This window comes from Halobacillus aidingensis, assembly GCF_900104185.1.
Taxonomy (GTDB): domain Bacteria; phylum Bacillota; class Bacilli; order Bacillales; family Halobacillaceae; genus Halobacillus; species Halobacillus aidingensis.
Genome location: NZ_FNIZ01000021.1, coordinates 1 through 57671, shown reverse-complemented (window position 1 = coordinate 57671; position 57671 = coordinate 1). Strand labels below are relative to the sequence as shown.

56 protein-coding genes and 1 pseudogene (1 of these 57 running past the window's edge) are annotated in these 57671 nt (G+C 44.1%); 20 read left to right on the top strand and 37 right to left on the bottom strand.

Annotated elements, in window-relative coordinates; genetic code table 11:
- The 5 genes from nagB to BLS23_RS17010 form a co-directional block, all read right to left on the bottom strand.
- On the bottom strand, nt 1–660 hold the 5' portion of the coding sequence (gene nagB / locus BLS23_RS17035) for a glucosamine-6-phosphate deaminase (protein WP_089654254.1). The gene continues 78 nt to the left of window position 1, outside the view; the window shows 660 of its 738 coding nt (coding positions 1–660); its start codon is at nt 658–660; the stop codon falls past the left edge of the window.
- Nucleotides 657–1841, bottom strand: a complete 1185-nt coding sequence (gene nagA, locus BLS23_RS17030; protein ID WP_089654253.1) for an N-acetylglucosamine-6-phosphate deacetylase — start codon at nt 1839–1841, stop codon at nt 657–659. The genes nagB and nagA overlap by 4 nt, the downstream gene beginning before the upstream one ends.
- Nucleotides 1834–3771 carry an N-acetylglucosamine-specific PTS transporter subunit IIBC gene (nagE, locus tag BLS23_RS17025; protein WP_089654252.1) on the bottom strand — a complete coding sequence of 646 codons (1938 nt, stop codon included), beginning with the start codon at nt 3769–3771 and terminating at the stop codon, nt 1834–1836. Before nagE ends, nagA begins: the two co-directional genes overlap by 8 nt.
- Nucleotides 3772–4605: 834 nt before the next feature.
- Nucleotides 4606–6447, bottom strand: a complete 1842-nt coding sequence (asnB, locus tag BLS23_RS17015) for an asparagine synthase (glutamine-hydrolyzing) (protein ID WP_089654250.1) — start codon at nt 6445–6447, stop codon at nt 4606–4608.
- A gap of 826 nt (nt 6448–7273) precedes the next feature.
- Nucleotides 7274–7633: a YisL family protein gene (locus tag BLS23_RS17010; RefSeq protein WP_089654249.1), complete on the bottom strand. Its 360-nt coding sequence runs from the start codon at nt 7631–7633 to the stop codon at nt 7274–7276.
- 161 nt (nt 7634–7794) lie between these two features.
- Between BLS23_RS17010 and BLS23_RS17005 the strand changes: the two genes are divergently transcribed.
- Nucleotides 7795–8991 (top strand): ornithine--oxo-acid transaminase, encoded by a 1197-nt coding sequence (locus BLS23_RS17005; protein WP_089654248.1) that lies wholly within the window; start codon nt 7795–7797, stop codon nt 8989–8991.
- A gap of 41 nt (nt 8992–9032) precedes the next feature.
- Here BLS23_RS17005 and BLS23_RS17000 read toward each other — a convergent pair whose 3' ends face one another.
- From BLS23_RS17000 to BLS23_RS16990, 3 genes are read right to left on the bottom strand one after another with little or no spacing between them, the layout of a single operon-like run.
- Complete coding sequence (locus BLS23_RS17000; protein ID WP_089654247.1) at nt 9033–9536, bottom strand: GDYXXLXY domain-containing protein; 504 nt, start codon at nt 9534–9536, stop codon at nt 9033–9035.
- Entirely contained in the window at nt 9533–10732 is a 1200-nt protein-coding gene (locus tag BLS23_RS16995) for a DUF2157 domain-containing protein (RefSeq protein WP_089654246.1), read from the bottom strand. The genes BLS23_RS17000 and BLS23_RS16995 overlap by 4 nt, the downstream gene beginning before the upstream one ends.
- An 18-nt stretch (nt 10733–10750) precedes the next feature.
- Complete coding sequence (locus BLS23_RS16990) at nt 10751–11941, bottom strand: DUF418 domain-containing protein (RefSeq protein WP_089654245.1); 1191 nt, start codon at nt 11939–11941, stop codon at nt 10751–10753.
- An 87-nt stretch (nt 11942–12028) separates the two neighbouring features.
- Between BLS23_RS16990 and BLS23_RS16985 the strand changes: the two genes are divergently transcribed.
- From BLS23_RS16985 to BLS23_RS16960, 6 genes are all read left to right on the top strand, one after another.
- Entirely contained in the window at nt 12029–12250 is a 222-nt protein-coding gene (locus BLS23_RS16985; protein WP_089654244.1) for a spore germination protein, read from the top strand.
- An 11-nt stretch (nt 12251–12261) separates the two neighbouring features.
- Nucleotides 12262–12489 (top strand): spore germination protein GerPB, encoded by a 228-nt coding sequence (locus tag BLS23_RS16980; protein WP_089654243.1) that lies wholly within the window; start codon nt 12262–12264, stop codon nt 12487–12489.
- A 44-nt stretch (nt 12490–12533) separates the two neighbouring features.
- On the top strand, nt 12534–13094 hold the full coding sequence (gene gerPC, locus BLS23_RS16975) for a spore germination protein GerPC (RefSeq protein WP_089654242.1): 561 nt from the start codon (nt 12534–12536) through the stop codon (nt 13092–13094).
- Nucleotides 13091–13318 carry a spore gernimation protein GerPD gene (locus BLS23_RS16970; protein WP_089654241.1) on the top strand — a complete coding sequence of 76 codons (228 nt, stop codon included), beginning with the start codon at nt 13091–13093 and terminating at the stop codon, nt 13316–13318. The genes gerPC and BLS23_RS16970 overlap by 4 nt, the downstream gene beginning before the upstream one ends.
- On the top strand, nt 13287–13679 hold the full coding sequence (locus tag BLS23_RS16965; protein ID WP_244157263.1) for a spore germination protein GerPE: 393 nt from the start codon (nt 13287–13289) through the stop codon (nt 13677–13679). The genes BLS23_RS16970 and BLS23_RS16965 overlap by 32 nt, the downstream gene beginning before the upstream one ends.
- Before the next feature lie 63 nt (nt 13680–13742).
- Entirely contained in the window at nt 13743–13961 is a 219-nt protein-coding gene (locus BLS23_RS16960; RefSeq protein WP_089654239.1) for a spore germination protein, read from the top strand.
- Between the two features lie 168 nt (nt 13962–14129).
- Here BLS23_RS16960 and BLS23_RS16955 read toward each other — a convergent pair whose 3' ends face one another.
- From BLS23_RS16955 to BLS23_RS16935, 5 genes are all read right to left on the bottom strand, one after another.
- Entirely contained in the window at nt 14130–14417 is a 288-nt protein-coding gene (locus BLS23_RS16955) for an HNH endonuclease (protein ID WP_089654238.1), read from the bottom strand.
- On the bottom strand, nt 14401–18120 hold the full coding sequence (addA, locus tag BLS23_RS16950; RefSeq protein WP_089654237.1) for a helicase-exonuclease AddAB subunit AddA: 3720 nt from the start codon (nt 18118–18120) through the stop codon (nt 14401–14403). Before addA ends, BLS23_RS16955 begins: the two co-directional genes overlap by 17 nt.
- On the bottom strand, nt 18120–21620 hold the full coding sequence (gene addB / locus BLS23_RS16945; protein ID WP_089654236.1) for a helicase-exonuclease AddAB subunit AddB: 3501 nt from the start codon (nt 21618–21620) through the stop codon (nt 18120–18122). The genes addA and addB overlap by 1 nt, the downstream gene beginning before the upstream one ends.
- A gap of 160 nt (nt 21621–21780) precedes the next feature.
- A complete protein-coding gene (lepB, locus tag BLS23_RS16940) occupies nt 21781–22317 on the bottom strand; it encodes a signal peptidase I (RefSeq protein WP_089654235.1) in 537 nt (178 codons plus the stop codon).
- Nucleotides 22318–22371: 54 nt separating this feature from the next.
- On the bottom strand, nt 22372–23019 hold the full coding sequence (locus BLS23_RS16935; RefSeq protein WP_089654234.1) for a TVP38/TMEM64 family protein: 648 nt from the start codon (nt 23017–23019) through the stop codon (nt 22372–22374).
- Nucleotides 23020–23230: 211 nt separating this feature from the next.
- On the opposite strand from BLS23_RS16935, the gene BLS23_RS16930 reads away from it, so the two are divergent.
- Nucleotides 23231–23647 carry a YhjD family protein gene (locus BLS23_RS16930; protein ID WP_089654233.1) on the top strand — a complete coding sequence of 139 codons (417 nt, stop codon included), beginning with the start codon at nt 23231–23233 and terminating at the stop codon, nt 23645–23647.
- Here BLS23_RS16930 and BLS23_RS16925 read toward each other — a convergent pair.
- Nucleotides 23568–24095: a competence protein ComK gene (locus BLS23_RS16925; protein WP_089654232.1), complete on the bottom strand. Its 528-nt coding sequence runs from the start codon at nt 24093–24095 to the stop codon at nt 23568–23570. The genes BLS23_RS16930 and BLS23_RS16925 overlap by 80 nt on opposite strands.
- A 306-nt stretch (nt 24096–24401) precedes the next feature.
- On the opposite strand from BLS23_RS16925, the gene BLS23_RS16920 reads away from it, so the two are divergent.
- Nucleotides 24402–24848 (top strand): DUF3939 domain-containing protein, encoded by a 447-nt coding sequence (locus tag BLS23_RS16920; protein ID WP_089654231.1) that lies wholly within the window; start codon nt 24402–24404, stop codon nt 24846–24848.
- Here the strand turns inward: BLS23_RS16920 and BLS23_RS16915 are convergent, their stop codons facing one another.
- The 5 genes from BLS23_RS16915 to BLS23_RS16895 all read right to left on the bottom strand — a co-directional run bounded on the left by BLS23_RS16915 (nt 24849) and on the right by BLS23_RS16895 (nt 31117).
- Nucleotides 24849–25598 (bottom strand): SDR family NAD(P)-dependent oxidoreductase, encoded by a 750-nt coding sequence (locus BLS23_RS16915; protein WP_089654230.1) that lies wholly within the window; start codon nt 25596–25598, stop codon nt 24849–24851.
- A 943-nt stretch (nt 25599–26541) separates the two neighbouring features.
- Entirely contained in the window at nt 26542–27477 is a 936-nt protein-coding gene (locus BLS23_RS16910) for a hypothetical protein (protein ID WP_089654229.1), read from the bottom strand.
- Nucleotides 27478–27612: 135 nt separating this feature from the next.
- Entirely contained in the window at nt 27613–29154 is a 1542-nt protein-coding gene (locus BLS23_RS16905; protein WP_089654228.1) for a fatty acid--CoA ligase family protein, read from the bottom strand.
- A gap of 163 nt (nt 29155–29317) precedes the next feature.
- Nucleotides 29318–30319: a lipoate--protein ligase gene (gene lplA / locus BLS23_RS16900; protein ID WP_089654227.1), complete on the bottom strand. Its 1002-nt coding sequence runs from the start codon at nt 30317–30319 to the stop codon at nt 29318–29320.
- A gap of 66 nt (nt 30320–30385) precedes the next feature.
- Entirely contained in the window at nt 30386–31117 is a 732-nt protein-coding gene (locus BLS23_RS16895; protein WP_089654226.1) for an MBL fold metallo-hydrolase, read from the bottom strand.
- Between the two features lie 120 nt (nt 31118–31237).
- On the opposite strand from BLS23_RS16895, the gene yhfH reads away from it, so the two are divergent.
- Nucleotides 31238–31366, top strand: a complete 129-nt coding sequence (yhfH, locus tag BLS23_RS16890; RefSeq protein WP_074735206.1) for a protein YhfH — start codon at nt 31238–31240, stop codon at nt 31364–31366.
- 199 nt (nt 31367–31565) lie between these two features.
- Here the strand turns inward: yhfH and BLS23_RS16885 are convergent, their stop codons facing one another.
- Nucleotides 31566–32582, bottom strand: a complete 1017-nt coding sequence (locus BLS23_RS16885; protein ID WP_089654225.1) for a LacI family DNA-binding transcriptional regulator — start codon at nt 32580–32582, stop codon at nt 31566–31568.
- A gap of 177 nt (nt 32583–32759) precedes the next feature.
- Between BLS23_RS16885 and BLS23_RS16880 the strand changes: the two genes are divergently transcribed.
- Nucleotides 32760–33704, top strand: a complete 945-nt coding sequence (locus BLS23_RS16880) for a nucleoside hydrolase (protein ID WP_089654224.1) — start codon at nt 32760–32762, stop codon at nt 33702–33704.
- A 50-nt stretch (nt 33705–33754) separates the two neighbouring features.
- On the opposite strand, the gene hemY is transcribed toward BLS23_RS16880, so the two are convergent.
- The 4 genes from hemY to BLS23_RS16860 all read right to left on the bottom strand — a co-directional run bounded on the left by hemY (nt 33755) and on the right by BLS23_RS16860 (nt 39428).
- Nucleotides 33755–35161, bottom strand: coding sequence for a protoporphyrinogen oxidase (hemY, locus tag BLS23_RS16875; protein ID WP_089654223.1), 1407 nt, complete (start codon nt 35159–35161; stop codon nt 33755–33757).
- 7 nt (nt 35162–35168) lie between these two features.
- Nucleotides 35169–36098, bottom strand: coding sequence for a ferrochelatase (gene hemH, locus BLS23_RS16870; protein ID WP_089654222.1), 930 nt, complete (start codon nt 36096–36098; stop codon nt 35169–35171).
- Between the two features lie 34 nt (nt 36099–36132).
- Nucleotides 36133–37170 (bottom strand): uroporphyrinogen decarboxylase, encoded by a 1038-nt coding sequence (hemE, locus tag BLS23_RS16865; RefSeq protein WP_089654221.1) that lies wholly within the window; start codon nt 37168–37170, stop codon nt 36133–36135.
- Nucleotides 37171–37277: 107 nt separating this feature from the next.
- Nucleotides 37278–39428: a transglycosylase domain-containing protein gene (locus BLS23_RS16860; RefSeq protein ID WP_244157260.1), complete on the bottom strand. Its 2151-nt coding sequence runs from the start codon at nt 39426–39428 to the stop codon at nt 37278–37280.
- A gap of 96 nt (nt 39429–39524) precedes the next feature.
- Here BLS23_RS16860 and BLS23_RS16855 point away from each other — a divergent pair, with 96 nt between their 5' ends.
- Nucleotides 39525–40031, top strand: coding sequence for an antibiotic biosynthesis monooxygenase family protein (locus BLS23_RS16855; RefSeq protein ID WP_089654219.1), 507 nt, complete (start codon nt 39525–39527; stop codon nt 40029–40031).
- A gap of 35 nt (nt 40032–40066) precedes the next feature.
- Here the strand turns inward: BLS23_RS16855 and BLS23_RS16850 are convergent, their stop codons facing one another.
- The 5 genes from BLS23_RS16850 to liaF form a co-directional block, all read right to left on the bottom strand.
- Complete coding sequence (locus tag BLS23_RS16850; protein ID WP_089654218.1) at nt 40067–40564, bottom strand: thioredoxin family protein; 498 nt, start codon at nt 40562–40564, stop codon at nt 40067–40069.
- Nucleotides 40561–40986 carry a disulfide oxidoreductase gene (locus BLS23_RS16845; RefSeq protein ID WP_089654217.1) on the bottom strand — a complete coding sequence of 142 codons (426 nt, stop codon included), beginning with the start codon at nt 40984–40986 and terminating at the stop codon, nt 40561–40563. The genes BLS23_RS16850 and BLS23_RS16845 overlap by 4 nt, the downstream gene beginning before the upstream one ends.
- 157 nt (nt 40987–41143) lie before the next feature.
- Entirely contained in the window at nt 41144–41770 is a 627-nt protein-coding gene (locus BLS23_RS16840; protein ID WP_089654216.1) for a response regulator, read from the bottom strand.
- Entirely contained in the window at nt 41767–42831 is a 1065-nt protein-coding gene (locus tag BLS23_RS16835; protein ID WP_089654215.1) for a sensor histidine kinase, read from the bottom strand. The genes BLS23_RS16840 and BLS23_RS16835 overlap by 4 nt, the downstream gene beginning before the upstream one ends.
- A gap of 13 nt (nt 42832–42844) precedes the next feature.
- Nucleotides 42845–43600, bottom strand: a complete 756-nt coding sequence (gene liaF / locus BLS23_RS16830; protein WP_089654214.1) for a cell wall-active antibiotics response protein LiaF — start codon at nt 43598–43600, stop codon at nt 42845–42847.
- A 229-nt stretch (nt 43601–43829) separates the two neighbouring features.
- Between liaF and BLS23_RS16825 the strand changes: the two genes are divergently transcribed.
- Nucleotides 43830–44267 carry a ferritin-like domain-containing protein gene (locus BLS23_RS16825; protein ID WP_089654213.1) on the top strand — a complete coding sequence of 146 codons (438 nt, stop codon included), beginning with the start codon at nt 43830–43832 and terminating at the stop codon, nt 44265–44267.
- A 137-nt stretch (nt 44268–44404) separates the two neighbouring features.
- A complete protein-coding gene (locus BLS23_RS16820) occupies nt 44405–45574 on the top strand; it encodes a M20 metallopeptidase family protein (RefSeq protein WP_089654212.1) in 1170 nt (389 codons plus the stop codon).
- On the opposite strand, the gene BLS23_RS16815 is transcribed toward BLS23_RS16820, so the two are convergent.
- The 3 genes from BLS23_RS16815 to BLS23_RS16805 all read right to left on the bottom strand — a co-directional run bounded on the left by BLS23_RS16815 (nt 45571) and on the right by BLS23_RS16805 (nt 48381).
- Entirely contained in the window at nt 45571–46272 is a 702-nt protein-coding gene (locus BLS23_RS16815) for an EcsC family protein (RefSeq protein ID WP_089654211.1), read from the bottom strand. The two genes, BLS23_RS16820 and BLS23_RS16815, sit on opposite strands and share 4 nt — an antisense overlap.
- 158 nt (nt 46273–46430) lie before the next feature.
- The gene (locus tag BLS23_RS16810) at nt 46431–47645 is read right to left on the bottom strand and encodes an ABC transporter permease (RefSeq protein ID WP_089654210.1); all 1215 of its coding nucleotides are present in this window, start codon (nt 47643–47645) and stop codon (nt 46431–46433) included.
- Entirely contained in the window at nt 47638–48381 is a 744-nt protein-coding gene (locus BLS23_RS16805; RefSeq protein WP_089654209.1) for an ABC transporter ATP-binding protein, read from the bottom strand. The genes BLS23_RS16810 and BLS23_RS16805 overlap by 8 nt, the downstream gene beginning before the upstream one ends.
- Before the next feature lie 109 nt (nt 48382–48490).
- Between BLS23_RS16805 and BLS23_RS16800 the strand changes: the two genes are divergently transcribed.
- The 3 genes from BLS23_RS16800 to BLS23_RS16790 all read left to right on the top strand — a co-directional run bounded on the left by BLS23_RS16800 (nt 48491) and on the right by BLS23_RS16790 (nt 50181).
- The gene (locus BLS23_RS16800; protein ID WP_115895197.1) at nt 48491–48949 is read left to right on the top strand and encodes an HIT family protein; all 459 of its coding nucleotides are present in this window, start codon (nt 48491–48493) and stop codon (nt 48947–48949) included.
- 121 nt (nt 48950–49070) lie between these two features.
- Nucleotides 49071–49604 (top strand): tryptophan transporter, encoded by a 534-nt coding sequence (locus BLS23_RS16795; RefSeq protein ID WP_089654207.1) that lies wholly within the window; start codon nt 49071–49073, stop codon nt 49602–49604.
- A gap of 169 nt (nt 49605–49773) precedes the next feature.
- Complete coding sequence (locus BLS23_RS16790; protein ID WP_089654206.1) at nt 49774–50181, top strand: YtxH domain-containing protein; 408 nt, start codon at nt 49774–49776, stop codon at nt 50179–50181.
- 915 nt (nt 50182–51096) lie between these two features.
- Here the strand turns inward: BLS23_RS16790 and BLS23_RS16785 are convergent.
- The 3 genes from BLS23_RS16785 to proV form a co-directional block, all read right to left on the bottom strand.
- Nucleotides 51097–52032: a glycine betaine ABC transporter substrate-binding protein gene (locus BLS23_RS16785; protein ID WP_167356108.1), complete on the bottom strand. Its 936-nt coding sequence runs from the start codon at nt 52030–52032 to the stop codon at nt 51097–51099.
- 69 nt (nt 52033–52101) lie between these two features.
- Nucleotides 52102–52947, bottom strand: a complete 846-nt coding sequence (locus BLS23_RS16780; RefSeq protein WP_089654204.1) for an ABC transporter permease — start codon at nt 52945–52947, stop codon at nt 52102–52104.
- Nucleotides 52931–54133, bottom strand: a complete 1203-nt coding sequence (gene proV / locus BLS23_RS16775; RefSeq protein WP_089654272.1) for a glycine betaine/L-proline ABC transporter ATP-binding protein ProV — start codon at nt 54131–54133, stop codon at nt 52931–52933. Before proV ends, BLS23_RS16780 begins: the two co-directional genes overlap by 17 nt.
- Nucleotides 54134–54419: 286 nt before the next feature.
- Here proV and BLS23_RS16770 point away from each other — a divergent pair, with 286 nt between their 5' ends.
- Both BLS23_RS16770 and BLS23_RS16765 read left to right on the top strand, forming a co-directional pair.
- Nucleotides 54420–54941 carry a GbsR/MarR family transcriptional regulator gene (locus BLS23_RS16770; RefSeq protein WP_089654203.1) on the top strand — a complete coding sequence of 174 codons (522 nt, stop codon included), beginning with the start codon at nt 54420–54422 and terminating at the stop codon, nt 54939–54941.
- A 191-nt stretch (nt 54942–55132) separates the two neighbouring features.
- Nucleotides 55133–55705 (top strand): HTH-type transcriptional regulator Hpr, encoded by a 573-nt coding sequence (locus tag BLS23_RS16765; protein ID WP_089654202.1) that lies wholly within the window; start codon nt 55133–55135, stop codon nt 55703–55705.
- A 57-nt stretch (nt 55706–55762) separates the two neighbouring features.
- Here BLS23_RS16765 and BLS23_RS16760 read toward each other — a convergent pair whose 3' ends face one another.
- Entirely contained in the window at nt 55763–56095 is a 333-nt protein-coding gene (locus tag BLS23_RS16760; RefSeq protein WP_167356107.1) for a DUF1878 family protein, read from the bottom strand.
- 228 nt (nt 56096–56323) lie between these two features.
- Here BLS23_RS16760 and BLS23_RS16755 point away from each other — a divergent pair, with 228 nt between their 5' ends.
- Nucleotides 56324–56875 carry a DUF3267 domain-containing protein gene (locus BLS23_RS16755; protein ID WP_089654200.1) on the top strand — a complete coding sequence of 184 codons (552 nt, stop codon included), beginning with the start codon at nt 56324–56326 and terminating at the stop codon, nt 56873–56875.
- A 574-nt stretch (nt 56876–57449) separates the two neighbouring features.
- Here the strand turns inward: BLS23_RS16755 and BLS23_RS16750 are convergent.
- Nucleotides 57450–57671 (bottom strand): annotated as a pseudogene (locus tag BLS23_RS16750) (IS110 family RNA-guided transposase); the annotation flags it as partial.

Here is a 57671-nt window from a genome sequence, read left to right as displayed (position 1 = left end):
AGCAGGAAACTGTTCGTCAGGCTCACCATGAATCAGTTGGCAAATGGCGTCCGCTTTTCGTTCACCGGAAGCCAACAGAATGATTTTTTTACTTTTCATTATGGAACGGATGCCCATCGTAATCGCCTTCGTCGGTACATCTTCCATAGATTCAAAGAAACGGGCATTGGCTTCTCTTGTTGAATGTGTCAAGTGCACAATATGGGTCTCACTATCAAAGGAAGTGCCTGGTTCATTAAAACCGATGTGGCCATTTTCTCCAATCCCGAGAAGCTGTAAATCAGGGGGGCCGACCGTGTCAATCACTTCTTCATAACGTCTGCATTCTTGTTCCAACCCTTCTGTTTTTCCATAAGGGATGTACGTGTTCTTTTTATCAATGTTGATAAACTGAAAGAAGTTTTGATTCATAAAATAGCGGTAGCTCTGATGGTGCTCGGGGTCCAGACCAACGTATTCATCTAAATTGATCGTAGATAAAAAACGGTAATCCGCACGCCCCTCCTTATAACTCCTAATTAATTCTTTGTAGGTACCAAGAGGTGTTCCGCCTGTAGCTAAGCCTAGCACAGCATCAGGCTTCTTTGTAATTTGTTCTTCAATCATCTGGGAAGCCGCCTGACTCATTTCCTTATAATCCTTTGCAACGATGATGTTCATGATGCTTCCCCCTTACCATTATAACTGATGACTCCACGGCAAATCGTTGTCATCACGCAACCCTCTTCATCCAAAAGGACGAGGTCTGCATCTTTCCCTTTCGTAATACTCCCTTTTCGGTCATATACCCCAAGCTCATGAGCTGCATTGGCAGAGGTCATTTTAACCAATTCATTGAGATCAACACCGGCAAAGGTGCGCATTTTCCGAGCTGCCTCTTCTAAGGTTAATATACTGCCCGCAAGTGTACCGTCAGAGAGGCGGGCTTCTCCATGATTCACCGTCACATCCTGTCCGGCAAGATCATAGGTGCCAGCAGGAAGGCATTTGGCCCTCATTGCATCTGTAATTAGGATCGTTCGGTCACTTCCAAGGATCTGATAGGCTAATCGGACCGCTTCCGGATGGATGTGGATGTGATCGACAATCATCTCAACAAGAAGCTCCGGGTTCGTAAAAGCAGCACCAACCAAGCCCGGTTCCCTGTGGTGCAGACCACTCATTTGATTATATAAATGTGTCACATGGCTTGCCCCTTTTTCAACCGCATCATTCGCTTCGGCCAAGGTGGCTTCGCTATGTCCCAAAGAACAGATGACTCCTTTTTTCCTAACCTCTTCAATAAATGGAAGAGCTCCTTCCAATTCAGGAGCTAAGGTTACGAGTTTGATCTGTTGTTGACTTTCGTTTTGCCATTGTTCAAAAAGGTCGAGAGATGGTTCAGTAATATGCTCCACAGGCTGAGCCCCAGCTTTGGATGGTGAAATAAAGGGACCTTCAAGGTGTATTCCAAGAACTTCTGCTTGCCCATCTCTTTGCTGTTTTTCTATATACGTCCCTGCATTTATGACTGCTTTAGAAATCCTCTCTCTTGATTGCGTCATCGTTGTGGCCAAAAAACTCGTTGTCCCTTCCTTAGGGAGCTGAGCCGCCACCCCTTGTAAAGCTTCCATCGTAGCGTCCATGACGTCATGACCATTCGCCCCATGGATGTGTACGTCAATGAAGCCTGGAAGAAGTGTAAGGTTTCTGCCTGTCCCATCAATGACAGAATCCCCATCCTTAACCACGAAGCCTTCATGAATTTCTTTTATTCTCCCATCGCTAACTGTTACAGATCCAGAGGGGATCGTCCCGTTTTCCGTCACAACGGTTACATTTGCAATCACCAGATCACTCATTTCCTTTGCCTCCTTCCTCTACTCTCATTATCCCTTTTTGTCCTTTTTCCAGATATCCATTTTTCAAAAGTTCCACCGTTGCTCCTTCAGCATTCGTGAAGATGAATGGTGTCACTACAGAAGGCGCATTCGTTTTGACAAAATCAAGGTCCACACGCAGCAATGGCGTTCCTTGTTCCACCTTCTGTCCAGACTCAACTAGGGCTTCAAACCCATCTCCATCAAGCTTGACCGTATCCAAACCAACGTGAATCAGCATTTCCAATCCATTCTCAAGCTCAAGACCGATGGCATGCTTCGTAGGGAAAACTTGAAGGACTTTCCCGTTCACAGGTGAATGGAATGTTTCCTCAGACGGATCAATGGCAAAGCCTGGCCCCATCATTCCTTGGGCAAAAACTTCATCTGGGACTTCAGAGAGAGGAAGTACGTTTCCATTCAACGGCATTTGAAAATCTTCTTCTTTTACTTTCCTTGATGGAACCTTTTCTGCTTCTTGTTCTACAGGTGGGACTTTTTCATCCTGTACACCTTCAGGAACGTGATGACCATGTTCCATCTGTTTTTTCATCGCATCAGCGACAAACTCAACAGAAGTACCTACAATCACTTGAAGGTTTCTTTTTCCTAGTTTCATGACTCCACGGGCACCTTGACGCTTCAACTCTTTTTCATCGACTTTCTCTCGGTCTCTCATTTCAAGACGGAGACGAGTGGTGCAATAATCCAATGTTTCAATATTTTCAGGTCCACCTAACGCATGTAGATAGTGGTAAGCTTTCGCATCATAATCACTGCTTTCTGTTTCTGTGGACCCCTCTTCAATTTCCTCATCTTCTCTCCCTGGTGTTTTCAAATCCAGTTTGACAATAAGGAAATAGAAAATCACGAAATAAATCGCTCCCATAAACAATCCGATTAAAATCAAAGTAAATGGATTTTGTGCAATATTGTAGTTCAGTAAATAGTCAATCAATCCAGCCGAAAAACCGAAACCATGTCTGACATCAAACACAAAAGCAAGAATCATCGACACACCGGTTAGTAAGGAGTGAACGACATATAAAAGTGGAGAAAGGAACATGAAAGAAAATTCGATCGGCTCGGTAACCCCTGTAATAAAAGAGGTCAAACCGATACTCAAAAACATTCCTCCGACTGCTGCTTTTCTCTCTTTTTTTGCTGCCGCATACATAGCTAGACATGCAGCCGGCAGACCGAACATCATGACAGGGAAAAAGCCAGCCAGGAAGTAACCTGCAGAAGGGTCACCATTTAGGAAACGATTGATTTCCCCGCGCACAACCTCTCCAGCCTCTGTCGTGAATGTACCGAAATCAAACCAGATCAAAGCATTCATTACGTGGTGTAAACCTACCGGAATAAGCAGACGGTTCAGCACGCCATAGACACCTACTCCAAGTTCTCCCCCGTTCAAAATCCAGTTGGCCGTAGAATCAAGAACGGCTTGTGGATACACCCATACATATCCGAAAACAAAGGAAAGCACGACCATAACTGCTGAGGTGATGATCGGAACAAAGCGTTTGCCTCCGAAGAAAGAAAGGAAGTCCGGGAACTTTACATCATTGTACTTGTTGTACAACATTCCCGCGATGACACCAGCTATCACACCGGCAAAAACCCCCATATCCACATCCTTATTTATAGCCTCTATTCCACCATCAAGGACCAAATAACCAATAGCACCTGCTAGAGCAGCCGCTCCATTCCCATCTTTCGCAAACCCCATCGCAATACCGATGGCAAATATAAGAGCCAAATTTCCGAGAATTCCGTTACCGGCTGCCGTAATAAAAGGAATATCCAACATATCTTCCATCCCTAAACGGACAAGCAAAGCCGCAGCCGGCAATGTTGCGATCGGAAACATTAATGATTTACCTATTCGTTGTAAAAAACTTAGCATCGTCGCTAGCCTCCTTCAAATTGAAAACGTTTTACTGAAGTCATCTTATCACCACGGTTTATAGTTGTCTATACCAGTAAATAATGTTTGAATATTCTACAAAATTACATAGGAACATTCTTACTATCTACATTTTCTGCACATTTCTATGTTTTAACCTTATTCAATAATAAGACAGGATTCTTGAAGACTCAGTTTCGAGACTTTTGTTGAGTGGATGGGGGCTACGGGGAATAACTCGCTTTTCGCGGGGCCCTACACGAGGTGGGGTCGTTCGATGTTGGCACAGGACGTGCCGATCTTAATCGAACTTCCTCTGTTCTCTTGAGCCTCCTCGGACACCGTCCTGTGGGGTCTCACCTAGCACTCTCTTCCCGCAGGAGTCTCGCCATTCCCCTCCGCCCCTTTGCCATGTAAGTGTCTCGAAACTATTTCTGGAAACGCTGCTTGTGTACTCTAGCTAAATGGATAATATCCTACTCTCTAAAGTAGTCATCCAAAGCCCGAAAGCCTGATATAGAGCTCCTTATGTCTACTTCTGAGTATGATGTGAACCTCCTCATCTTGGCAAAGAGGTTCGTTTCTGTTCCACATGGAATGGGGTGGTTGGGAAGCTGCGAGACTCCCGTGGGAGAAGGAGAAAGGCGAGATCCCACAGGGCGCAGCCCGAGGAAGCTCGGCGCTCCCCCACAGGAAAGCGAGTAGCTTCCCGACCACCCCTGACGCTCAAAAAAAGCAAACGAAACCCGGTTATTTCGAAACTGAGTCTTCAAGAAAAGGGAGGATATGTGGGAGCGGAGAATGGAAAAACCGCCCTGAGTGAGGGCGGTTTGGTTAGAAGGTGACTTTGTAGGTTCTGAGCCAGTGGTCAATCTGGCAAAGATGAGCAATGAGCTGCGGCCCTGTCATAAGCTGACCGAACCAAGGCGTATCAATCGACTTCCCTTCCGAATCATTTAATTTCCGCACTTGATCACGATCAAAAATATCAAACAGAGGCGCATTCGGATCCACAAGCGTCTCTTCCATCCACATACAAACAGCTTTTGTATAGTCAGGGTGGAAGGTTTTCGGATACGGGTTCTTTTTCCGGAAGAGTACTTTATCCGGCAAAATCCCTCGCAACGCCTGACGCAGGAGACCTTTCTCCTGATCATTATGAAACTTCATGCTCCATGGCACATTCCATACATATTCAACAAGACGATGATCGCTGAATGGTACACGTACCTCAAGACTCGCCCCCATACTCATCCGGTCTTTCCGCTCCAGCAAGGTCTGCATAAACCAGTTCATATTCAAGTAAGACATTTGTCTGTGCTTCTTACTATCTTCATCCTCACCTGCAAGCAGCGGTGTTTCTGCAACGGTTTCCTGATATCGTTTCAACATATACCATTCAATATCAATATCCCTTTTTAAGTCTTGACGGACAAGGCTAACCCTCTCATTGAGAGAGCGAATCCAAGGAAACCCTTTTCTCTCTTTATCTTCTTTCCGGTAAAACCAAGGGTACCCTCCAAAGATTTCATCTGCACATTCCCCGGAAAGGGCAACAGTCACATGGTTTTTAATTTCCTCACAAAACCACAATAAAGATGAATCCACGTCCGCCATTCCGGGCAGATCCCGGAGTTCCACCGCCCGCTTCAAACGCGAAACAAGGTCCTCCGTCCTCGCTTCCATAACGGAGTGTTTTGTTTGATTTTGGGCACTGACAAGATTGATGAACGCCTCATCCCGATCTGGTTGAAATGCATTCTTTTTGAAAAATTTCTCTTGGTCTTTATAGTCGATGGAAAACGTCTGCAGTGCGCCTAATTGATCTTGTTTATATTTTTCAGCGGCCACGGCCGTGATGGCACTAGAATCGACACCTCCAGATAAAAATGTTCCAAGTTTCACGTCAGAAACGAGCTGACGCTGCGAAGCATCCATAAATAATTCGCGTACGCGCGCAACCGTCTCATCAAATGAATCTTCATGTGGAGCACTCTCTACGTTCCAATACCTGTCGATCTTTAATTTCCCATTTTCAAAGACAGCTCGATGACCAGGGCGAATTTCATTGATTTCCTGAAAAATTCCCTCCCCTGGAGTTCTCGACGGCCCCAAAGATAAGAGTTCATGGAGACCATTACTGTCTACTGCAGATGAAACCTCAGGATGGGCTAATAAGGCTTTCATTTCAGAGGCAAACATGACCCCGTCCCCTCTGTCACTGTAAAAAAGCGGCTTGACCCCCAAACGGTCACGGGCTAGAAAAAGCCGTTCTCGCTTTTTCTCCCAAACACTGAACGCAAAGATGCCATTCATATAGTCAACACATGCGGGTCCCCATTCCATGTAACTGACGAGGACCACTTCGGTGTCTGAATGGGATTGGAACGTCCATCCTTTTGCCTTCAGTTGGTCTCTGACATCATCTGTATTGTAAAGCTCTCCGTTATAGCATAAAATGTATTCTTCATCCCTGGCCTTGCGGATCATCGGTTGTTTACCTCCGGCAGGGTCTACAACAATCAAACGTTGGTGACCGAACGCAGCCGGACCCTCGATCCATTTCTGGTAATCATCAGGCCCGCGGTGCTGCAACGTGGTTGCCATCCGATCCAATATCGAAGCCTTTTCCTCTGTTTTATGTGCTGCATCGATCCATCCGACAATTCCACACATCTAGCCTCACCATCCTTTTTCAGTACGAAATGCGCAAGTCACGCTCCAGCGCTGGATTTTTACATAAAAAAACCATCATGACTCACTATATGATGGCATCGTTCCCCTTATGAGACCCTCCTGTACTATTAAAGATAATGGCAGGATTGTGTAAGACTCAGTTTCGAGACTTTTGTTGAGTGGATGGGGCTGCGGGGAATAACTCGCTTTCCGCGGGAGCGCGGTGAGCCTCCTCGGACTGCGTCCTGTGGGGTCTCACCATGCCCTTTTTTCCCGCAGGAGTCTCGCCATTCCCCTCCGCCCCTTGGCTATATCATTTTCTCGAAACCACTTCTTGGCAACTACTTATTTTGAGAATGAAAGCTTGATGTAGAGCGCTTTTTGCTTCTAACATTGGGATAGTAGAAGACAATCCAACTTGTTGAAAGGGTACGTTTCTCACATACAATGAATGGGGTGGTTGGGAAGCTGCGAGACTCCCGTGGGAGAAAGGAGATAGGCGAGATCCCGCAGGACGAAGTCCGAGGAAGCTCGGCGCTCCCCCACAGGAAAGCGAGTGGCTTCCCAACCACCCCTGACTCCAAATACGGCAAACGAACCCCGGTTATCTCGAAACTGAGTCTTCCACAATCGGGAGCTTTTCTCAAATAGAGAAAAAAGTAAGAGAAAAGTGTTGACATATATAATGAGAATGATTATCATTGTAATTGATAATAGTTATCACCGTTATCCCCCCAAATAACGGACGAACATCAGACACAAAAACAAAGCCCCCTTTTTTTCGATATTAAAAAGCTGCATGCGATCGTCGCATGCAGCTTTATTTTTATGCTGGCAGAATTCCAGCTGGTAAGAAACCAAACCCAAGGACGATGGCGATGATCCCAGCGATGACAAGCTGAGCCCACCAGGTGCCTGTTGGCTTCTTCTTCTTGTATTTAACGGCTACCATTTCCATGGAAGCAATGACCCATAGACCGACGAGCAGTTTAATGATCACAAGCGGGCCGTATTCGGCGTAACTTGCAAAAAGTGAACCACCGGAATAAAGAATAAGCAAATAAAAAAGACGAAGAATCATGTGAGAGATCTTTGCCGCTTTTTCACTGCCTTTACGGGTAAACATGGTTACAAGACCGACAAGTACGAATGCGATGACCCATGAAGTAATATGTAAGTGCGCCATATTTTGTTATCCTCCTTTTCATATGAATCTACGGTTATGATACCACGACTGTTGCGCATATTCCTATCATTTTGATGTTGGCTTCATTTTCTAAATTATAAGAAAATAAGAAGCAAACCTGTTATAATGATGAAAGACTGAAATGAAAATGGAGGGATTGCATGTCTGTAATTAGTAGTCAGAACATTATTGATCAAACCCAGGAATATGGTGCAAAGAACTATCATCCACTTCCGATTGTCATTGCTAAAGCGGAAGGTGTATGGGTAGAGGATCCTGAGGGAAATCGTTATATGGATATGTTAAGCGCTTACTCTGCTGTCAATCAGGGGCATCGGCACCCAAGAATCATCCAGGCGCTGACCGATCAGGCGAACCGTGTAACCTTGACTTCCCGCGCCTTTCATAACGACCAACTTGGTCCCTGGTATGAAAAAATTTGTAAGCTGACGAATAAAGAGATGGCTCTTCCAATGAACACAGGGGCTGAGGCGGTCGAAACAGCCATTAAGGCGGCGCGACGCTGGGCTTATGATGTTAAAAAAGTGGAAGAAGACCAAGCGGAAATCATCGCTTGTACAGGAAACTTTCACGGCCGGACAATGACGGCTGTTTCCCTTTCTTCTGAAAAAGAATACAAACGCGGCTTCGGACCAATGCTTCCAGGCATTAAACTCGTCCCATACGGAGATATTGATGCCCTGAAAGAAGCGATCACAGAAAATACAGCCGGGTTTATGCTTGAGCCAATCCAGGGAGAAGCCGGCATTGTTATGCCACCGGAAGGCTTCCTTAAAGAAGCCTATGATGTGTGTAAAGAAAACAATGTGTTGTTCATTGCTGATGAAATACAGGCAGGACTTGGGCGCAGTGGTAAGATGTTTGCTTGTGATTGGGAAAATGTCAGTCCAGACATGCTCATTCTCGGTAAAGCTCTAGGCGGCGGCGTCTTCCCGATCTCCTGTGTGGTTGCAAACAGGGAAGTGCTCGGTGTCTTCAATCCAGGTTCCCATGGTTCCACTTTCGGTGGTAACCCACTTGCCTGCGCCGTTTCAGTGGCCTCCCTTGAAGTGATTGAAGAAGAAAAACTGGCAGAACGGTCGCTTGAACTTGGAAACTATATGATGCAGGAGCTCAAATCGATCAACAACCCGAAAATTAAAGAGGTGCGCGGAAAAGGTCTCTTTATCGGTGTGGAAATGACAGAACCAGCCCGCAAGTATTGTGAAGAATTAAAAGAAAAAGGACTGCTCTGTAAAGAAACACATGAAAATGTGATTCGTTTTGCTCCTCCTCTCGTTATTGAGCAGGATGACCTGGACTGGGCCATCAGTCAAATTAAAGCAGTTTTAAGCTAAGTATGATAAAAGACGGCAGACCCAGTGGGCTGCCGTCTTCGTTATTTAAGAGAAGCGATTTTCTTTTGTTTCCAGGGGGCAAGAACAATGTCCACCTCCCGCTCTTCTCTCCGTTCCCAAAACGTCCCTGTGTTTTCTTCAATATAATACCTTCCGAGGCCAATATCCACTTGATATTGCTGAAGTGAAGGATCAGACCATTGATATTTAGAAGAAAGAACCACTTGATTGCTTTCTGTTTCAGGCCACAAAGTAGAAGCTTCTACAAGCTCATAGATTTCCTCGTCATTCTCTTCGAGCAGCAAAAACACTTTTTCTCCTCGATTCAAAGGTTCTTCAATCATCCATTTCTCTTCAGGAATTTGTTCAATCGCATAGTCCAACCTGACAAAATCCCCGTAAAAAGGATCACGCGGGTCGACGGGTGTCGTCTTCAGTGTAATCGTCTGTCCCCAGCTATCCATTGCATAGTAAGAGGCGGACATGAGAAGAAGAAACAAGAGTTGCAGAGTGACAAGTCCATAAAACCACCAGCGCTGCTTCATTTCTCTTCCCCTCCTTTATGGATGGTGCGCCGTTTTTTCTCAAGAAAATAACTGAGCGCAAACAATAAAGCGCCGCCGATCAAGAAGAACAATGAACGATCCATGAAATCCCAGGCGAGCTGAAAATAAGCTATAAACGTAGTCAAAAGAAAAGCGATCGTCCCTTTGTTGACCCACCTTGACACTTCCTGCTGGTAACCTGAGATCAACCACAGAAGTGCATAAAGAAACAAGATGAGGAGGGAAAGCATGTCGCCGGATTCAAATCGGAAGACGGGTACAAACAAAAGCAAATCGATCCAGTAGTAGTTGGTCGAACTCATGGCAGACCTTACCACAGAGAAGAAGAACAGAATGGCCCAGGCAAGGAAGAAATAAAGCGAGGTCTCCGTCAGTTCACCGACGTATTCGTTTCCGAGGAAAAAGACTTGCAAAACCAACATGGTGAAAACAGACAAAATGCTAAGCGTTTTAAATACGCGCACATTCCCTTTTTCAAGGAGGAAATCCTCCACTACATAAAGCAGTAAGAAAAACGCAATCAACCAATAGTAAGGCATTCCTTCACTAAAGACAAGAATGACAGCGTGAAGCGTATAACTCACTCCAAATGCGGCTAATTGAGTCACTTTCCGTGAACTCAATACGAACCATCCCAACCCCAGAATGAATAGAAGGGCAAGCCATATGTGGAAGTGTTGAAAAACAAGTCCGCTGTACAGCTGTCCGACCGTCATAATCACAAGTGTCGCGTAAAAAAATGAATCGTCCTTAAAAATGAGAAACAAACCAAAAGCAACGATCGACCATAAGAAGAATGGAAAAGCACTATACGATGTATAGTGATACATTTGACCGACTAGAAAAATACTGGAACCAAAGATCAGAAGGGCAATCAGGATGAGACTGGTGCCGACACGTTTGGATTTTTTCCTGTACACCCAATCTCCGCTCAAATAAAAGGCCGTCAATGAAGCAAGAAGAATCACCATTCTCCCAAGATCCGTCAAATACGACCAGTTTGATGCGACGAAAGTCAAAAACGCAAGACCTATGAAAAGAGCTGCAAAAGTAAGCAGCACGGGTTTGTTTTGTTTTTTAGGATAGCGTTCCAGCAACTGCTCGCGTTGACCTTCACTGATAATCGCATTTTCTACCCATTTCTTGCTTTCTTTAACGAGGTGATCACGATTCAAGACAACTGCCCCTTTCTCTTATGAAGCCGCCTCACTTTTTCTTTTCAGTGGCTGTTTCTTCCCGTATGACAACGTCCGCCATAACCATTCCAACGGGCCATAACGGAACTTCTTCAACCAGGCCTTGCTCGCAAAAACTTGACCAGTAAAGATAACCATAACGATGAGCAAGCTTCCAATCGGTGGGACATCACCATATAGTCCAAAACCGACGGAATAAAAAAGGATAAAGCTGATCAGGGACTGCAAAATGTAATTTGACAAAGACATCCGGCCGACCCATGTTAAAGGATAAACGATACGGGCACCAATTGATGTCTGGAACAATAGAGTAATAGATAAGACATAAAAAACAGCGGACGCTGAACCACCGATACTATCCTGGGCCAGCTGGAACCATTCCGGGCTTCCGAATAGATGCGGACCTGCTTTGAAAATGAGGAACAATAGACCTGTCAGCACCCATACGTTTTTAATCGAACGCAAATGGTGATTCGGTTTATGAAGCCATTGCTTTCGGCAAAAATACATGCCGAATAAAAACATCGGAATTAAACTCAAAGCGAGAAATGGAAGGTTTCCCCATTGATTGGCATATACCCAATCCGCTAAGTTTTGACGCCATATATCAAGGAGAGATCCGCTTCCATAGTTCACCAGGGCTTCCTGAATCGCCGGCCGGTTCACGATGCCCTGCACCTGATCTCTGACCATGTACAGTGAAAAAGTCAGCGGCAGTACAAGGAAAGCAAGCATCCCGAACGCCCAACTTAACAGCGTTTTATCTTTCACATTGAAAAATGCCAAAAGCACACAACCCATCACGCCGTAAGAAAGCAGAATATCGCCATGCCAGATAAGGAACGCATGAATGAGACCGAATCCAGTAAGTACAAGGAGACGCCTGAAAATCACACTCTGGTATGAAATCTGCTTTTCAACGAGACGGTCCTTCATCATTTGTATGCCAAATCCAAACATGAAGGAAAACAGCGTATAGAAACTTGCTTGGAAAAAAATATCAATAAAATTTTGCACGTTATGACTGAGAGACGATGGCCAAAACTCCGCTGCTCCTCCATACAAAAAATATGGAGCATTGAAAGCGGGCACATTGACCATAAAGATTCCAAGAATCGCAAGCCCCCTGGCCGCATCGATCCAGTCGAGCCTTTCTGATTCGCGGAGAGGTGAACCTTTCTTTTTCATATGTATTCCCCCTATGATAGTTATTTTACTTTTCTTACGTCATTTAGACAATGAAGTTTCATAAACTGTAGAAAGGAGTTTTTCGTTATGCCAGCAAAAGTCGGAGCCGTTAAAGTGATTTCTCTCTCGTCTTCGAGCATCTTCAATATCGGTGATGTGTACAATATGGCTCCCTATGCTTCTGCAAAGACCTTTGCTGGAGGCGGGTCTTTTAATACTGGTGACGGCATTCGGATCAGACTGAATCGAGCGGATACGTTTATCAACGATTCGGAAGTTATTGATCAGCCGATTGCCAATAATGCGTAGGAGGTTTTTCTATGAATCTCACCGTTCATCAATCGATCTACATCCATTTCCTAAGAATCGGTACGGTTGCAAATTCCTCTGTCGTCCAAATCGGAAGTTCAGGAGTCATCCAGGCAAAAGCTGATCTCTATAACTCAGGGGGGTACGTCGAGCCTGCACCGGAAGCCCAGCCACAGGATGGAGAAATTCTCATACCAGAACCTGGAGCTGGCACGCTTGTTCCACTTTCCATAACATAGATGTCCCCCTTTTTTCATAAAGATAGGATAGGGGGTGAGCGGACTTGAACCAATATCAATCCTGGCAGTCATGGATCCAGCAAATGATGAATCAAATGGAACAACAGCAGAAAATGATCAATCAAATGCAAAAGAAAATCGAGGAGCTTCAATCGGTCGAACACCCACCGAGGACGGTTATTGAGAAAATTGAATACAAATTTGATCAACTGAAAATCGAGACGCTCGAAGGAACCCTGCAGATTGGTCTTACTCCGAACGGATCCGAGATGTCCGATATCGGTGACCTTTACAACAATCAAAATCAAAATAAACAAATTCCTCAAACCGATGATCAGGCATTACATTTTCTGCAGGAGTATATGACATCCGATGTTCCTGGGTGGATGAACCAATACGTCCGAGATCATGACATTGAGGTTAGTGATAAACATAAAGAGCGCATGATCGCAGATATCCGAAAACAACTGCCTCAACGACTTGAGTTTTATCGAAATGAGAATCCAGAGGCGCCGCCAGAAACCCTGTTCCATCAAATTCAAACGGAAATTCAACACTCCATTGCCCAGTATTTTGAAACTTTTGAAGGAGATGGTGAGGCATGAACCATATCGTTCACAACTACGGCCTGCATGTCGGAAATATCCGTGTGACAGGCGTTTCAGGTTCTTCTTTATTCTTAATTGGTGACAACAAGACCGTTCGCTTACAGTCTTTTTTTGATACGCCTCCAGAATCATTGATCGTAAGGACGCAGGGGCCGGTTGTAGAAGAAGGCAATGTCAGCATTGAGCAAAATGTCGGAAGAAAAAATAATAAAAATGATTAAACGGATGGTTTATGTGGATGAAATTGAAACCCAGTCTTTGGCGATCGGCTCCGTAATGGAAATTGGAGACGTTCACCGCGCCGCCCCTTTTTCAAGAATCTTAGCGGTACAAAAAGAAGGTGGCGTAGAGTCTGATGTTTATGACTTTGACGACTACTCTATTTTCTCTATGAAAAGCTCACCTCCCCTTCCTCCTGTCCAAGTGGAGTCATTCCATTATCACCACCGTCCCATCCAGATTGACCAAGTACGAGTCCTCGGTGTATCGACAGCGGGGACTTTTCAAGTAGGTGGGGTGGACCATGTCGATGCCCTCAACTATACGAAGCACTTCCGCGACCTCCAAGATGAAGAACAATAAATGCCCAACTTGCATACGTTGTAAATATAATGCTTGAATCGCACCAAAAAGGAGGCGATTGCGATGCCGGCTATTGTCGGACCCATCAGTATTAACAGTGTAGGGGGTGGTGTCGTTAACTTCGGAGACTCCTTCTACCTGTCACCGAAAGCTACCTCTAAAACGAATGCCGGATCAGGAGCACTGAACACTGGAAACTGGATTATTACAAACAATGGACTCAGCTCTACGAACCCGTTTGATCCTGACGTTGCAGATCAAAATCTTACTGCGAATGCTTAGAGGTACTGAAGCGCACTGGATCGTCAGGGCGCTATTTTGCTCTTTAATTGACCGTTTTGGGTTAAGTCACTTTTCCTCGGCGATAAGTCACTTTCCACGATCGGGTTAGGAAAATAGGCAGCTCCTCACCCTTATCAAAAAAAGAAACCGGACACGTGTCCGGTTTCTTCATTTTCTTTTTCTTCGATTCGATTTTCTTGTCGATATTTTCTTCTCTGGATCCTGTTTCTTCACCCAGCGTAAATACTTCTGCATATCCGGATGATCTTTTAAACGTTCTACACTATGGTAAAAGGCTGCCAGTTCTTCGTTTGTGAATAATGCGTGAATCTGACGGTGACAGGCACTGCACAGCATCGCTGTGGGACCCTCCACACCTCCGAATTGTTTCGGAATCAAGTGATGTTCTGTCGTTTTGACCGGAGAACGGGCGCATAGATCACAGGTTTCTCCCATGTGTATCGACCTCCACCATGATGGATCCCTCGAAGAAATATAAACAACTCTTGCGAACAGGCTGCTTCCAAATCTTTTCAAGTGCGGTTTGGTACAAGCTTAATTGCGTGCGGTACCTATCCGCCAACTTTGATGCTGCATCCTCTGTACCTTCAGGTATCGCATCGGATTTATAATCTAGAATCATCCAGCCGTCTTCATATGGAATCATAGCGTCAATGACACCCTGAATGAAGACTTGCTCCTCTGTCGATTCTTCCCAGTCCGCATAAACTTCATCGGCGGGCAAAGTCAGACTGAATGGAACTTCGCGTTCAATCTGATCTGTTTGCAATACATACTTCCCTATACCGGTTTCGAAGAAGTCCGCGACGGCTTGAGAATCGATCACATCCGCTTCTTCGCGCCGGAGCACTTCTTTTAGAACCAAGTGCTCCACGTACTCTTCCACTTCGTCTCTCGTCCATTTTTTTGTAAAGGGCAAGTGTTGCATGACGGTGTGCATCGCAGTTCCGCGTTCCGCTGCAGTCAGTTGTTTTTCCTCCTGCATAAAACGAGGGCGCTTGACGATGGGCGCACGGTAAGGAACGAGCAGCTGGTCGCTTGAGTATTCGTCTTTCGTCTCACGTTGCCGTTTAATTTCGGTAACGGTCTGCTTGGCGCGGGTATGGGCCGCCTTTTCATGTGGGTAAACAAAGTCGAGGCGCTTCACATACGCTTCATCCACTGCTTCAGGGACCTCGACCGGTTTCCATTCCTCAACCGCCTGCTGCAACTGTTCATCCCGCTTTTCTTTCACTTCATCAAGGATACTAAATTCACTTCCGTGAGCAATGTGCACCCGCCACTGAGATTCGTCATAGTGAATTTCCTCAGCCGTCATCACTTCCACATCACCACGAAGGTCGATCGTGTTCTGGTGACGAATTAACGCGGGGCCGACCCAATCGAGGTAAGACTTTGCCTCCAGGCGGTCGTGAGGCGGAAGCACCCAGTCACGGGCATCTGCAAAGTTCTGCCACTTCTCCTGTTTCTTCTCAAAAGAGGCGACATTGCCCACCATGACGAGTTTCTCCTTCGCTCTTGTCAAAGCTACATACAACACTCTCATTTCCTCCGCTAAGAGCTCACGGCGTTTGGCTTCTTTCAATGCGTGATAGGCAAGCGTCGGGTACATGATCCTTTTTTCCGGATTGATGTAACGGGAACCGAATCCATAATCTTTATGCAGTAAGTATCGGTTCTTCAAGTCCATCATATTGAACTGCTTGTCCATAGCTCCAAGAATGACGACAGGGAACTCAAGCCCCTTACTCTTGTGAATCGTCATGATCCGGACAACATCTTCCTGCTCACCAAGAGCACGGGCCGCTCCGAGGTCATCCCCTCTTTCTTCCATCCGCTCAATAAAACGAAGGAAGCGGAACAACCCACGGAAAGAGGTGGCTTCATAAGAGCGCGCACGGTCGTACAAAGCTCTCAAGTTCGCTTGACGCTGACGCCCTCCCGGCATTCCACCGACAAAGTCGTAGTAGCCCGTTTCACGGAAAATATCCCAAATGAGTTCAGACAAAGCCCCTTGACGCGCCCGTTCCCGAAAGCTTTTCAACAATCCAAGGAACTCGTCCACTTTCCGCCCTAAATTATCCTTCGCTGCATAAGCCTGCATGGCTTCATAATAGGTTGCCCGCTTCTTCGCGAGACGAATTTGTGCAAGCTCATCTTCATCAAGACCAACGATCGGCGATTTGAGTACAGATGCGAGCGGGATATCCTGCATCGGGTTATCGATCACTTTGAGTAGACTGAGCATCACTTTAATTTCAATAGCTTCGAAATATCCCGTCGAGAGCTCTGCATAAATCGGAATGCCTTGCTGCTTCAGTTCGTCCACGATGGTCGATGCCCACGTCATCGAACGCATCAGGATGACGATGTCCCTATATTGTAATGGACGCTTCGTTCCGGTTTCTTTATCCACGACTTGGAGTGGTTCTCCCCCTTCATATCCGAGCCATTTGCGAATCATTTTTCCATAGGCGCGGGCTTCGAGCTGGGCTTTTTCCAAATCTTTATAAGCCTCATCCTCGTCGCTGTCGCTTTCCTGTGACTCCCGGTCGATAAGGAAAAGCTCCGCGTCGGCATCATCAGCCGTTAGTTCATCATAAATTTTGTTGCTGTAAATGAGCTCCGCATCCTTTTCATACTCCATCTCCCCAACTTCTTCATCAAGCACTTGGCGGAAGATATAGTTCGTCGCATCGAGCACCTGTTTTCGGCTCCGGAAGTTACGGGCAAGATCAATCCGCTCTCCATCATTTTCTTCATTTCCATAAAGTTTGTACTTGTTTAAAAACAAGGAAGGTTCTGCATGTCGGAACCGGTAGATGCTCTGCTTCACATCTCCGACCATAAATAGGTGTCCTGCATCTTTTCCTTCCGTTAAGAGACGAAGTAACGTTTCCTGTACGAGGTTCGTATCTTGATATTCATCGATCAACACCTCTGAAAACTGCTTCTGAAAACTTTCCGCCACAGGGGAAGGCACAAGGTCCACAGGAGTCGCTGTTTCATCGAGTAAAATGTGCAGGCAATAGTGCTCCAAGTCAGAGAAGTCAACGATCGCTTTTTCTTTCTTCAGCTGCTCGTACCGCTCCTTAAAGTCTTTCACGATGACGGCGAGCTGTTCCATGACGGGATGCAGGTCCTGCATATCTTTCAAGTAGCTTTCGAGCGAACGAGAGAACCATTCATCACGGACCTCATTCCAACGTTTCTTATAACGGTCGCGAATTTTTTTGGCCTGTTCTTTTTTATCTGCATCACAATCCATCTTCTTGCGGGATAACGTGGCAAATTTCTGATCAGCCATAAATCTCTGCATTTCCGACCATGAGTAAGCAATCGCCCCTTTGGCCTGTTGAATCAGCTCAAGGTCCGATTCTGCTGTTTCCGCATAAGCGTAGGGGCCGTCCGGTTCTCGTGTGAGTTCCAACACTTGCTGTGCTTCTGTTTCCATTGCCTTCAGCTGACTTTTCACCTCTTGTTTCAGCAGGTTGAGCCATGGCAGGTCCGTCTCACTTTCGACATGGGTCACATTGTACATCTCTACCATTTGATCAATCCAGGCATCCGGCCAAGGGTTTTGTGTAGCGAACGTGTACAAGTCGAGCACCAGTTTCTCTACATCCAAGTCACTCCGGTCGCTTGAAAACCGTTCAACCACATCAAAAAAGCGTTGCTGCTCTTCGCCTTCTTTTCCGTACCAGTCCTCAAACAGCTCTTCAAGCACCTCCTGCTGAATCAAATCCGATTCAACCGTATCCGCAATCCGGAAGCCAGGGTCTAGATCAAGCAAGTAGGCATAGCGACGCACCACTTCCATACAGAACGAGTGGAGCGTGGAGATGGAAGCGTTTTGCAGCAAGGATAGCTGTTTTTTCAAATGATGGGAACCTGGATTTTCTTCTAAAGCCTTCGCCAATGCCTGTCCTACACGGTTTCTCATTTCTTGTGCCGCGGCATTTGTGAACGTCACCACAAGCAGAGAGTCAATATCGACAGGGTCATCTTTATGAAGGAGTTTTTGAATAATCCGCTCTACAAGAACCGCTGTCTTCCCTGAACCCGCAGCCGCAGCTACGAGGATGTTCGATCCATGCGAATAAATCGCCCTCTCCTGTTCTTTTGTCCAACTGACCATTACGCATCCTCCTTCCCTTTCGTCAGTCTCTCCAGGACATCTTCATCCTTCATGTCCTGGAGTTTCCGATAGTTGTGTTCTTCCAGTGTCGGGTCAAACTGACAGACGGACCGGTATGAACAAAACTCGCAGGCGACCTGCTGTTTTTTCTGAAACGGGTCAAGATCGACCGCCCCATCCGTAATTCTCGTCCCCGCTTCTGTCATCAACCCGCGGATGTACTGTTTCAATTGTTCAAAACGCTCTTCATCCGCTGTTTTTGAACTCTTATAAAATCCACCCTTCGCTTTCAAAGCGGCCGGCACGATTTGGCTGTATCCTTTATCAAGCCCAGTATCCATCATCTGAACGACACGTTCATTTTCTAAAAGCAGGCCCTGCATTTTGAACTTCTTGAAAATCTCTTCTTCAATCTGCTCATCTTTAAGAAGCTGTTTTCCTGTAATCATCGGGTTGTGCACATGGAAATAAAGCACGCCTCCAGGGGACGCATTCTTTCCGAGCCAATGCTCAGCGTTCGTCAGCACAACATCTAAATAAGCGAGCATCTGTAGCGCCAAACCGTAGAAGACATCAACGAGACTCAAGCCCTTGCTACTTGATTTGTAATCAATGATTCTTAAAAATAGATCTTCTTCTGAAAGAGCTTTATCTACACGGTCGATACGCCCGCGAAGCATGAGTTCATACCCATTCGGCAAGTCGAAAGACAATGGTGGAAGTTTCGCATCTCCCCCGGTCCCGAAGCCTAGTTCCAGACCGACAGGAGAAAACTGACTACTCCTTGCCTGCTCACTAAGGACAAACGTTGCTCGTGCAATGACCTGCTGCAGTTTCTTCTGGATATATTGATAGCGGTTCGAACTTTTCAAGATTTGATTTTGTAATATTGGTGCCAGTTCATTGGTCGCTTTTTCTGCATAGAGGTTGGTTTCCTGACGTCCCAGTTGAGAAAAGTCACGTCCTTCAGCCTGAACCCATTCCGTAATCTGCTTAAGCGCTTCGTGGAAAAGCTGGCCAATGTCAGGGGCATCCAACTTGTAAGTCCTTCGTTCCTCAAGCCCCAGGCTGTGCTGGGCGAAATACTGATACGAACAGCGGTGATACGTTTCCAGTCGTGAAACACTCGTTTTCACCTGCTTATCGAACAACTGCCCTGTCGTTTCTTTGGAAAGAGGCACCGGTTTATTTTTGTAAAAAAGACTCTGCAATACACGGTTCGTCAATCCATGGGAAGACTCGTGCTCGATATACCAGTTCAGCAATTCCCACCAGACCGGCTGCATCAAATAACCTTTCAAATACCGGGCAAACTGCGAGGTGAGTGCCGACCGTGTCTTTTGCGGATTCGTAATGAACCGCTCCGCATCGTACAAATCATCAGGATCCTGCAAAAGCACATGCTCCCTCGTATTCGGGAACAATTCCTCGATCCGTTGGATGAGCGTCGCCGGAACCTTAGACTTTCCTTCCTCATTACTGAGCGGATAGCTGATCCACAATTTATCGGCGGGCATTGTAAGAGCCAAGTACACATAAAAACGATCATCCAGCAGCTGGCGATTGCTGCCATCCGCAAGTTGAATGCCGTGCTCCGCAAGCAAGGAACGCTCCTGTTCAGAAATCATGCCATCACTTGGCGGCTTCATCGGCCACATCCCATCGGTGACACCTAGAAGAAAGGACGCTTTGATGCCCGTCATTCTTGAACGGTCAACACTTCCGACGATGACATGGTCCATGCTTGGCGGAACGTGGGCGAACGTCAATGATTCCAAGCCACTGTCAATCGTACTGCGAAAAACTTGGAGTGACATTTTTTCGTCGCCGGCCATTTCCACCATTTCATCGAGCAGTTGCAGGAAATCATCCCATACTTGCGCCTGTTCCCGCCCGCGCTCGATGTCTCCTTTTTCATCATAAAACGTACGCCACGACTCGAGCTGATCCGGAACACGCAAACCTTCCAACCATGAGTAAATGACTCGTGCACGCTCTTCAATCGTCTTGGCTGTTCTTAACTCCTCATCAAATGGCTTGAGCGCTTGGCACACTTGTTCACGGTACGCATTGATCCGCGCTTGTTTCGCTTTTTCTTCATCCGTCTGTGCGGACTGTTCAAATCCACGAAAACGCTGATAAACCCAGGGCTCATTTGAAAACCATTGACTGCGCGCCCGTATGCCGTACTCAAGCACGTAATTTTCCAGTTCGTCAATCGCATCTTCATTCAATGGATACTTGCGGTCTGTCGCTGGAATAAAACCGGTTTTTAACAGTCGAAAAACAGCATCATAACGGAAATTCCCTTCTACGACATCGAGTCCAGATCGGACGAGTTCAATCATCGGATGGTTGAGCATCGTCCTTTTTTCATCGATAAATACAGGAATATTGTAATCATCAAAGAGCGTTTCAATCAGACTATGATAGACGTCCGGCTCACGCATCAGAATGGCCATATCCTTATAACGGTAGCCTTCATCACGAACAAGATGAAGAATTTCCTGCGCGACCCCTTCAACTTCTGCACGAGGGTGTACCGCTTCTGCAATCTGAATCGGCACTTCTCCTTCAAACGGGTCCGCTGGTCGTACATCATAGTACTTTTCCAAATGAAGAAATGCGGGTTGGTCTTTCATCCGGCCCGACGTATGGTCGAGCACCTCCGTATCTTCCAAACGGACACCTGCTTCCTCAGCCACCTTTTTCAGATCAAGGTACGTTTGTTTCGTTTCATGAAACAGATCCAGCTCAGGATTCTCTTCTCCTGCCGGTTCTTCTGTCGTCAACGTGATATGAACCTTCTTCACCTTTCTCAACAGGGTTTCAATGACTTGATACTCCTGAGGCGTGAAGCTGTGAAACCCGTCAATGTACACTTCTGCTCCTTCTAAAAAAGAAGCCTCAGGAATTTTGCTGGCAAGAAGCTGGAGCTGATCCTCACTATCTATGTATTGATCTTTCAACGCATCAACAAGACGATCATAAATGTATGTCATATCATCCAGCTTGTCTCTCAAACCCTGTTCCTGACTCGTGGTGTGAACGAACTGATCAAGCGCGTCCATCTGTGCTTGAAGGTCCTCGGGTGTAATGCGGTAACGCTTGAACTCTGTGATCATCCCCTCCAGCTGTTCAATGAACCCCTGTTTCTCAACCGCTTTTTGAAAAACACGCCAATCAGACGTTCGTTCCTCCACGATTTTACGCAGCATCATCTGAACCCCTGTAGACGTGATGAACTTCTTCGTCCCCCCTCCGGTTTCCTGAAGCACTCTCCAGGCCAGCCTTGAAAAACTGAAGACTTGGGCACGAATCGATCCTTCTACTCCCTCTCTTTTCAGAAGGCCGTATTCCTGTTGGAAAGTCATCTGGTCCGGCACGATATAAATAATCGCTGGTCCTCGTGGGTCTTCTTTTAACTTTGCTTCTATTTCATTTAAGCAACGTGTACTTTTTCCTGCTCCTGAACGACCGAGCAAAAAACGCAGCCCCATACCGACCGCTCCTTTCTTTCTCATTCTGTTTATATTTTATCATTTTTGCACCATTTATGATGCTCTCCCGCTCTTCCACAATCGCTCCCTATTCTTGAAGACTGACAGATAGTTGAATAACGATAGACATAAAAAAACCGCCCTTTAAGGACGGTTGCGGTTAAAACTGCACGCCGAGTTGATTCATCGGCCAGTAGCGTACATCCACTTTTCCGACGACGGTATCAGCGGGTACAAACCCGAAATATCTACTATCCAGACTGTCCCGTCTGTTGTCCCCCATTACGAATAAGTGACCTTCAGGGACCTTCTGATGACCCGTCACATCTTCCAAGGTGAAATCTTCCGTAAAAGGCAGGCCATCATTCGGACGGAGTGGGTCGAGGTAACTTTCGTCGACACGTTTACCATTGATATATAACTGATCATCCCGAACAGCAATTTCATCCCCGCTAATTCCGATGACCCGCTTTACATAATCCTCTTGTTCATTTGCGTGAAAAACGATGACCTGCTGCCTTCCTATATCCTGCCAATCGTAGACAGCTTTATTGACCATCAATAAATTCCCGTCATAGAGCGTCGGCTCCATTGATTCGCCGTCTACAATGTAGCTCGCGAATAAATAAGAGCGGAACACAAAAGCCAGCAATAGGGCGATTAATACCGTTCGGATCGCTCTTTTATATTTTTTCATTATTTGCGCCTCCAGGTGTTATGCTACAAACATTTTACCCCGGCTGAGACAAACTTAATCCCCGCTGTACGCTTTCTGTTCCGCTTTTATTTGTATTCTCTTTTCAATATACTTCCCAAGCACCCAAAAGAGCAGAATGCAAACGCCGACAACAATGGATTTCACTGGATTTTGCGCAAACGATGCGATGCTCGAACCTACATAGGCAATTGTAAAAATCATCACGGCTTTGCCCAAAAGGACAGCTAGGATGAATTGCTGCCGGCTGACATTAGATAACCCAGAAACCACATTAATGATGGATGAGGGAGAAAAGGGGAAGCACATGAGCAGGAACAGTGGTCCAAACCCATGCTCTTCCACCCACTTCGTCACTTTCTTCACTTGCTTTTGCCTTGTAATCTTCCTGAACAAACGCTTGTCCCCTAATCGGCGAATAATAAAAAATACGCACAAGGATCCGAAAACGGCCCCAAGCCATGAATAAAGAAATCCTTTGAATAACCCATACACCACAGCATTGGCCAAAACAAAGGCGACAAGTGGCAAAATCGGCAAAAACGCTTCGATAAGAGGAAATAGGATGCCCGGGATTGGTCCAAAACGTTCCAATCCTTCAAGCTGTCTGATGATGTAATCAAATAATTGATCATTCTCCGCTAAATGGCGCCATTGGTTTATTTTTCCAAACACTGAATCCATGATGCTGCTCCTTATGTACACTAGCGACCAGTGTATGCTTTTCTTTATTTTATCTGAAATTCTGCTCCATGCCTACCAGTATGTGAGCCCATATCTAGCATTTCCCCTTCTTGCCACTTTCAACCTTTTTGTAAAACTATCTTGCATACATTGGACCTTTCCGTGGTATAATACAAACAAGAACACTTGTTCGTATTCGGAGGAGAATGACATGAGGTATCTAAAACAAAACGAATTGGATCTCGCTTCCCGCTATTTGTTTTTATCTATGGCCATCACTGTGATCAGGCAGGATCGGAAACACATGGAGCAAGGGAAATTCAAAATCAAGGAGCCGTACATGGAGATGCTCGGAAAAATGGAACTGGAAGCGCGAAAGGAACGGAGAGAACTAAGAAAGCAAATGGATCAAATGAAATTGCAGGTGGTTGAATCAGGCAGGAACGATTCATTTACCTCTTTCCTTTTTTTAGCTCATGGATATGAGGAGAAACGCAACTATTTCAACCCAGCCATCAGAAAAAAAGTGGAAAACATTTTATTCGAGCTTATGAGAAGGTCTCAGCGATCCGTTCAGCACGATGATCAGCAACCAAAGGTGTCGAATGGAAACGGTCCTCAAGAATGACGCGCAAATGAGCGGTTCGCTGGACCTGATTGGCGAACATGCCATCAGAAACGGGAAGATTGACGGACATACCGTTCGCGAATTGAACGGTCGTCGTTTTGTTGGGCTCTCCACGGTAGGAGCGAATATATTTGTGGGCGATCCAGGAGCAGTCTTTTCGTTTCGGGGAGATAATCGGGAAGAAATAAATGCCCATCGCTTCTGATATGACAATCGGGGGTTTGTGCGTGTAACCGGTCAATTGCTTTGTGCCAGCGATCCGACCATCGAGGCTGCTTGCAAAATAACGGCAGGAACGATCGATAAGATCACTTGGACATTTGGAAATGACAAAGCGCTCATCCGTCTCCATAACTTCTGTCATAGCTTGTCCATCCTCTTTGTTTTTGGCTATAAGAGCAATGGTCTGCGGATTAATCTCGTATTCTTTTCCATGAACATATGTCATCCACTACAACACCTCTTTCATTTCAAGTGGCGGCAGCTCTACACTCAGGTCGAACCTACCGCTCATCTTCTTTAATTTACCAAATCACCCGACAAAAGTCTAAACATTCTTAAAAAATGTTTCATTTCGACAATTCTGCTATACTACAATTACACCTTTTCTTCTTTCTGCCCTTTGTTTCCTCTCTGCTCTTCACCACGACCAAAGTCAGGATTAAGTAATGTGAAGAAATCGAGTTCAGGCTGAACCGGTTGATCTTTCATTCGAAACACCTCTCAAGCAAAATTTCATTTAGGAGGAATACACATGTGGAGTCGAAAAAACAAGAAGCCGAAACTGGAGAAAAAGGATTTATCCATCCACGATGTCCGAAAAGCCGTCCATGCCTATGCGGATGCCAAGCCGAGCGATGTTCCTCTAAGTGTGATCATCAAAGAGGACCTTACCTTGGATTATGAACTTTTAGCCCCCTACTTAAAGGCTGTGCCTATTCAAAACTTCTACATGTCCCGGGAAACCTATGAGTTGTTTGAAGAACAGGACCGGAATCTTGCGCTGGATATCGATCTTGTTCAACATGCCGTCGACCAATATATGAAACAGACACAGGAGCTTCCTGTCATAGATGATGACCCATATAAACGGATAAGTTATTATAAGCTAGAAAATCATCATTTGTTACAACGCAGACCAGAACGTGACTTTTATCTTACAAAAGAAGAATTTATGATCACCTACAAAAAGCCTGAATAATCAGCGATCAGCCGTCCCTAATGTCATCCCGCCATCCACAACGATTTCCGTTCCCGTACAATAGGAACTGTCGTCAGAAGCAAAAAAAGCAATAGCTTTCGCTATTTCCAGGGGCTGCCCGATCCTGCCGAGCGGGATCGAATCATAAAATTCCGGTACCCCTTTTCCCTCTGTCGCCATCTCAGTCTCAACCCCGCCTGGGTGAACCATATTGACACGAACCCCTGATGGTCCGAGTTCAATAGCTGCAGCTTTTGACATCGCCACCACAGATGCTTTCGTTGCTGCGTATGCAGATGACTGACTAATCGGAGCGAAAGAAGAGATAGATAAGTTATTGACGATGGAACCCTTCCCTTGTTCGATCATATAAGGGATAGCTGCCTGCATTCCGAAAAAGACCCCCAGCTGATTTACTTGGATCAATTGCTCATACTCCTCCGCTTTCATCTCTATAAAAGGTTTGCGGATCAACAGGCCAGCATTGTTCACAAGCACATCCAACCGGCCGAATTTCTTCACGACCTTAGCCATTACAGCTATCCATTCCTCATTCTTCGTTACATCTAACTGTACAGCAAATGCTTCCGGAGACCCTGTAGATGTTACCACCTCTTCAGCAAGGTTGACATTTCGCGCCCCAAACGCCACCTTTGCGCCAAGAGATAACAAATATTCTGCAATTGCCTTTCCCTGTCCACGATTTGCACCAGTCACCAACACAACTTGACCCTCTAATTTTTTCACCATCTTTAAGCTCCCTTCCATCCATCATTCCGTTATTTTTCACACAATCAGCAAAGTTTATTAAAGTATTTGGCATGATTGTGTAAGACTAAGTTTCGAGACTTTTCTGGGTTCGTTTGCCGCATTGAGTGCCAGGGGTGGTTGGGAAGCTACTCGCTTTCCTGTGGGGGAGCGCCGAGCTTCCTCGGACTTTGTCCTGCGGGATCTCGCCTATCTCCTTCTCCCACGGGAGTCTCGCAGCTTCCCAACCACCCCATTCAATGTGTACGTGAAACGAACCCCTTTACCGAGGATGAGTGTTTTCCACAATTCCTGGTCTATAGTAATAAAGCGCTCTAGACTAAGCTTTTCCATTCAGAATGGCGGTCATGGAAGTTCATACTCCTCCACTTTCCTTGTGAGTAAAAGCAACTTATTCCAGAAGTTTAGAGATCCTTATATGGCAAAGGGGCGGAGGGGAATGGCGAGACTCCTGTGGGAAAAAAGTGCTTGGTGAGACCCCGCAGAGCGAAGCTCGAGGAGGCTCACCGCGCTCCCACGGAAAGCGAGTCATTCCCCGCAGCCCCCCCTCCACTCAACAAAAGTCTCGAAACTGAGTCTTCAAGAAAAGGGAGCTTTTGTGGGATAAGAAAAGACAAAAAAAGTGCCCATGCTCACGTGAGCATGGGCCAAAAGAGACGACTGGTTAACTTTTGAGTGAGGGAATAAATTGTTGGAAAAGTTCTTTTGAGAGGAAAGACTTTTCCATGACACTCATCAGTAAACAACGTTACTGACCTATTTATGACAACCAAATCATAAATAGTTATGAGATAAATAAGCATCACCGCTTATCTGTTTCTATTGTAATATATCCTAGGTCCGGATTCACCGAAAAAAAGTTGCGGAGGTCCGCAAACTGGTGCGAATTTTCTAGTAAATGACATGCGACAACTGAATCTTCCAATCACGTATATCGGACAATATGATCCATCTCCTTTGTCAATTGGGTTTCTTCTGTTGCAAATTGACGTTGAAGTGATTCGAGATCAAGAAGAGCTTCATGAGTCTTTTTTCTAATTTCCCTTACTTCTTCATGAGAGGATTGAATCTTATTCTGGACGAACCAATCCACAAGTAAACCATCCAAAAAATAGTCAGCAACTGTCAAACCGCCAGATATACGGAGGTTAATATCGTAATGATTGCCAAGGTCCTCAATTTCATTTGCGAACTTCCGCAAGTGTCTTTGTGCGGTGTGAATGGCGGTATCTGCATCATCTACACGCGAATGCTTGACGGCCGTAGTCAAAAGCCCCCCTCCCAGCATATCCAGTGCTCCCCAGTTTTCAGCAGAAGTCAACGAAACCGATGCTTTTTCCAAGGATTGCATGGCGGACTGCCCTGCATGGATCGCCTCATTAATTTCAACCAACTCCGCCTGGAGCATGGATCGTTTTTCACTAAGTTTAAGCAACCGCTCGCCTTTTTCCTCACCTTTAGAAATAAGGAATTGCTTCTTTCTCTGGTACAGCCCCTCATACTCCGCTTTCGGATTTCCACAAGCTGTGATTCTCTCAGAAAGAGCTTTTTCTTCCTTTTTTACCTCAAGAGCTGATTGATGAGCTTCCCTCCATTTCAAGCGAGCCTCCACAGCCTCACGCTTCTCTTGTTCCACTCTCTCCAGCTTTTTACCTGTGATCGTAACAAATAGATTCGTAAGGCTCATGCGTTCCAGTTTTTCGACATCTTCTTGTTCTTCCTTGAGCTTTTCTAAGTAGTGCTGTTCTTTAGCACGCAGTTCTTTATGTTCTTTTTTTAATTGTTCCCTCTCTCTATGTAGACGTTCTTTCTCGAGATATCTTCTTCTAGCTTCCATTAATGATTCATGTAATTCTTCCATCACTCTTCCCCCTTTCTATTTTCTACGTCTCGCAAAAGAAAAAGTTCCAACCATCCCCAATAACATTGCAAGCGAAGAGGAAGATTTAAAAAGCTCAAAGTCTGAGAGACTTTGAGCTTTTTGTATAATGTGATCTTATTTAGAATTCGTAAGTTGTTCCCGTAAATTTTTGCGAAGGATTTTTCCTGTCGTATTTTTAGGAAGCTCTGACATAAATTCAATGCGAGAAGGAACCTTATACTTCGCTAAATGATCCCGGCAATATTCGGTCAGTTGTGCTTCTGTTAACGTTGGATTTTTAGATACGACAAAACTGATGACCGTCTCCCCTAATTCAGGGTCAGGTGTTCCTACAACTGCAACTTCAGTGACATCTTCGTGTTGGTACAATACTTCTTCTACTTCTCTTGGATAGACGTTATATCCTCCAACAAGGATCATATCTTTTTTACGATCGACGATGTAAAAATATCCGTCCTCATCCTGACGAGCCATGTCTCCTGTATATAACCAACCATCCCGAATCGTAACAGCAGTCTCTTCAGGAAGTTTATAATATCCCTTCATGACATTCGGACCTTTGACAATCAATTCGCCTACCTCACCGTCAGGAAGCTCTTCGCCCAGTTCATCCACCACTTTATTTTCGACATTTTTAATATTTTGCCCGATGGATCCTGCTTTTCTTGGTCGATCCAAGGGGTTGAAAGCTGTAACAGGTGAGGCTTCTGAGAGTCCATAACCTTCCGAAACACGTACGTTGAACTGTTTTTCAAATGATTCCAATAAAGCGACCGGCAAGGAGGAACCTCCAGAAATGCAAAGACGCATGTGGCGGAACGTTGGTGCCTGTTCTTTTCCGGTCTGTAATAAATAGTTATACATGGTCGGTACACCCGCGAACACCGTTGCCTCGTGTTCTTCCGCAGTTGCAAATACTTCTTGAGGAGAGAATTTAGGTACGATTAGAACGGTTCCGCCATTCATGACGGGAGCGTTTAAACAGACCGTCAAGCAGAAAACATGAAACATTGGTAACGTAGCAATCACACGATCATCTGAAGTGATTTGCAGGTAATCCGCTACATCCGTCGCGTTCGAGTATAAATTTTGATGTGTGAGCATCGCGCCTTTCGGTTTTCCTGTTGTTCCGGATGTGTACAGAATAACTCCCACGTCCTGATCATCAAGTGGAGAGGCTTTATAATCTAAACTTCCGTCCGCAACAACACTTGTAAACGATTTCATTTTTTCGTTTAATGAAGAAGTCTCCAAATCCACACCAGTTCCGGTGTCTGCTACAAAATAGTGGCCAACATCGAGGTCATGGTCCATAACTTCAAACTTCTCGATCAATACATCCATCGTCATCACAGCCTTGACGTCTCCATTTTTCAAAATGTAACTCATTTCATCAACGGTGTACGTAGGATTAATTGGTATGACGGTTGTTCCTGCTCGGAGTGCTCCGTAAAGTCCAATCATGAACAAAGGACTGTTGCCGCTCACAAGCGCCAAATGATCTCCTTTTCCATAACCTAGTTCAGACAACTTAGAAGCGAATTTAGTGACTGTTGCATCAAACTCTTGATAACTCACCCGCTCGCCTTGAAATATGTAGGCATCTTTAGCGGGATGACGCTGAGCCGTAAGCGACAGTTGTTCGCTTAGATTCATGTATGCTCCCCCTTAATTATGAATGAATAGTCATTCATTATATTAATTTTCAATATAATTATAAAATACTGAAAACTATTTAGCAACATTTGTCGTCCTAAGGCACCTGGAGTGGAATTAACAAAAAAGGAACGATCCTTAGGTGAGGACCGTTCCTTTTTTGTTAATATACCATATCAAGAAAATCTTCTTTGCTGATTTTACCCAGGTAGTGAGAAACATCCACATCACCTAGAGCTTCAGATATCGCCTGGCGTTCATACTTCGTGCCAATTAGTTTTTCTTCAATCTCATTGATGTCTCCAACACCAAAGAAATCACCAAAGATCTTCGCATTCTGAATGTGCCCTTTGGCTACATCGAGACGAATGTCATAGCTGCCGGCACCTTCAATTCGTTTCGTATGCTGAATGTTGAACTTCGGAGACTTGCCGTAATTCCAGTCCCAATTTTTATAGCGTTCTTCTGCCAGCTTGTAAATGTTTTCCCAATCTTCTTTCGTCAACTTATATTGAGGAACATCCTTCACATCTTCGACATTGAAAATATAGCGGAGGATCAAGTTCTTGAACTCTTCCATAGAGATTTTTTCATCAAGGAATTCAGAAATATTTGCGACACGACTACGAATCGATTTAATTCCCTTCGACTTGATCTTCTCCGTTTTCACGTTTAAAGCAGAAACAACGTTCTCAATTTCTGAGTCAAGCATTAATGTACCGTGACTGAACATACGGCCCCGGGTTGAGAATTGGGCATTCCCTGAAATTTTCCTGCCATCTTCTGCCACAATATCATTACGTCCGGACAACTCTGCGTTTACACCCAATTTCTTCAGTGCTTCCGTTACCGGTTTTGTGAATTTAGCGAAATCATGAAAGCTGTCCCCATCGTCCTTCGTAATGAAACTGAAGTTCAAGTTTCCTAGATCATGATACACCGCACCTCCGCCGGAAAGACGACGAACAACATGGATCCCGTTTTCCTCTACATAGCTTGTATTGATTTCTTCCACCGTATTTTGATTTTTACCAATGATGATGGAAGGTTCGTTGATATAGAACAGTAAGTAAGTGTTGTTGATATCGAGATTTTTTAATGCGTATTCTTCAATGGCCAAGTTAATGCGAGGATCATTAATCCCCTCATGGTCAATAAAAAGCATGCGTTTCATCCTTTCAGTCCGTATTGTCCATGTACCATTGTAATCGTTTAGGGGCTTGGAAACAATTCATTTACTCCATGTAAGCCCTTCGTCCGCCAGTTGAATGGTTCCGCCGAAGATATCCTCCGCTTCCTGACGCAGCCTCGTCAGCTGCCCAAAGTGTGGCAAATGACTGAGCCATAATGTCTGCACATTGCCCTCTTCAGCAATGGTGGCTGCCTCTGTACTCGTCATATGCCCCGCTTTCTTTCCGTCCATGTCTTTATAAAAGTTTGTATCTGTAATCAGAAGGTCCGCATTTTTTGCAAATGTCGCCCACTCCTTGAAATAGCTTGTATCTGCTGTGTAAACCGCCGTGTCATTACCATCAGAAATCCGCATACCATAACAAGAGACAGGATGATTCGTTTTTTGGAATTGGATGGAGAAAGGACCTACTTCCAGTGTTTTACCAGGCTCATAAGCTATTCCTTTCGTATATTGATGTGTTAACGTTTCAAACTTACCCTTCTCTTCTTTATGGCCATAGATTGGGAGCGTTTTGTTTGTCTCTGCAATGGTATTCTGAACAAGGCAGGCATATTGAAGAGGTCCAATATCTGCAATGTGGTCATGATGATAATGAGAAAGAACGACCGCATCCAGTTCATCTACCTTCTTAAATTGTTGCAGCCGTGATAACACACCGCTCCCACAATCGACTAGCATCGAAAACCCGTCTTTTTCAAATAAATACCCAGAAGTTGCACTACCCGCTGCAGGGTAAGCTCCCCAATAACCGATAATTGTCACTTTCATTTTCATCACTCCTAAAACTTTTAGCCTAATTGTACATTGTTTTATAACAGATGGTTGATTTCTGAATATTGTTATAATACAATGGTTTTACATTAAAAATTAATTGGAGGCGATTTACAGATGATGAGTGTTCTTGAGTTCTTCCGTAACCTTCCGAAAAAGCACTGCTCCAACTGCGGGAATGTGATCCAGGAAAAAGCTGACTGCTACGGCAACATTTGCGACGAATGTGACCATCCGGCCCGCTAAGTCTAGTATTCCACAAAAAACATAAGAAAGAACATGAGATTTGGAGCAGCTGTCAAAGGCTGCTATTTTTTTTGCCTTTTTTTCCCCTTTTTCATAATAGCTCCCTATTGTGGAAGACTCGATTTCGAGTCTTTCGCAATCCTGCTATATAGCTCAATAAATTTTTGGATCACAAAAAAACTATCCATCCGGCAGGGTGCTACTGGATGGATAGTTTTTTGCGTTTTGTGGAATTTCTTACAAGCAGCTGATGAGGATAGACATATCTGTTCGGGGCAAGAGCACCAGGATGCAAGAGTTGTTGGATTAACACTTCAACCGTTTTATCAGCCATTTGTTTCACAGGTTGTTCAATCGTTGTAACGGAAGGAACCATCAATAAAGAGATCATCTGGTTATCAAAACCGACGACGGCTAAATCATCTGGAATCACCCAATTGGATGAGGAAGTCGCTTCATAAATTAACCCGGCAGCAACCTCGTCGCTTCCAGTAAATACACCATCTACATGTGGAAGCTCATCCTTAATCATATGAAAGACTTTTTGACCATCACTGACATCCATGGCCCAGTCAATCGCTAAATCTTCCTGAAAAGAAAGTCCATATTCAGACAAAGCTTCCGTAAAACCTTCTTTCCGTTTTTTTGACAAGTGACTTTCAGGCCCACCACTTACATAGGAAATGTGTGTGCACCCCTGTTCCAACAGGTGAATGGTCGCTTCATATGCCGCTTGCTTGTGATCCATATGAATCATAGAAATGCTGGACTCGTCCATATATTCATTACAAAAAACGATAGGTCCACACTCTAAAAAAGGTTTAACATCTTCCCAATCATTAACAAGTGAAGCCATAATCACACCGTCCACTTGCTTCGTCTTCAATAATTGTAAGTAATCCATTTCTTTTTTCTTGGAATCATGTGTTTGACAGACGATGACTTGATATCCCCACTCGGAAGCTTTTTCCTCCATCGCCTCTATCAAATTACCGAAAAAAGGATTTGTCAGGCGTGGCAATAGAACGGCGATCGTCTCCGTTTTTTGACTTCGAAGACGACGGGCGGAAGAATTGGGAACATATCCAAGGTCGTTCATGGCTTGAATGATTCGCTGTCTTTTTTCATCTGTCACGTAAGGCTGATCATTGATGACCCGGGAGACCGTTGTCCTCGATAATCCAGCCAGTTTCGCTACATCTTCAATCGTAGCCATACTTACTCCCCCTCAATGCTTTCTTGAAAACGTTTCCAATTCCAATCATACTAATCATTCAGTTTTCTTGCAAGCCCTTTCATATATTGATATAGATTCACTAAAACCTTAAATAACCTTCCCACACATATTAACCCATCACGAATAATAAAATTAGAAAAAGGAAAAAACAGGGAGATGATTCACCTGAGAAAAGTTTTGATTATCGCAGATCCGGGTGTTGATGATGCGTTTGCTATTATGTATGCCCTTCTCCACCCTGAAATTGAAGTCGTGGGGATTGTGGCAGAATATGGGAACGTTAGTCAGGATATCGCATTAAAGAACACAGCTTACCTGCTTCAATTGGCTCAAGAACCTGATATACCAATTATTAAAGGAGCAGATAAACCTCTGACAGGAGCACCACCTGAATTTTTCTTTGATATACACGGAGCCCACGGTCTCGGGGAAATCATCCCAACGATTGAGACTCCTGACCATGAACGTTTTCAAAAAGTTTACGAACTGATCGATACATATGGGGAAGATTTGACCATTATTAACCTGTCCCGTTTTACTTCTCTCGCTCTTACCTATATCCAATCTGAAAGCAACATTGATAAATCAGGAGATATCTATGTAATGGGAGGTGCGTTTTTCGTACCTGGTAACCGCACTTCCGTTGCTGAAGCTAACGTGTACGGAGACCCTCAAGCCGCCAAAATCGTAGCCGCTCATGGAGAAAATGTAACCTTTGTCCCTTTGAATGTAAGCAACCGCGCGGTGATCCCTCTGGATACGATAAAAAAAGTGGCGGCTGAGAACGACACACCATTTTCAAAAATCATCTTTCCCATCATGGACTACTACAGTACCCAATACGAATCCATCATTCCTGGCATTGATGGTGCCCCTCTTCATGACGTTACATTAATCTCTTATTTGATGAATCCTGAAGATTACAAGGTTGTAGAAAGACAAGTGAGTGTAAATGCGATCGGGCCTTCTCAAGGGCTAACCTACGCTGACTTCCGCCCGGCACCTGAATATATTGAAGATTATCCCATGCACAATATCATTATTGACTTCAATCGAAAAGCCTTCATCAAAGACTTCGTCGATATTATGACAGCCAAATAGTAAAAAAAGAATGGATAGAAAAAGGAAGCATTCTTAAGAATGCTTCCTTTTTAATGATAGAGAAAGTCTATGACATTTTGAACAGCAGTTTCTCCCTGATCGATGCAATCTGGCAGACCGATTCCTCTGTAAGAATTACCTGCAAGATATACACCTGGAAGGTCCTTTTCCATTTGTTCCGTAATCTCATTCACCCTCTGTTTGTGACCGACTGTATATTGAGGCATCGCGTCATACCATCGGGTAACAATAGAGAATTCAGGTTTAGCCGTGATATTCATCGTTTTGTTCAGATCATTCAATACGATTTCTTCAATCTCTTCGTCCGTTTTACGAACCACTTCCTGGTCGGAAGGTTTTCCAACATAGCACCTCAGGAGGACTTTTCCTCCCGGTGTCGAATGGGGCCACTTTTTATGCGTCCATGTACAAGCGGTAATACGGAAGTCACTGTTTCTTGAGACGACAAAACCGGTCCCGTCGATATCCTTTTTAATGGCTGAGGCATCGAAGGCCATGGCGACGTTTGCTACAGATGTTGCATTCGTTTCTTTGAACGGTTCTAAGAAGTCATACTGTGACAGCATGCGTTGTACAGCATAATGGGGAGCCGCTAATATAACCGCATCCGCTTCTTTTACCGTCCCATCACTTAATAAAAGATGATAACCATTGGCTTTCTTCTCGATATGATCCACTTTCACGCCTTTTTGGACAGTTCCAGGTTCCAATCTTTCATCGATCGCTTCCACAAGAGAACCGAGGCCGTTTCTTAATGTACGGAACATGCTCGGTTTTTTTTCACCTTTTTTCGGTTTCTTCATCGGATATGTTTGACGCAATCCTTTAATGAGACTTCCGTACTTCTGTTCCAGGTCGTAGAAGTTCGGAAAAGTGGATTGCAGGCTCAAACGGTCAATATCTCCAGCATAAATACCAGACAAGAGCGGTTCAATCAAGTTTTCAACGACTTGGTTTCCAAGCCTTCTCCGGAAAAACAAACCGAGGGATTGATCTCCCTCTATTGTTTTTTTCGACTTGACCAAATCCAAAGCAGCTCTCGCTTTTCCTACTGGACTGAATAACCCGGAGAAAAGGAATGGACGGACCCTTGTCGGGATCCCCATAAAAGAACCACTTGGCATTTTATGAAGTTTACCATTCACCAAAATGTAGGACTGACCTGTACCGTTTGGGACAAGTTCATCCCCTAGTCCTACTTCTCTCGCAAGCCGCCCGGCACTTTCTTTACGAGCGAGAAAAGAGTCTGGCCCACGTTCGATCGTAAAGCCATCTTTTTGTACCGTATCGATTTTCCCACCTAGGTGGTCGCTGGATTCCAACAATTCAATATCCAAAGGATAGTCTTTCTCCCGTGCTTCTTTTTGTAAGTAGTAGGCAGAGGTTAACCCTGTGATTCCTCCACCTACCACGACGATACGCTTTCTCTCTTCCATAAGTGATCTACTCTTTCACTTTATCCATCACGACACCAGCAAGTGTCTGGATAAACTTCGGATGAGTATTAGGCATTTCTGGACGATAGTAGTTAGCTCCGACTTTGTCGCACACGACTTTACATTCGCAGTCGTTATCATAAAGGACTTCCAAGTGGTCGGATACAAATCCAACAGGTGCGTACACAAAACTGCGGTAGCCTTTTTCATGGTAAAGTTCTTCTGTTAAGTCTTGTACGTCTGGGCCGATCCATGGGTCTGGCGTGTTCCCTTCACTTTGCCAGCCAATTTCATATTGCGTAATTCCAGTAGCTTCTGAAATCAGTTCTGCTGTTCTCTTCAATTGATCTGGATAAGGGTCTCCCCCTTCCAAAATCTTCATCGGTAAACTGTGAGCAGAGACAATCAGGCAAGCTTTCTCCTTTTCCTCTTCCGTCATCTTGGTGTATTCCGCTTCAATGACATCTTTCCAATAGTCGATAAAGCCAGGTGCATCATACCAGCTTTCTACGGAACGAATAGAAATGCCGTGCTTTTCTGCTTCCTCTTTGGCGCGACCATTGTACGATTTCACGCTATACGTGGAGTAATGAGGAGCAAGCACGATGGAGACGGCTTCTTCAATCCCATCTTCAGCCATCTGGGCAACTGCATCCTCTACAAATGGTTCAATATGTTTCAGCCCAAGATATACTTTAAATTCAATATCGTCCTGCTTTTCGTTCAATGCATCCTTCAAAGCTTCTGCCTGATCATCTGTAATACGGGCAAGCGGAGAAATTCCACCGATGGCATCATAACGATCACGCAGATCCTGCAGCATCTCATCCGAAGGTTTGCGTCCGCGTCGGATATGTGTGTAATACCTCTCTAGATCTTCTTCTTTGTAAGGCGTCCCATAGGCCATTACTAATAATCCCATTTGTTTTTTTGCCATGTTCCTTCACCTCTTCATCTTTTTTTAACCACGATTAAGATTTCTTGGAATAATCATGAATAAGTTGAGTCAGCCGCTTCAATGTTTCCGGTTTGATATCCGGGGTTACACCGTGGCCGAGGTTAAAAATGTGAGCAGGGTGTTGTCTTCCCTCATCAATGATTTTCTTTGCTCTTTCTTCAATGGTATCCCAGTCCGCTAAGAGCAGTGAAGGATCCAGGTTTCCTTGAAGTGGCTTTGTGATCCCTTCATTTCTTGCTTCTGTAATTGACATGCGCCAATCCAGTCCAAGCACATCAACAGGAAGGTCGTCCCATTCATGAATTAGGTGTCTAGCTCCTACACCAAAAGTGATCAGTGGCACGCCTTCCTCTTTCAATTCAGAGAAAATCCGCTGCATCACTGGTTTAATAAACGTACGATAATCTTCAACATTCAAAGAACCAACCCAGGAGTCGAAAATCTGAATCGCACTGGCTCCGGCTGCGACTTGTGCTTTTACGTAAGCAATCACCATGTCTGCCAGTTTGTCCATGAGTGCGAACCATGTCATCGGCTCACTGTACATGAGTGACTTGGTTTTATTGTAATTTTTTGATGGCCCACCTTCAATCATATAGCTCGCCAGGGTGAATGGTGCCCCACTGAAACCGATCAATGGGACTGTGAGTTGTTCTTTTGTTAATAGACGGATCGTGTCCATTACATAAGGCACATCATCTTCAGGGTCGATGGTTCCGAGCTTTTCAATATCCGCTTTCGTTTTTATCGGATTGTGAATGACCGGCCCGATGCCTTTTTTTATTTCCACGTCCACGCCAATAGCAGGAAGTGGAGACATAATGTCCTTGTAAAGAATCGCCGCATCGACACCGTATTGCTCCACTGGAAGACGTGTCACATAAGCACAAAGTTCAGGGTCATGGGTGATTTCGAATAATGAGTACTTTTCTTTCAGTTTACGATATTCCGGCTGTGACCGCCCGGCCTGACGCATGAACCAGACAGGTGTATGGTCTGTCTCTTCCCCACGGAAAGCTTTTAAAATCGTGTCATTTTCAATTTTGTTCATCTTCAGAACTCCTTTTCCCGTTCAACATTTATCCGCTTACAACTATAACGATTTATTGTTCTTCTGTATAGAAAAATGGAACATTTGTCATGATTTTGTGCTTTTTTTCACAGGTCCCAACTCAGGCTTACCGTATTGGAAGGCTGACCTTTCTTCCCTGTCAGTGGATCTACGGGTACGACGTAATAGCTCGTCTTGTCAAAGATACCAAAAGCACTAACCTTAAACTCGTTTTTCCCCGTCACTTCACCGACTTTAACATCTTCTCCGTTTTCTTTCCTGAAAATACGGTAGACAATTCGCTCATCATCAGGAGCGGACCAACGAATCGTCCCTCTTAATGAAGCAAGACCGGATAAATTGAGACTTCCTGTTACGTCCGTTAAAACGGGAAGATCCACAGGTTCAGGTAAGCTTTCCACCCCTTCCGGTTGTTCAAAAGTAGCGGCCAGATTTTTTTCCTGATCGATCCTTGTTAATATTTCCTTCATGAGGCGAGTCGGATAAGCACTGCTTCCATCAATCTTTCCTGATTGATCGTAGCCCATCCAGAGCGCCCCAGCATATTCAGGTGTGTACCCCGCAAACCACACATGCTGGTCCTGGTGAGTCCCTGTTTTCCCTGCTAATGCTTTAGGATAATTACCAGCCTTCGCTGTTCCTTCCTCTACAGCCGTCTGAAGGATTTCTGTTAAATACCAAGCTGTCTGTGCGTTGAATACTCCTGTTTCATCAGCAGCATGTTCATGGATGACCTTGTCATTTCGGTCCAGAACTTTTGTAATGGTATAGCTTTCTTGTCTCTTTCCGTTTTGACCAAGTGCACCATAAGCTTCAGTCATTTGCAGAGGGGTGTATCCATCAGACAATCCACCGAGAGCAATGGATAAACCATTATCTTTTGTCGTTAACCCGGCTTTCTCCAAATATCCTTTGGCATAAGAGATACCAATTTGATCAAGGAGCCATACGGCGGACACATTCTTAGACTCGATCAAAGCCTGGTACAACGAGACTTCGCCTTCATATTGATCATCATAATTATTTGGAGAATAATCATTTGCGCCAAACGTCTGCTTTTCATCAGATAATAGACTGAATGGATCATAATCTCCTGTCATCATGGCCGGACCATAGACGGCAAATGGTTTAATGATGGAAGCAGGAGCCTGTTTCGCCCGGACACGGTTGAAATCACCATGTTTAAAATCACGTCCACCAACAACTGCAACAAGCGCACCTGTGGAGTGGTCCATAAGAGTGAAAGCTCCTTCGATCGACCCCGAGGAACCTGGGACGAACTCGCCGTTTTTCATTCCTTCTGCAGCTATTTTCTGGATGGTGGGGTCCATTTCTACAACCAACCGGTATCCACCACGTTTTAACTCATCACGAGAGATATGATACTTCTCCGCTGCTTCATGGATGACGAGATCTACATAACTATTAGACCATGTTTCACCCGTTTCCTCTGCACGCTTAACGGCAAGCGTCGAACCTTGCATTTGCTTCATTACGGTTGCGTCAATTTTTCCTGTGTCGTACATCCGTGATAACACAACATTCCTTCTCTGCTTGGCGTGATCCGGGTTATCGAACGGAGAATACGTATTCGGAGCCTTAGGCAAGCCTGCAAGCAGAGCTCCCTGGGCAATCGTCAATTCAGAAGCAGACTTTTGGAAATAATGCTGAGAAGCAGCTTCAATGCCATACGTCCCTTCCCCGAAATAAATACGATTCAAATACAATTCTAATATTTTTTCCTTTGAATAGTTGCGCTCCAAGTAAAGAGCAGCCATGACTTCTTTCGTTTTTCTCATCCACGTCTTTTCATTTGAAAGGAAAATGTTTTTGGCCAGCTGCTGAGTAATGGTACTAGCACCTTCCACCTTTTTCATGGCGATGATATCTTTATAGACCGCTCGCATAATCCCTTTAAAATCCACACCGGAATGCTCTCTGAACCGGCTGTCCTCTATACTTATGAACGCATCCTTGACGTGCTCGGGAACCTCTTGAATGGATACGTTCTTTCTGTTTTTCGTATAAATTCGTTCGATCACTTCACCTCCGGCTGTCTCCACGGTCGTCATTTCATCAAGAATCAGATCCTCTTCATTTACGACAAACCGTCCTCCGAATAATATGATCAGGTAACCAATTCCTGCGAGCAACACGAGGGTCAGGAAGATGAGGGCCGGCCACTTCCATCGCCCGGACCAAGAAGATAAGCGTTCTTTTAAATCTTTGATGTTCAAATGGCGTGCATCCTTTCTGTTTCTATCCTTCAAACTTGCCACCATGGAACCCTGCTTGCTAAACTGAAGATAACGCAGGAAAGGAGACATTCGGCTATGAAAGTATCGATGACCAATGGTACATTGAATTACTTATCCAAACTGAGTCAACAACACCCTGAAGCATCACTGTTTTTCATGCAGGATCAAGACAAAACGGTCGCCTATTATGAAGGGGAAGATACGTCCATATTTGAAGAAGGACGCAACTATGAAACCGTCGATCATGTGGGTACGATGCAATCGAAAGGTTATGTTGTCATGAACAACATCCCAGTGAGTGACGAAGGCCGTCCTGTTTTTGAAGACCGTTTCAAAAAAAGAGCGGGCAATGTAGAAAATCGTGAAGGCTTTCAAGCCATTCGCATCCTTCGCCCTTTAAAAGGCAATACGTACGTTGTCCTTACTCAATGGCGCAGTGAACAAGATTTCGAAGACTGGAAGAACTCCAAGTCTTTTGATGAAGCTCACAAAAAATCCGGTCCTCAGCACCAGAAGAAGCCATCGTTTATTGATGGCGATGCGTACATTACAAAATATCAAATGATTGAACTCGAAGAGTAGCATAGGAAAAGTGAGCGGAAAACCGCTCACTTTTTTTACTCCTCTTGTTTTTCGGGTTCACTGTCCATGACTTCCTGTTGGAAGAAATCGTCTAAATCCCGAACGGATTGCTCCCCTGAAATTCGCGCCTGTTCTTCCCCGTTTTCGAAATGAATGAGAGTAGGCGTTCCTTCAATCCCGTATTTGTTCCACTGACTTTCAAATTCTTTTACGTTCATTTTTTTGACATCCAGATCGTATTCCTTCACGATCGGCATCATTCTTGGGGTCGTACGTTGACAGTGGACACATGTCGGATCGTAAAAATAAACGGTTGTAGGCTCTCCTGATTGAATCTCTTCCTCAAGAGCATCTGGTTGAATCTGGTTTTGATAATTAGGATCATCCAATTGATCAATGGTTGCCTGATGCAAGTCTTCTTTCCCATACGGATTATCTGCTGTTTTTTCGGAGTTTTGATAGTTCACGACAAATACAAGAACTACAACAAGGACCACAAGGGCGCTTGCAAAGATAATCATACCTTTTTTCATACGTTATTCCTTCCTTTCTTTACAACGACAAATAAATGAACAATAAAAATAATGATGAAAGCAATGCCTGCTAAAAACGGAATCGTCACGAACCCGAAAACATTGATGTATTGACCATTACAAGGAACAAGGCCGCATGTGTCTGCCGCTGAAAGCGACGGGATCTTCTGCAGCATGTAATGGTAAATAGAAACGAACATACCAATTCCGCTCATGATGATTGCAGGGAAAGCTACATCCCATTTCTTTTTCCATAAAGCTGTCCCATAAATGAGCACCAGCGGGTACATCAGTATTCTTTGATACCAGCACAGTTCACAAGGAGCGTACCCGAGAACCTCTGAAAAGAACAAGCTCCCGACAGTAGCAACGAGTGATGTTGCCCATAGCAGGAACAACGCTGTTTCCATACTTTTCTTCATATTTTGTATCCTTTCTACCTCTCTCTCATGCCATTATACTAGGTATTCTCTCGAAAACAAAGTAGTTTCATAGTCCTTCACACCTTTGTCATTTCCTTAAAAGATGCTGCTCTCGAAATGAAAAAAACCGCCTGTAAGCGGTCCTCTTCTTTCATTTCTAATTTTTAAGTAATCCATTCCTGTGGGCATAAACGGCCGCCTGGGTACGGTCCTGAACCTCTAACTTACTTAAAATGTTGCTAACATGAGTTTTCACTGTTTTGACTCCTATATAGAGCGCATCACTGATTTCCTGATTCGTCATACCTTCCCCCACACATTTCAACACTTCCAGTTCACGTTTCGTAAGCTCTTCATGTGGTTTTCGATCTTGTCGGAAACGGGTCATCATTTTTGTAGCCACTTTCGGTTCAATCACATTTTGACCGCGAGCCGCTTTTCGTATGGCTTCTGCAATTTCATCGGCTGAAGATGTTTTCAGCATATAACTAAACGCACCTGCTTCAAGCGCCGGAAAAACTTTTTCATCATCGTAATAACTTGTCAAAATGATGATTTTACAGGATTCGGTTTTCATGATTTCTTCTGTCGCTTCAATTCCAGTACCATTTTCCATAATCAAATCCATGAGAACAACATCCGGTTTTTTCTCTTTAACCAGCGTTGCTCCTTCATACCCACTGCTCGCTTCTCCCACGATGTCCAAATCTTCTTCTGTACTTAAATAGGCAATGACACCTTTACGGACGACATCGTGATCATCAATGACTACGACACGAATCATTCCTTTTCCCCCTTTTCATTTACTTTTACAGGAACACGGACATCAATATGTGTCCCTTCTCCTTTTCTTGAACGTAAAGAGTAAGTGCCACCAATTTCCTCACACCGTTCGCGCATCGTTTTCAATCCATAAGAGGCCTTATTGGCTTTTTTATCTTCTGTATCAAAACCGACACCGTTATCGGCAATATGTAGGAAAATCTCCTTTTGGTCATGAGTGGCTTCCACCTTCACCTCTGAGGCATTGGCATGTCTCAATATATTCGAAAGTGCTTCTTGGACGACCCGGAACAATTGCTCTTCTACTGACGTTGGCAGCTCACCTAAATCTTCCATATCTACATCAAAATCAATCTGACACTTTTGACGCAATTCTTCTATGAGTGTTTTAATCCCCTCCGTCAGTGGTTCTCCTGACAAATGAACCGGCCTTAAGTGTAAAAGGAGCGCCCTCATTTCTGTTTGAGCCTGAAGGGCCATTTGAGTAATTTCCTGAAGCTGTTCTTTTGCTTTTTCCGGACGACGGTCAAAGATCTTTTCTGTCGCCTGCGCCATCATCGTTAAAGCAAATAACTGCTGGCTCACGGCATCATGCAAATCTCGGGCAAGTCGTTGCCGCTCTTCAATCGTTGCCGCTTTGTGAGCCGTACGTGCCAGCTCGCTTTTTTCATCGGCGAGCTTTACAAGTGAATCCTTCTGTTGCTCCAGCTTCTCGCCAAGTACATTCAATTCATCCCCTACAGCAGCGATTTCATCATTTTCATTAAAGTAAATCCGTTTGCTGAAGTTCCCCCTCGAAAGCTGGGTAATCATCATCGATATGTAATCCAGCCGATGTTTGACATCCCCACTCGACCGAAAGCCCGCATACAGAGACATGATAAACCCAAGGACAACATAAAGCAGGATGAACATTAAAATGGCCCCTGCACTCAACCAATCCGGTTGAAACCATACGTAAATAGACAATAGGATACTTAGCAGGATAAACGTATTTAAAATGAGTCCATAAAGATGTGATCGGATATACATGTAACGTATGCTATTCAATTGCTTTAACATGCTCCCCCACCTTTCACACCTGTTCGATTCGAATTGAACCCACTTTAAGATCGACACCAATGGTCAGTCTGCGAGTGGCCATTGAATAATCATCGGTTTCATATTCCACACTTCTGTGCATTCCATCAGCTTTCTGTCCCCCGACACGGATATCGCCTGTCTTCACTTTTGCATCTACACGAAAAGGAACATGCTTCGGAATTAACATTTTCACATCCCCAACCCAGCCGCGCACAACGATTGGCGTATCCCCATCCGGAATGAAAGCACGTGTGAAATCGAACCGGTAATCACCAACTCCATTCCATAAATCCATCGGTTCCACCTTCCAGTTCTCCTCATTAAAAGAATGGTCTCCAATCATCATATGCTTGGACTTCAACTTGTTTGAAGAAGAACCTTTGGAATCATACTCAATTTTCACTTTAGAGCCTTTTCTACCTAAAAAGATACTAAATCCAAAGTATATGAAAAGAAGCGGCCAAAGTTGCCATACATCGCCAAAGGAGAACTCAAAAACACCGAGTCGATCCAACAATAAAAGTGTACTGAAGATTGTGAGGAATGAACCGATGATCCAACTTCCACCCTTTTTCAATAAAGCATTCAACCAAACCTTTAAACCGATGACAAATAAAATAATTGGATAAATATTGCCCCACGTCCAACTCATTTCCAGGGAAATAATGTTCAAATTCGACAAAAGAAGAACAAATCCAAATACAACTAATAAAAGTGCGATGACGACTTGTGAAATTTTATTATGCATAATGCTCACCCTTTTTTAACCTTCCGTAAATTACATTCGACAGAAGTCCTATATTTCCTTTTCTTTTTAAAGCTTCTTACTGAATGTATAGCCTAATCTTATCTAGAAATGGAGACTTGTAAAACGACCCTGAGAACGGAGTTGTCTCCGTCTCTAGGCGGAGGTTATGTTTAAACGGGAGAGCGATGGGAATATCTATAGTAGAGCATAAAAGAAAGGATGTTGTTGCATGGATCAAAAAATGCAAAATTTAATCGATGGACTCAACGAAGACTTAGCTCATGAGTACGCAGCTTCTATTATGTACACCTATAATGCCGCTGTCGTTACAGGGCTCTACCGTTCTGTCCTCAAGCCATTTTTCGAGAGCGAAGTAACCGATGAACAAGGGCACGCTCTTTATCTAGCTGAAAAAATCAGCACTCTAGGCGGAACTCCGACGACAACACCTGCGGAAGTCAAGCAAATGACTGAAGTGAGACCGATGTTAGAAGAAGCACGTGAAGCTGAGCGTCAGACGATCAAGCGCTACGAGGAACGTAAAACACAAGCGGAAGAACTCGGACTCACCGAATTATCTGTGAAGCTGGATGATATGATTGCAGACGAAACCGGTCATATGGAAGAAATCGGTCGTTTACTTCAAGATTCCCGCCTGCAAGATTAACGATTTTATCCCCTGTCTAAGACAGGGGATTTTTTATTGTCAATCGACCATGAACGCATTTGAGAATATTCTGAATGTATATTACAATTTATAAAAATAGTTGCTACACTTCACCAAGGCAACAAGGAGGAGAATATATGTGGGAAAACGTCTTTCATGCCATCGATGAACAATACGAGAATATGGTTAAAACTCGCCGTCATTTGCACCAATATCCAGAAGTTTCTTTCAAGGAAGAGAAGACGGCTCAGTTCATTGCGGATACATATGAGAAACTGGGAATTCCGTATGAAAGTCATATCGGAGGAAATGGAGTTCTTGCTAGGCTCGAAGGTGGAAAACCGGGGAAGACAGTCGCGCTGAGAGCAGATTTTGATGCCCTTCCTATTCAGGAGGAAAATGACGTCCCTTATAAATCCAAGAATGAAGGGGCTATGCATGCGTGTGGTCATGACGGCCATACCGCAGCTCTTCTAGGGTTGGCCGAAGCACTTCTACCTCATAAAGAAGAACTTCCAGGAACGATCGTTTTTCTACATCAGCACGCTGAAGAGTATGCGCCCGGAGGAGCAAAACCGATTGTCGAGTCAGGAGCCCTTAACGATGTAGATGCTGTGTTCGGCACCCATTTGTGGGTGAATGCGCCAACAGGTGTCATCCAAACATCTAAAGGACCTTTTATGGCCGGAGCGGATCGATTCGAAATCAAGGTTCAAGGCAAAGGTGGACACGGGGCCCAGCCACATCAAACAAAAGACGCCATCGTCATCGCCTCTCAAATGGTTTCTTCCTTGCAGCAAATTGTCAGCCGTCGCGTAGATCCACTGAAAACAGCTGTGCTTACAGTGGGAACGTTTGAATCAGGAACCACATTTAATGTCATTGCGGATTCAGCAACCTTAACCGGTACAGTAAGGACATTTGATCCTGAAGTGCAAAACTTGATCATTGAAGAGATGGAAAAAGTCATAAAAGGAACATGTGAAACAAACGACGCAGCATACGAGTTCACTTATGAAAAAGGATACCCGCCTGTTGTCAATCATCCCGAAGAAGCGGACTTAGTTTTACAACATGCTCATAAGGCTGATGCTTCTTTACGTACAGAGGAAATCGAACCGGTCATGGCTGGAGAGGATTTTGCTTATTACCTTTTGGATAAGCCAGGCACTTTTTATTTTACAGGTGCTCAAATTCCAGATCATTACTATCCTCATCACCACCCGAAATTCGATTTCGACGAAAAAGCACTGCCGCACGCAGCTAAAACATTATTCCAATCCTTTATTAGTTATCAAGAACGTTAAAGTAAACGGAGGCGACTGGACTGAATGGTCGTCTCCCCTAATTGTTCTAACAACCTCCCATTGGCAACATACCCCACAACGGCCCCGAAACCTGGAACCAATTGAAGAAGCTTCACAAGATCCAAGGTATCCCTATACTCCATTTGTAACGTCTTCCAATCCACGTTCTTTTCCTTCATTTCTAAGTCATTCCATTCAATAACCTTACGCTTCACTTCCCCACGAACCTTGTCACTGGAAAAAGCGAGCATGAATACATGAAGCAAGTAGACCCTCTCTTCATAAGAATGAACATTCCATCCATAAATCTGAGCCGCATCAAATAAAAACTTCATCTTTATGCTTAATAACAGTGGGAAATCAGCTACTCCGAGCCAAAAGCCTCCAAAACCCGTCCCAGCGCCTTCCACGGATGCTGTTTTCTTATATTTTTTAACTAATTCACGGACTTGCCTTTCACGCTCTTCAAAACTCCAATCTGGATGGACCTTTACAGGGCGGATGTACTCTGATGTGGTTAAAGCAATCTCAATCATTGAACGAACGCTATCCGTTACCACCCCGTGTACACGATCAGGAATCTTTTCATTAATCTTAGACTGCACCTGCTTTGAACTCCTCTGTATCATGGACGACCGCTTGTCCAATGATTTACTCCAACGTAGGGCTTCCTTTTTCGCCTGCTCTTCAAAACTCATTTCTAACACCTCCACATAATTTTATAAGAACAATTAGATAGTGATGATTTTTAAACTTCTCTCATAACTCTTGAGACAAATGGATCGCCAATCTGGATCAGAGTGATTATTTAGAAGTGGATATGAAACAGGGAAGACTGCTTAAGTAGTCTTCCCTGTTACGTTAATTTCTTTTTCACATAGTTTTGTATAAACAAATAACTGAAGATACTTCCACCTATCCATACGAGAACAAGCCCTATAGGGTTCCATTGGAATACAAACAATAGACCGAACAGGAAAGTTTGAAACAACATGATTTGCTGTAACCATTGCAGGATTGCTTTTTCCTTCCATTCTTTCTTAACCGGATATAAATCCAGCCAGGCAATGGTGCGGTGGTGATTCCACAATGTCATCATTTGAAATGCACTCAAGTAGAGAAATAGAATGGCAAACGCGACTTTCACCCATAGATTGGATACAAACCAAATGGCCAATGCACCAATCACTATAAGGCGGATGTACATACCTAGATAATCGCTGCTTCGTATAAAAGTGATTTTATACAAATAAGAAAAGGTCTGGTTTTGCCGGTAAGGAACTCGATCCACAATCGCTCGTACAAGGGTGTGGCGTTTTTTGACTGTATTTTTCAAATGAGGAACATCTGTAAACATATTCGCGATTCTGTAAAAGGTCCTCATGCGCTGCTGGTCTTTTTCTACAAGTAAATCCCAAGCGAGTCCAGCTTTTTGCCTGGAGAGAGAATACGTGTAAAGAACGACGCCTACAAGCAGCACGGTCACGATACTGGCATAAACCCATTCCCCTTGAGCGAGAAAATAAAAAATGGTGATGTTCAATACCGCTTTGATGACCTGGTCCACAAGCCGTGTTCTGGGGTTTCTTTCTTTTAGCATCCACCAGTTGGACATCATATTCCAAATCTTAATGACTAGAACAACACCGATCATCATTAAGTAATACTGGGTACCAAGTTCTGGATACGAGGCAAAATACAAGGGACCAAGGGCTGCTGATATTAGAAAAATGACATAAAGTTGGACAACGTAGCTGTAATATAAACAGCGACGGAAATAATCATCTAGCTGATATTCAGCAGGAAGCAAGAAAACTAAGTCCGGCTCTTTGAGAAGTGTACGCACAGGACTATACCCCGCGATGAATCCAAAAGCGAGCGCTATAATCCAAGCGGTAGGAAAATCTTCCGGCAAATTTTGCAGCCATTGTTGGTAGTAATAAGCGAGCGCCGAGATAAAGAACAACATGGCAACGGCAATGTGGCCATTAAAAATATACTTTAAGTAACGGCTTGTCTCTTTCGTATGTTCAGAGAAGCGCTTCGTCCAAAATTCCTTTGCATTAATCATATTGTTCTTCCTTTGTCAGCTGTACATAAATATCATCAAGGGATGCGCCCGGCTGATCAAATGACGTGCGCAACTCGTCAAGCGTCCCTTTAGCTCTGATTTCTCCTTCATGGAGGATGATAAAACGATCACAATATCTCTCCGCTGTAGCAAGGATATGAGTCGACATTAATATTCCCGCTCCTTTATCTTTCATATCCTCCATCAACTGCAGGTAGGATTGTATGCCGAGGGGATCCAGACCAACAAAAGGTTCATCGACGATATAGAGGTCCGGTTCAATTAAGAATGCACACATAATCATAACCTTTTGGCGCATCCCTTTAGAGAAGTGCACAGGGAACCATTTGAGCTTTTTCTCCATCCGAAATTCTTTGAGAAGCGGCTGCAACCTCTGTTTGAATACGTCTTCTGGCACATTGTAGGCCATAGCGGTCAAGTGGAGATGTTCGTACAATGTCAGTTCATCATATAAAATAGGCATCTCCGGAATATAACCGAGCTGTTGTCGATACTCTTCCGGGTTCTCTTCAAATGATGTTCCATTGATGGAGACTTTTCCTTTTTTTGCCTGCATCATTCCGATGATGTGTTTGATGGTGGTACTTTTCCCCGCACCATTCAAACCGATGAGGCCGACGATTTCATTCGGGTGGACATCGAAAGATATGCCATGCAGTACATTTTTATGGGTGTACCCTCCGTGGAGGTCTTTGATATGTAATAAAGGTTCCATCTTATCCCTCACTTCATTATTTTTCCTGCACAAATTTTATCATACTTTCCCATTCGATACACTTTTCACTCACCGTCTTCATCGAGTTTTCACTCTTTGATATGGTACAATGCTATCAAACGGAAAGGAGTGTTTGCATATGGCAGATGAATGCATTTTCTGCAAAATTATTGATGGAGAAATCCCTTCAGCGAAAGTGTATGAAGACGATGAGGTGTACGCTTTTCTTGATATCAGTCAAGTAACAAAAGGTCACACGTTAGTTATTCCAAAACAGCATTGCCAAGATATTTATCACACGCATCCAGAAACAGCAGAAAAGCTTTTCTCAAGAGTTCCGAAGATTGCAAATGCAATTAAACAAACCTATGCTCCTGTTGGTTTAAACGTCCTAAACAACAATGAGGAAGCAGCAGGCCAATCTGTCTTCCACCTACATATCCACCTTATTCCGAGATATGGTGAAGGGGATGGATTCAGCGCTAAGTGGGAAGTCCACTCCGATGATTATTCACCAGAAGATTTACAAGCCATCGCTGGTGAGATCAACCAACACATCCCTGGTTAAATGGATTGATTTTCTCATGAGAAAACTGCTATAATACTACCATGCATTCGCAAACGGTCATGAGGGCACGTTTGGAGTGCAAATTTAGATGAGATTAGAATAGTTGAGGAGAGATGTTTAAATGAATATTCGTGTTTTAGTCATGTTATCTTTATTAGTAGGAATTGGTGCTGTTCTGCATGCCGTCGCACCCCCCTTCTTTTTCGGAATGCGACCGGACATGATGCTCGCTATGATGTTCCTGGGAATCTTATTGTTCCCGAAACCATCTTATGTCCTATTAATATCTTTAGCGACAGGCTTCATCTCAGCGATGACAACCACCGTTCCAGGCGGCCAACTGGCCAATATCATTGATAAACCGTTCACAGCATTTGCTTTCTTCGGACTTGTCCTATTGACTAAAAAAATATCACATCAAAAATTCGTACAGCCTGCTTTAGCAGCCATCGGTACGATGATCAGTGGCTCCATCTTTTTAGGTGTTGTCCTTTATATCATCGGCCTTATGGAAGCGAGCTTCGGGCTAATGTTTGCTACAGTTGTTCTACCCGCAGCAGCATTTAACGTGTTGTTTGTAGCCATCATGTATCCGACTGCCCAAAAGATCTTAAGACGAACTGATCTTGCTAAAGCAGCTCAACCAGCCTCTTAAAGAGAGTATACAGAATGAACCTTGACTTACACCAAAGGCACTACATCGAATGTAGTGCCTTTGTTTTTCCTTCTCGTCTAAAGAATATTTTTTTATGTTTTTAAGGTTTCATTCATACATATTAAGAGAAAATATAAAATAGAGAGTGATTGAAAGGAGACTGACTGATATGCCAAATGGAAAATCATTAGCGCTGGGATTCTTAGTCGGAGGAGTCATTGGAGCCGCTTATACGTTACTGAGCACACCTTCCTCCGGTCGTGATTTTAGAGAAAATGCCAAACTGAAAAGCGAGAACTTGAAAAATACCGTTCTCAGCTTAAAAGAAGATGGGATGCAGCTGAAGGATCAGATTACGCAAACATCTAAAGAAGGCGCAGAACTCATTAAAGAACTTTCTGAAGATGTAAAAACATCCATTGAAAGCTGGAAGCGCACCGTTGAACCCCATCAGAAAAACATCCAGAAATATTTAGAACAAATTGAAGAAAGCTTAAAAGAACTGGAAGAGAAAGCAAAGGCTGAGCAAAAAGATCATACCACACAGCCCAGTCATGAAGTCATCAACCACCAATAATTCATCCATCCCGCCTCGAGCGGGATTTTTTATGTTTGTCCTTTTCCCCTATCTATATTCAACCCCATTTCGTTCTATTCCATAAACGCGCCGTTAATATTGGTGTGGACTATGCGTTATTAAAGTATATGGCAGGATTCTTGAAGACTCGATTTCGAGACTTCGGGGTTCGTTTGACGTGTTGAGCGTTAGGGGTGGCTGGGAAGCTACTCGCTTTCCTGTGGGGGAGTGGCAAGCTTCCTCGGACTTCGTCCTGCGGGATCTCGCCTATCTCCTTTCTCCCACGGGAGTCTCGCAGCTTCCCAACCACCCCATTCCATGAAGATGAGAAACGAAACCCTTTACTGTGGGAGGGTGCCTTCCACTATCCCGGTGTTATAAGCATAAAGCCTCTATAACAAGCTTTTCGTGTGCGGAATAGCGTCCTTAGGAGTTCATTCCCTTCCAATTACCATGGGCATAAAAACGGCTTATTCCGGAAGTGGTTTCGAGAATCTCTTATAGCAAGGGGCGAAGGGGAATGGCGAGACTCCTATCTTAAGTGTGGAGGCGCCTCGATCAGCGGCGTATGGACTGGACTGAGCTGGCGGAGATAACGGAAACACGAAGAGCGCAGCGATTCGATGTTGACTTATCGTACAGAAGCGAGGGAAGTCTCACTAGCCGCTAGGCGCCGGAACCGGATACGTAAGAGGAAAAAAGTGCTTGGTGAGACCCCGCAAAGCGAAGCTTGAGGAGGCTCACCGCGCTCCCGCGGAAAGCGAGCCATTCCCCGCAGCCCCCATCCACTCAACAAAAGTCTCGAAACTGAGTCTTCCACAAACGGGAGCTTATATATAATAAACTGTGGGATTTACCCGAGCAAAAAATAAAAGCGTGTAGAGGTTCAAACCTCTACACGCTTTTTCAAGCTTATTATTCAGCTGCTTCTAAATCTTCAATGGAATCGACATCCATATATTCAGGAACGACAAGACCAATCTTGGCACCTTCAAGGTTCGCTCCAAGGTCTTCTAGCTTATCTTTATTCTGCTCATACTGATCACCGTGTGTTCCTGGCAACCATGCAGCAACCATTCCGTCAGCTTCACCTGCGGCAACAGATTCCCACATCGGGCCATTATCAAGCGGTGTAATCGTTACTTCAAAGCCTTGCTCTTTCATGACTTCTGCAACGACGTTTGTTGAAGCAATCTCAGAATCCCAGTTTACAAGCACAAGCTCAACTTCTGTACCATCTACTTCTTCGGTACCTTCTGTCCAAGCATCTACTTTATCCTGGTTATTGGAAATCCAGTTTTGAGCCGCTTCTTCCGGGCTCGCTCCATCAGAAATCTCAAGCATCACTTCTTCCATATCTGCTGCTTCCCAGTTGAACTGGTCTAAGATTTTATAAGCGTTCGGCTTATCATCTTCAAGTCCTTGACGAACCATTGTTTTGATTTGTTCTTCCCCACCAAAAACTTCTTTCGGATCTTCAAGATATTTCAAATCGTATTTAGCGAATTTCCAGTGTGGCGTCCAGCCAGTAACAACAATTGGTTCTTCGTTCTCAATGGCTTCACCTAGAGCTGCTGCCATAGCACCAGAAGAAGAGGTTGAAACTTCCCAACCACTCAGGTTTTCATATTCTTCAACAGCATCTTCCGCAGAACTTACAACACCTGCACCTGCTTCGATACCAGTGATTTCATAGCCCATTTCTTCCCCATAATTCATTTCAGAAGCGGCTTCATCACCGTTGGAATCTCCATTTGACTCTGTGCCTTCATCTTCTGAAGATCCACAACCTGCAGCTACAAGTGTTAAAGATATTCCGGCCACCATGCCGAAACGTTTCCAGTTAAACATGTAAATCTCTCCCCTTTTAAAGATTTTATATAGATAAAGGGTCCAAGGCCCCTTTTCTAACCGTATTTACTAGTCACCACGCTGGGTGTTCAAGTTTTGTGTGAAACGATCAATGATGATCGCAAGAATAACGATACCCAGACCTGCAACGAAACCAGTTCCGACTTCAGCACGCTGAAGGCCGGTAATAACCGTTTGTCCAAGTCCCTTCGCACCAATCATGGATGCAATGACCACCATGGATAGTGCAAGCATGACCGTTTGGTTGATTCCTGCCATGATCGTCTTTTTAGCCATTGGTAATTGGACTTTAAATAATTTTTGAGCTCCGGTCGTCCCGAATGCATCGGATGCCTCAATCAATTCATGGGACACCTGACGAATTCCAAGGTTCGTAAAACGAACGGTCGGTGGTGTTGCGAAAATGACAGAGGCAAACACCCCTGGTACCATACCGATACTGAAGAAAGCTACGGCTGGAATCAGATAGACAAAGGCAGGCATCGTCTGCATGAAGTCAAGGACAGGTGTAAGGATTTTCTCTGCCATTTTGCTTTTTGCCATCCAAATTCCAAATGGAACTCCGATAATAACGGAGATCAAACTCGCAAATATAACGAGCGTAAATGTATTCATCAACTCTTCCCATAACTCCTGGTTGGCAATAAACCATAGGCCGATGACTGCAAAAGCCGTTAAGCCCAACTTTTTCCCAGAAACAAAGAAGGCCAAAACACCTACAACAATAATGAATAGCCAAATGGGAATGCCCATCAGCCAATCTTCTGCTACGATTTCAATAAAGTCACCAAAGTCTTCCTTTATAAAATCAAATAAGAATTCAAATGTATCTGTTGTCCACTCTGTCGCTGTATCAATCCACTCAGCTACAGGCAGTTTAGGAATCAAACCCATTTAAATTCACCTCACTTCCAGCTAACGCCGCCAGGACGGCTCCTCTCACAATTACCCCTTTTAATTTTCCTTCTTCAATAACAGCTACAGGTACCGGGGAATCATGGATAATATCGAAAATTTCCTGCATCGGTGTTTGAGGCTCAACCCTCGGCACATCCGTGCGAAGAATACCCTTCAAGTTATCTGCATCCTGTTTCACAGCATGAGAAACATCATCAGCGGTTACATACCCATGAAGATTTCTTTTTGCATCCGTTACATAGATGCTTGAAAGTCCTTCCTTACGCATCCGTTCAAGTGCTGTGCGCGGACCATGTTTTTGAATATCTACCGTTTCTGGCCGTTTCATAATATTTTCAGCCGTTAACACTTTGGAACGGTCTACATCCTCAACGAACTTCTCAACATAATCGTTCGCAGGATTCACTAGGATTTCTTCTGGTGTACCAATTTGAACAATGCGCCCATCCTTCATCAGAGCGATGCGGTCACCGATTCTTAACGCCTCATCAAGGTCATGGGTAATGAATAAAATGGTTTTCTTCATGGACTCTTGCAGCTCTAATAATTCGTCCTGCATTTCTTTACGAATCAATGGATCCAATGCAGAAAAGGCTTCATCCATTAATAGAACTTCTGGATCGTTCGCAAGGGCTCGTGCAAGACCAACACGCTGTTGCATCCCTCCGGATAGTTGACCAGGGAATTGGTGGATGTATCCACCTAGTCCAACCATTTCTAATGATTTCTTCGCCTTTTCTTTACGCTCATTTTTATCAATCCCTTGGACTTCAAGACCAAACTCTGCGTTTTCCAGTACTGTACGATGCGGGAAAAGACCAAAGCGTTGGAATACCATGCTCAACTTCTGGCGACGGACTTCCCGTAAATCTTTGCTGTCCATCTTAGCCAAATCCTGGCCATCAATATATACACTACCTTCTGTTGGTTCGATCAATCGGTTAATCAACCGGACGAGTGTCGATTTACCACTTCCGGACAGCCCCATGATGACAAAGATTTCCCCTTCTTCTACATCAAAGGACGCGCGGTTAACACCGACAGTATTGCCGGTTTTTTCGAGGATATCATCTTTTGATAAACCCTCATCTAAGTATTTAGTAGCCTTTTTAGCATTCTTACCGAAAATTTTCGATAAGTTTTCTACTTGAATGATCGGCACGTCTCTCACCTCTTCTTTTTTGTTTATTATGGTACGTTTCATCGTTTTTATTTCCGTACTTAAACAACCACCTTACATAATGTAACCTATTTGTAATAGAAAGTTCAAACGATAAATACTTTAAATCAAGAACAAAAATTATGTACAGTTGAAACTGTATAAAGTTTAAGGCATAAATTACGCCATTTTACTTTTAAATACTTGATATTTAAGCCCTTTCAGTCATTTTAATAAAACTGGAAATTATAGTAACGTGGTATATAGATTTTTTGCGAAGGAGGATCTTATGGTAGTAAAAGACCACCATTTCCTTGAAGACATGCATACGAAAGTCACAAATGAATTTTCTAAAACACTGGAAATGTTTGGACTTACCCCTGCTGATGCTCGGTTGTTTGTTACTCTCTATCTGCATCAGGGCCCAATGACGTTAGATGAAATGAGCGAGGCTTTGGGTAAAAGTAAAACTTCTATGAGTACAGGCGTAAGAGGCTTATTGGACCAAAGGCTGGTCGAACGAGTATGGAAGAAAGGCTTCCGTAAAGACCTTTATCAAGCCAATGAAAACTTATATCGAAACTTCATGTCATCCTATATAAAGAAGTGGCAGGCGGCCGCAAATGGACAAAAAGATACACTTGAAAGTATGGAAGGTGAGTTGAAAGAGAGAGTCCAGGAATATGTCAATCAAGAGGAAATGCAACAGGCGGAACAGCTGTACAGACGTATGGAAGATATGGTCCGTTTTCACGAATGGATTGCTGAAGCTTTCAAGGAACTAGATCCTAGCGAAAACCCTTCTGATTAACCCCTTTTTCTCAAACATGCAGAGCCATTTTTTCTCTAGCTCTGCATGTTCCTTATTTTTTTATTTTTTCAGCACATTATATCTTGATAATTTATTAAAATTTTATATGATTATAAGTGGGAAACTCTTTGAAACTAAAAGCCTTTTGCAGATAGAATAGTTTTAAAAAATACCTTAAGAGGGTGAGGTAAATGAAGGATAAAATTTCAAAAAGAGACGCCATATTCTATAGTCATAAAATGGCTCAACTCTCCAAAGCGCTTTGGAAAGCCATTGAAAAGGACTGGCAGGAATGGATCAAGCCATTCCAATTGAACATCAACGAACATCACATTTTGTGGATTGCTTATCATTTGAAAGGGGCAAGCATTTCTGAGATTTCCAAGTACGGTGTCATGCATGTTTCAACCGCCTTCAATTTCTCAAAGAAAATGGAAGAGCGCGGGCTCCTTCAGTTTTCTAAACGTGAAAACGACAAAAGAAACACCTATGTAGAATTAACAGATGCAGGGATTGAACTTCTAGAAGAAACGCTGGAAGAGTATAACCCAGAAGATAACTCTGTACTTAGAGGCGCTATGCCAATGACAGAAATGTATGGTAAGCTTCCTGAGTTCTTAGATTTATCTGCTTTGATCAAGGAGATTTATGGAGACGAATATATAGAAATCCTTGAACGTTCACTAGAAAACATTGAAGAGGAGCCATTGGTCCAACAACCGACGGATATTGAGGACTATAAGAAAAAATCAAGGTCCTCATAACAAATAGGAAAATAAATAAATAGAACCCTTTCCATTAAACATTTATTGGAAAGGGTTCTATTTATGGTGAAGACGAATAAGTTGGTTCGTCAATTTCGGGTAAAGCCCCTGCTGATCTAGTGCTTGCAACGCCTCTTCTATAGGTAGCTTGTAACAAAGCATGCCAGCAAAGTGAATCACCAAATTAGAGTGATTCATCAAACCGTTAGCCACGTCCTCTTCGTAACGCTCATTCAAAATTTCTAATAACTGCAACGTTTCCTTATATTCTTTTTTTGTTAAGCTTTTTTCAATGACTAATTTCGTAAAAGGATATTTCTTCATCTCTTCGACTTCTAGTAATAAATTCAAGTGGAATGCAAAGGTTTCGCATTGATTTCCCTTCTCCAAAATACTCCCTCCACAACCTGCAGTCACCCTTGTCATACCAAGGTTTATAAGATCTTACAACAAAAGAGTATAAAGCAAATATTTTTTTTACAAAAAACCTATTGCTTTTTCTCCTCAAACATACTATTATTCGTCTTGTGCCAAACAAACGAAACATAAAACGTACTACTATCATATCGATATTCATAATAAATTCACAGTATTTTTTGTTGTAAGGGAGGGATTCTTATGATGAACTGCTGGAAAACAGTAAACATCAATAAAGAATTCGGTCTGAACCGTGTTTACCTGATGTCTTTTCTTACAGGACTACTTTCATTCCTAATTTTATACCTGCCGTATTCAATGATTCACGGTACGCATGAGATGAATGATCACGGTTTTCTACCGTTGTTGGTTATTTTGTTTTTCTTACCGTCGATGCACCGCCTTATGCACATGCTGCCTTTGATGCTCAGCTATAAGCGGTTGCGAGTGAAGTTCAAATTCAGGAAACGATTTGTTCCGACCTTCACCTATCAGTGCAAAACTCGGTTATCAAAGAAGACATCCATCATGATGGCTCTTGCACCGACTTTCTTGATTACAGTTCCTGCACTCATCATGGGATATGTCTTCCCTAACTACTTTGCATATCTCGTACTCTTTGCATCTGTGAACATCGGATTATCTTTCTCTGATTTTCTCTATTTAAATTATTTCGCAAAAGCACCGAAAAAGTGCTTGATCGAGAATGCGAAAGAAGGCTATGATATCTTGATCCATCAGCCAAAAGCATAAAAAAACAACGTTCACTCTGAACGTTGTTTTTTTGCGTTTTCTTACAGTATATGTCAGGATTGTGGAAGACTTGATTTCGAGATGTTTAGGGGTTCGTTGCTGAGTTAGGCGTCAGGGGTGTATGAGAAGCAACTCGCTTTCCTGTGGGGGAGCGCCGAGCTTCCTCGGACTACGTCCTGCGGGATCTCGCCTATCTCCTTCTCCCACGGGAGTCTCACAGCTTCCCAACCACCCCACTCGAGAGATGAGATAAACGAACCCACGTACACGAATGGAGCGTCTTCCATAATAACTGCTTTCTAGTTGAGAAGCGCTCTATAGCAAGCGTTAGAATATAGTTTACTACTTGTTTGAGAGTTGAATACACCAACTCCCATTACGATGGAAGGCCGCTTATTCTGGAAGTGGTTTCGAGATACTCTTATGGCCAAGGGGCGGAGGGAAACGGTGAGACTCCTACCATGAAAATAAAGTTCTATAATATGGAAAAATGGCAATACTAAAGTAGACGCAGCTCATTCTTCTTTTTGAGGAGAGCGTCTCATTCAAAGATCTATTGAGTTGGAGAATGGACTTAGGATACCTTTGGTTCCTCAATTGTCACTGTGTAACCTAACCCCTCTAACCTACGCAATGAGTGCTTAACAATGGCTTGTTGTTTTTGTTTATCGAAGTAATCTTCTCCTAAATCTACATACATTTCCTTTCGTGTTAAGAGGTAGTAGGAGATTCGTAACATCGCATGAGCTACAACGATTCCTGCGCGCTTTTTACCTTTACGTGAAGCCGTTCTCCG

Excerpts from the sequence above, each read along its gene's own strand:
- BLS23_RS16990 (WP_089654245.1), bottom strand. The coding sequence starts at position 11,941 with ATGAAAAAGAAAGGTTCACCTCTCCGCGAATCAGAAAGGCTCGACTGG.
- BLS23_RS16800 (WP_115895197.1), top strand. The coding sequence starts at position 48,491 with ATGCTATCAAACGGAAAGGAGTGTTTGCATATGGCAGATGAATGCATT.
- hemY (WP_089654223.1), bottom strand. The coding sequence starts at position 35,161 with ATGGAAGAGAGAAAGCGTATCGTCGTGGTAGGTGGAGGAATCACAGGG.
- BLS23_RS16965 (WP_244157263.1), top strand. The coding sequence starts at position 13,287 with ATGTCGGAAGAAAAAATAATAAAAATGATTAAACGGATGGTTTATGTG.
- BLS23_RS16960 (WP_089654239.1), top strand. The coding sequence starts at position 13,743 with ATGCCGGCTATTGTCGGACCCATCAGTATTAACAGTGTAGGGGGTGGT.
- BLS23_RS16780 (WP_089654204.1), bottom strand. The coding sequence starts at position 52,947 with ATGGGTTTGATTCCTAAACTGCCTGTAGCTGAGTGGATTGATACAGCG.
- BLS23_RS16815 (WP_089654211.1), bottom strand. The coding sequence starts at position 46,272 with ATGAGTTTTGAAGAGCAGGCGAAAAAGGAAGCCCTACGTTGGAGTAAA.
- addB (WP_089654236.1), bottom strand. The coding sequence starts at position 21,620 with ATGGGGCTGCGTTTTTTGCTCGGTCGTTCAGGAGCAGGAAAAAGTACA.
- BLS23_RS16970 (WP_089654241.1), top strand. The coding sequence starts at position 13,091 with ATGAACCATATCGTTCACAACTACGGCCTGCATGTCGGAAATATCCGT.
- nagE (WP_089654252.1), bottom strand. The coding sequence starts at position 3,771 with ATGCTAAGTTTTTTACAACGAATAGGTAAATCATTAATGTTTCCGATC.
- BLS23_RS16840 (WP_089654216.1), bottom strand. The coding sequence starts at position 41,770 with ATGATTCGTGTCGTAGTCATTGATGATCACGATGTCGTCCGTAAAGGT.
- BLS23_RS16905 (WP_089654228.1), bottom strand. The coding sequence starts at position 29,154 with ATGAATCTAAGCGAACAACTGTCGCTTACGGCTCAGCGTCATCCCGCT.
- BLS23_RS16755 (WP_089654200.1), top strand. The coding sequence starts at position 56,324 with ATGATGAACTGCTGGAAAACAGTAAACATCAATAAAGAATTCGGTCTG.
- lepB (WP_089654235.1), bottom strand. The coding sequence starts at position 22,317 with ATGAAAAAATATAAAAGAGCGATCCGAACGGTATTAATCGCCCTATTG.
- BLS23_RS16795 (WP_089654207.1), top strand. The coding sequence starts at position 49,071 with ATGAATATTCGTGTTTTAGTCATGTTATCTTTATTAGTAGGAATTGGT.
- BLS23_RS16825 (WP_089654213.1), top strand. The coding sequence starts at position 43,830 with ATGGATCAAAAAATGCAAAATTTAATCGATGGACTCAACGAAGACTTA.
- BLS23_RS16880 (WP_089654224.1), top strand. The coding sequence starts at position 32,760 with ATGATTCACCTGAGAAAAGTTTTGATTATCGCAGATCCGGGTGTTGAT.
- BLS23_RS16835 (WP_089654215.1), bottom strand. The coding sequence starts at position 42,831 with ATGTTAAAGCAATTGAATAGCATACGTTACATGTATATCCGATCACAT.
- BLS23_RS16915 (WP_089654230.1), bottom strand. The coding sequence starts at position 25,598 with ATGGTGAAAAAATTAGAGGGTCAAGTTGTGTTGGTGACTGGTGCAAAT.
- BLS23_RS16850 (WP_089654218.1), bottom strand. The coding sequence starts at position 40,564 with ATGAAAAAAGGTATGATTATCTTTGCAAGCGCCCTTGTGGTCCTTGTT.
- BLS23_RS16885 (WP_089654225.1), bottom strand. The coding sequence starts at position 32,582 with ATGGCTACGATTGAAGATGTAGCGAAACTGGCTGGATTATCGAGGACA.
- BLS23_RS16820 (WP_089654212.1), top strand. The coding sequence starts at position 44,405 with ATGTGGGAAAACGTCTTTCATGCCATCGATGAACAATACGAGAATATG.
- hemE (WP_089654221.1), bottom strand. The coding sequence starts at position 37,170 with ATGAACAAAATTGAAAATGACACGATTTTAAAAGCTTTCCGTGGGGAA.
- BLS23_RS16910 (WP_089654229.1), bottom strand. The coding sequence starts at position 27,477 with ATGGAAGAATTACATGAATCATTAATGGAAGCTAGAAGAAGATATCTC.
- BLS23_RS16920 (WP_089654231.1), top strand. The coding sequence starts at position 24,402 with ATGTGGAGTCGAAAAAACAAGAAGCCGAAACTGGAGAAAAAGGATTTA.
- BLS23_RS16790 (WP_089654206.1), top strand. The coding sequence starts at position 49,774 with ATGCCAAATGGAAAATCATTAGCGCTGGGATTCTTAGTCGGAGGAGTC.
- liaF (WP_089654214.1), bottom strand. The coding sequence starts at position 43,600 with ATGCATAATAAAATTTCACAAGTCGTCATCGCACTTTTATTAGTTGTA.
- BLS23_RS16855 (WP_089654219.1), top strand. The coding sequence starts at position 39,525 with ATGAAAGTATCGATGACCAATGGTACATTGAATTACTTATCCAAACTG.
- BLS23_RS16895 (WP_089654226.1), bottom strand. The coding sequence starts at position 31,117 with ATGAAAGTGACAATTATCGGTTATTGGGGAGCTTACCCTGCAGCGGGT.
- BLS23_RS16785 (WP_167356108.1), bottom strand. The coding sequence starts at position 52,032 with ATGTTTAACTGGAAACGTTTCGGCATGGTGGCCGGAATATCTTTAACA.
- BLS23_RS16845 (WP_089654217.1), bottom strand. The coding sequence starts at position 40,986 with ATGAAGAAAAGTATGGAAACAGCGTTGTTCCTGCTATGGGCAACATCA.
- BLS23_RS16930 (WP_089654233.1), top strand. The coding sequence starts at position 23,231 with ATGAGGTATCTAAAACAAAACGAATTGGATCTCGCTTCCCGCTATTTG.
- hemH (WP_089654222.1), bottom strand. The coding sequence starts at position 36,098 with ATGGCAAAAAAACAAATGGGATTATTAGTAATGGCCTATGGGACGCCT.
- lplA (WP_089654227.1), bottom strand. The coding sequence starts at position 30,319 with ATGCTTTTTATTGACCATGAGGGGATTAATGATCCTCGCATTAACTTG.
- asnB (WP_089654250.1), bottom strand. The coding sequence starts at position 6,447 with ATGTGTGGAATTGTCGGATGGATCGATGCAGCACATAAAACAGAGGAA.
- BLS23_RS16955 (WP_089654238.1), bottom strand. The coding sequence starts at position 14,417 with ATGGGAGAAACCTGTGATCTATGCGCCCGTTCTCCGGTCAAAACGACA.
- BLS23_RS17010 (WP_089654249.1), bottom strand. The coding sequence starts at position 7,633 with ATGGCGCACTTACATATTACTTCATGGGTCATCGCATTCGTACTTGTC.
- BLS23_RS17000 (WP_089654247.1), bottom strand. The coding sequence starts at position 9,536 with ATGAAGCAGCGCTGGTGGTTTTATGGACTTGTCACTCTGCAACTCTTG.
- BLS23_RS16805 (WP_089654209.1), bottom strand. The coding sequence starts at position 48,381 with ATGGAACCTTTATTACATATCAAAGACCTCCACGGAGGGTACACCCAT.
- BLS23_RS16985 (WP_089654244.1), top strand. The coding sequence starts at position 12,029 with ATGCCAGCAAAAGTCGGAGCCGTTAAAGTGATTTCTCTCTCGTCTTCG.
- BLS23_RS17005 (WP_089654248.1), top strand. The coding sequence starts at position 7,795 with ATGTCTGTAATTAGTAGTCAGAACATTATTGATCAAACCCAGGAATAT.
- BLS23_RS16925 (WP_089654232.1), bottom strand. The coding sequence starts at position 24,095 with ATGACATATGTTCATGGAAAAGAATACGAGATTAATCCGCAGACCATT.
- nagA (WP_089654253.1), bottom strand. The coding sequence starts at position 1,841 with ATGAGTGATCTGGTGATTGCAAATGTAACCGTTGTGACGGAAAACGGG.
- yhfH (WP_074735206.1), top strand. The coding sequence starts at position 31,238 with ATGATGAGTGTTCTTGAGTTCTTCCGTAACCTTCCGAAAAAGCACTGC.
- BLS23_RS16765 (WP_089654202.1), top strand. The coding sequence starts at position 55,133 with ATGAAGGATAAAATTTCAAAAAGAGACGCCATATTCTATAGTCATAAA.
- BLS23_RS16980 (WP_089654243.1), top strand. The coding sequence starts at position 12,262 with ATGAATCTCACCGTTCATCAATCGATCTACATCCATTTCCTAAGAATC.
- BLS23_RS16770 (WP_089654203.1), top strand. The coding sequence starts at position 54,420 with ATGGTAGTAAAAGACCACCATTTCCTTGAAGACATGCATACGAAAGTC.
- BLS23_RS16810 (WP_089654210.1), bottom strand. The coding sequence starts at position 47,645 with ATGATTAATGCAAAGGAATTTTGGACGAAGCGCTTCTCTGAACATACG.
- addA (WP_089654237.1), bottom strand. The coding sequence starts at position 18,120 with ATGGTCAGTTGGACAAAAGAACAGGAGAGGGCGATTTATTCGCATGGA.
- BLS23_RS16935 (WP_089654234.1), bottom strand. The coding sequence starts at position 23,019 with ATGGATTCAGTGTTTGGAAAAATAAACCAATGGCGCCATTTAGCGGAG.